49 protein-coding genes (1 of these 49 running past the window's edge) are annotated in these 57671 nt (G+C 44.6%); 32 read left to right on the top strand and 17 right to left on the bottom strand.

Annotated features, from left to right (window positions below; genetic code table 11):
* The 4 genes from OJ16_RS10370 to metK form a co-directional block, all read right to left on the bottom strand.
* Positions 1–118 carry the 5' portion of an endonuclease gene (locus tag OJ16_RS10370; RefSeq protein ID WP_040990113.1) on the bottom strand. It extends 605 nt beyond the left edge of the window, so 118 of the gene's 723 nt are visible here — the first part of the coding sequence; it begins with the start codon at positions 116–118; its stop codon lies beyond the left edge, outside the window.
* Between the two features lie 75 nt (positions 119–193).
* A complete protein-coding gene (locus OJ16_RS10365) occupies positions 194–691 on the bottom strand; it encodes a SprT family zinc-dependent metalloprotease (RefSeq protein WP_040990111.1) in 498 nt (165 codons plus the stop codon).
* Between the two features lie 109 nt (positions 692–800).
* Positions 801–1598, bottom strand: a complete 798-nt coding sequence (locus OJ16_RS10360) for a DUF2189 domain-containing protein (RefSeq protein WP_040990109.1) — start codon at positions 1596–1598, stop codon at positions 801–803.
* A gap of 326 nt (positions 1599–1924) precedes the next feature.
* A complete protein-coding gene (gene metK / locus OJ16_RS10355; protein ID WP_040990106.1) occupies positions 1925–3079 on the bottom strand; it encodes a methionine adenosyltransferase in 1155 nt (384 codons plus the stop codon).
* A gap of 322 nt (positions 3080–3401) precedes the next feature.
* Here metK and tkt point away from each other — a divergent pair, with 322 nt between their 5' ends.
* Positions 3402–5396 (top strand): transketolase, encoded by a 1995-nt coding sequence (tkt, locus tag OJ16_RS10350; protein ID WP_040990104.1) that lies wholly within the window; start codon positions 3402–3404, stop codon positions 5394–5396.
* 104 nt (positions 5397–5500) lie between these two features.
* Here the strand turns inward: tkt and OJ16_RS20215 are convergent, their stop codons facing one another.
* Entirely contained in the window at positions 5501–5737 is a 237-nt protein-coding gene (locus OJ16_RS20215; protein WP_040990103.1) for a hypothetical protein, read from the bottom strand.
* 199 nt (positions 5738–5936) lie between these two features.
* Here OJ16_RS20215 and epd point away from each other — a divergent pair, with 199 nt between their 5' ends.
* From epd to mscS, 4 genes are all read left to right on the top strand, one after another.
* On the top strand, positions 5937–6962 hold the full coding sequence (gene epd / locus OJ16_RS10340) for an erythrose-4-phosphate dehydrogenase (RefSeq protein WP_040990101.1): 1026 nt from the start codon (positions 5937–5939) through the stop codon (positions 6960–6962).
* 153 nt (positions 6963–7115) lie between these two features.
* Positions 7116–8276 carry a phosphoglycerate kinase gene (locus tag OJ16_RS10335; protein WP_040990099.1) on the top strand — a complete coding sequence of 387 codons (1161 nt, stop codon included), beginning with the start codon at positions 7116–7118 and terminating at the stop codon, positions 8274–8276.
* 156 nt (positions 8277–8432) lie between these two features.
* Positions 8433–9509: a class II fructose-bisphosphate aldolase gene (gene fbaA / locus OJ16_RS10330; RefSeq protein ID WP_040990097.1), complete on the top strand. Its 1077-nt coding sequence runs from the start codon at positions 8433–8435 to the stop codon at positions 9507–9509.
* 296 nt (positions 9510–9805) lie between these two features.
* Entirely contained in the window at positions 9806–10672 is an 867-nt protein-coding gene (gene mscS / locus OJ16_RS10325; RefSeq protein WP_040990095.1) for a small-conductance mechanosensitive channel MscS, read from the top strand.
* Between the two features lie 103 nt (positions 10673–10775).
* Here mscS and OJ16_RS10320 read toward each other — a convergent pair whose 3' ends face one another.
* Positions 10776–11396, bottom strand: coding sequence for a LysE/ArgO family amino acid transporter (locus OJ16_RS10320; RefSeq protein WP_040990093.1), 621 nt, complete (start codon positions 11394–11396; stop codon positions 10776–10778).
* 145 nt (positions 11397–11541) lie between these two features.
* On the opposite strand from OJ16_RS10320, the gene OJ16_RS10315 reads away from it, so the two are divergent.
* Positions 11542–12438 carry a LysR family transcriptional regulator ArgP gene (locus OJ16_RS10315; protein WP_040990091.1) on the top strand — a complete coding sequence of 299 codons (897 nt, stop codon included), beginning with the start codon at positions 11542–11544 and terminating at the stop codon, positions 12436–12438.
* A gap of 96 nt (positions 12439–12534) precedes the next feature.
* Entirely contained in the window at positions 12535–13230 is a 696-nt protein-coding gene (locus OJ16_RS10310; RefSeq protein WP_040990238.1) for an oxidative stress defense protein, read from the top strand.
* Between the two features lie 155 nt (positions 13231–13385).
* Here OJ16_RS10310 and pykF read toward each other — a convergent pair whose 3' ends face one another.
* Positions 13386–14798, bottom strand: a complete 1413-nt coding sequence (gene pykF, locus OJ16_RS10305; protein WP_040990089.1) for a pyruvate kinase PykF — start codon at positions 14796–14798, stop codon at positions 13386–13388.
* A gap of 478 nt (positions 14799–15276) precedes the next feature.
* Here pykF and OJ16_RS10300 point away from each other — a divergent pair, with 478 nt between their 5' ends.
* The 5 genes from OJ16_RS10300 (at position 15277) to OJ16_RS10280 (ending at position 20196) form a co-directional block, all read left to right on the top strand.
* Positions 15277–16038 carry a DeoR/GlpR family DNA-binding transcription regulator gene (locus tag OJ16_RS10300; protein ID WP_040990087.1) on the top strand — a complete coding sequence of 254 codons (762 nt, stop codon included), beginning with the start codon at positions 15277–15279 and terminating at the stop codon, positions 16036–16038.
* A 57-nt stretch (positions 16039–16095) separates the two neighbouring features.
* Positions 16096–17928 (top strand): glutamine--fructose-6-phosphate transaminase (isomerizing), encoded by a 1833-nt coding sequence (glmS, locus tag OJ16_RS10295; RefSeq protein ID WP_040990084.1) that lies wholly within the window; start codon positions 16096–16098, stop codon positions 17926–17928.
* Positions 17929–18463: 535 nt separating this feature from the next.
* On the top strand, positions 18464–19264 hold the full coding sequence (gene nagB / locus OJ16_RS10290) for a glucosamine-6-phosphate deaminase (RefSeq protein ID WP_040990083.1): 801 nt from the start codon (positions 18464–18466) through the stop codon (positions 19262–19264).
* Between the two features lie 177 nt (positions 19265–19441).
* Positions 19442–19717, top strand: coding sequence for a hypothetical protein (locus OJ16_RS10285; RefSeq protein WP_040990081.1), 276 nt, complete (start codon positions 19442–19444; stop codon positions 19715–19717).
* A 74-nt stretch (positions 19718–19791) separates the two neighbouring features.
* The gene (locus tag OJ16_RS10280) at positions 19792–20196 is read left to right on the top strand and encodes a hypothetical protein (RefSeq protein ID WP_052810402.1); all 405 of its coding nucleotides are present in this window, start codon (positions 19792–19794) and stop codon (positions 20194–20196) included.
* 4 nt (positions 20197–20200) lie between these two features.
* Here OJ16_RS10280 and OJ16_RS10275 read toward each other — a convergent pair whose 3' ends face one another.
* The 3 genes from OJ16_RS10275 to OJ16_RS10265 all read right to left on the bottom strand — a co-directional run bounded on the left by OJ16_RS10275 (position 20201) and on the right by OJ16_RS10265 (position 23978).
* Positions 20201–20734: an MltR family transcriptional regulator gene (locus OJ16_RS10275; RefSeq protein WP_040990079.1), complete on the bottom strand. Its 534-nt coding sequence runs from the start codon at positions 20732–20734 to the stop codon at positions 20201–20203.
* Between the two features lie 56 nt (positions 20735–20790).
* On the bottom strand, positions 20791–21939 hold the full coding sequence (locus tag OJ16_RS10270; RefSeq protein ID WP_040990077.1) for a mannitol-1-phosphate 5-dehydrogenase: 1149 nt from the start codon (positions 21937–21939) through the stop codon (positions 20791–20793).
* Positions 21940–22079: 140 nt separating this feature from the next.
* Positions 22080–23978: a PTS mannitol transporter subunit IICBA gene (locus OJ16_RS10265; RefSeq protein WP_040990075.1), complete on the bottom strand. Its 1899-nt coding sequence runs from the start codon at positions 23976–23978 to the stop codon at positions 22080–22082.
* Between the two features lie 683 nt (positions 23979–24661).
* Between OJ16_RS10265 and OJ16_RS10260 the strand changes: the two genes are divergently transcribed.
* Together OJ16_RS10260 and OJ16_RS10255 are read left to right on the top strand one after the other, a co-directional pair.
* Positions 24662–26200, top strand: coding sequence for a PTS sugar transporter subunit IIA (locus OJ16_RS10260; protein WP_040990073.1), 1539 nt, complete (start codon positions 24662–24664; stop codon positions 26198–26200).
* Complete coding sequence (locus OJ16_RS10255) at positions 26200–26766, top strand: MltR family transcriptional regulator (RefSeq protein ID WP_052810401.1); 567 nt, start codon at positions 26200–26202, stop codon at positions 26764–26766. The genes OJ16_RS10260 and OJ16_RS10255 overlap by 1 nt, the downstream gene beginning before the upstream one ends.
* A gap of 31 nt (positions 26767–26797) precedes the next feature.
* On the opposite strand, the gene OJ16_RS10250 is transcribed toward OJ16_RS10255, so the two are convergent.
* On the bottom strand, positions 26798–28552 hold the full coding sequence (locus OJ16_RS10250; protein ID WP_040990071.1) for a lysophospholipid acyltransferase family protein: 1755 nt from the start codon (positions 28550–28552) through the stop codon (positions 26798–26800).
* Positions 28553–28788: 236 nt separating this feature from the next.
* Positions 28789–29229: a hypothetical protein gene (locus OJ16_RS10245; RefSeq protein WP_040990231.1), complete on the bottom strand. Its 441-nt coding sequence runs from the start codon at positions 29227–29229 to the stop codon at positions 28789–28791.
* A gap of 462 nt (positions 29230–29691) precedes the next feature.
* Here OJ16_RS10245 and OJ16_RS10240 point away from each other — a divergent pair, with 462 nt between their 5' ends.
* Positions 29692–31062 (top strand): NCS2 family permease, encoded by a 1371-nt coding sequence (locus OJ16_RS10240; RefSeq protein WP_040990069.1) that lies wholly within the window; start codon positions 29692–29694, stop codon positions 31060–31062.
* A gap of 122 nt (positions 31063–31184) precedes the next feature.
* On the opposite strand, the gene OJ16_RS10235 is transcribed toward OJ16_RS10240, so the two are convergent.
* Both OJ16_RS10235 and OJ16_RS10230 read right to left on the bottom strand, forming a co-directional pair.
* Entirely contained in the window at positions 31185–32096 is a 912-nt protein-coding gene (locus OJ16_RS10235) for a DMT family transporter (protein WP_040990067.1), read from the bottom strand.
* A 299-nt stretch (positions 32097–32395) separates the two neighbouring features.
* Positions 32396–33079: a nitroreductase family protein gene (locus OJ16_RS10230; protein ID WP_040990065.1), complete on the bottom strand. Its 684-nt coding sequence runs from the start codon at positions 33077–33079 to the stop codon at positions 32396–32398.
* A gap of 320 nt (positions 33080–33399) precedes the next feature.
* On the opposite strand from OJ16_RS10230, the gene OJ16_RS10225 reads away from it, so the two are divergent.
* From OJ16_RS10225 to OJ16_RS10190, 8 genes are all read left to right on the top strand, one after another.
* Positions 33400–34650, top strand: coding sequence for an MFS transporter (locus OJ16_RS10225; protein ID WP_040990063.1), 1251 nt, complete (start codon positions 33400–33402; stop codon positions 34648–34650).
* Between the two features lie 39 nt (positions 34651–34689).
* Positions 34690–35838, top strand: coding sequence for an acyl-CoA dehydrogenase family protein (locus OJ16_RS10220; protein ID WP_052810399.1), 1149 nt, complete (start codon positions 34690–34692; stop codon positions 35836–35838).
* A gap of 57 nt (positions 35839–35895) precedes the next feature.
* The gene (locus OJ16_RS10215) at positions 35896–37479 is read left to right on the top strand and encodes an acyl CoA:acetate/3-ketoacid CoA transferase (RefSeq protein ID WP_040990061.1); all 1584 of its coding nucleotides are present in this window, start codon (positions 35896–35898) and stop codon (positions 37477–37479) included.
* Between the two features lie 108 nt (positions 37480–37587).
* Complete coding sequence (locus OJ16_RS10210) at positions 37588–37767, top strand: hypothetical protein (RefSeq protein WP_040990059.1); 180 nt, start codon at positions 37588–37590, stop codon at positions 37765–37767.
* 2 nt (positions 37768–37769) lie between these two features.
* Positions 37770–39404, top strand: coding sequence for a dihydroxyacetone kinase subunit DhaK (locus OJ16_RS10205; protein WP_040990055.1), 1635 nt, complete (start codon positions 37770–37772; stop codon positions 39402–39404).
* Positions 39405–39430: 26 nt separating this feature from the next.
* On the top strand, positions 39431–40513 hold the full coding sequence (locus OJ16_RS10200) for a glycerol dehydrogenase (RefSeq protein WP_040990053.1): 1083 nt from the start codon (positions 39431–39433) through the stop codon (positions 40511–40513).
* Between the two features lie 170 nt (positions 40514–40683).
* Positions 40684–42474 carry an AAA-type ATPase lid domain-containing protein gene (locus OJ16_RS10195; RefSeq protein WP_040990052.1) on the top strand — a complete coding sequence of 597 codons (1791 nt, stop codon included), beginning with the start codon at positions 40684–40686 and terminating at the stop codon, positions 42472–42474.
* 14 nt (positions 42475–42488) lie between these two features.
* Positions 42489–44183 (top strand): sigma 54-interacting transcriptional regulator, encoded by a 1695-nt coding sequence (locus tag OJ16_RS10190; protein WP_040990050.1) that lies wholly within the window; start codon positions 42489–42491, stop codon positions 44181–44183.
* Positions 44184–44231: 48 nt separating this feature from the next.
* Here OJ16_RS10190 and OJ16_RS10185 read toward each other — a convergent pair whose 3' ends face one another.
* Both OJ16_RS10185 and OJ16_RS10180 read right to left on the bottom strand, forming a co-directional pair.
* Positions 44232–45356, bottom strand: a complete 1125-nt coding sequence (locus OJ16_RS10185; RefSeq protein WP_040990048.1) for a GGDEF domain-containing protein — start codon at positions 45354–45356, stop codon at positions 44232–44234.
* A gap of 228 nt (positions 45357–45584) precedes the next feature.
* A complete protein-coding gene (locus OJ16_RS10180; RefSeq protein ID WP_040990046.1) occupies positions 45585–47234 on the bottom strand; it encodes a hypothetical protein in 1650 nt (549 codons plus the stop codon).
* Between the two features lie 921 nt (positions 47235–48155).
* Between OJ16_RS10180 and OJ16_RS10175 the strand changes: the two genes are divergently transcribed.
* Positions 48156–48632: a hypothetical protein gene (locus tag OJ16_RS10175; protein ID WP_040990044.1), complete on the top strand. Its 477-nt coding sequence runs from the start codon at positions 48156–48158 to the stop codon at positions 48630–48632.
* Positions 48633–48662: 30 nt separating this feature from the next.
* Complete coding sequence (locus OJ16_RS10170; RefSeq protein ID WP_236688716.1) at positions 48663–49088, top strand: DUF2787 domain-containing protein; 426 nt, start codon at positions 48663–48665, stop codon at positions 49086–49088.
* A gap of 10 nt (positions 49089–49098) precedes the next feature.
* Here OJ16_RS10170 and OJ16_RS10165 read toward each other — a convergent pair whose 3' ends face one another.
* Positions 49099–49956 (bottom strand): helix-turn-helix transcriptional regulator, encoded by an 858-nt coding sequence (locus tag OJ16_RS10165; RefSeq protein WP_040990228.1) that lies wholly within the window; start codon positions 49954–49956, stop codon positions 49099–49101.
* A gap of 385 nt (positions 49957–50341) precedes the next feature.
* Between OJ16_RS10165 and OJ16_RS20055 the strand changes: the two genes are divergently transcribed.
* From OJ16_RS20055 to OJ16_RS10130, 7 genes are all read left to right on the top strand, one after another.
* Positions 50342–50479, top strand: a complete 138-nt coding sequence (locus OJ16_RS20055) for a hypothetical protein (protein WP_160117736.1) — start codon at positions 50342–50344, stop codon at positions 50477–50479.
* Positions 50480–50562: 83 nt separating this feature from the next.
* On the top strand, positions 50563–50766 hold the full coding sequence (locus tag OJ16_RS10160) for a hypothetical protein (RefSeq protein ID WP_236688459.1): 204 nt from the start codon (positions 50563–50565) through the stop codon (positions 50764–50766).
* A gap of 104 nt (positions 50767–50870) precedes the next feature.
* Positions 50871–52121, top strand: a complete 1251-nt coding sequence (locus OJ16_RS10155; protein ID WP_236688458.1) for a hypothetical protein — start codon at positions 50871–50873, stop codon at positions 52119–52121.
* A gap of 363 nt (positions 52122–52484) precedes the next feature.
* On the top strand, positions 52485–53240 hold the full coding sequence (locus tag OJ16_RS10145) for a hypothetical protein (RefSeq protein WP_040990038.1): 756 nt from the start codon (positions 52485–52487) through the stop codon (positions 53238–53240).
* A gap of 210 nt (positions 53241–53450) precedes the next feature.
* The gene (locus tag OJ16_RS10140; protein ID WP_052810397.1) at positions 53451–54308 is read left to right on the top strand and encodes a DNA polymerase; all 858 of its coding nucleotides are present in this window, start codon (positions 53451–53453) and stop codon (positions 54306–54308) included.
* Positions 54309–54326: 18 nt separating this feature from the next.
* A complete protein-coding gene (locus OJ16_RS10135; protein ID WP_040990036.1) occupies positions 54327–55781 on the top strand; it encodes a hypothetical protein in 1455 nt (484 codons plus the stop codon).
* Between the two features lie 201 nt (positions 55782–55982).
* Positions 55983–56819 carry a hypothetical protein gene (locus OJ16_RS10130; RefSeq protein WP_040990034.1) on the top strand — a complete coding sequence of 279 codons (837 nt, stop codon included), beginning with the start codon at positions 55983–55985 and terminating at the stop codon, positions 56817–56819.
* Positions 56820–57671: the final 852 nt, after the last annotated feature.

Here is a 57671-nt window from a genome sequence, read left to right as displayed (position 1 = left end):
GCTCGAGATCTTTGTAGATACTTACGGCTTCGCGTTTGGCGGCAGAAAAGGAACTCGGGGGAGCTGCTACAACACTGCTTGCCGCAAACGCAAGCAGTAGACAGGAGAGTTTACGCATGAAAAAGTCTTATAAAGGAATGTCTTTTTGCATGATATCACTCAATTTAATAACAAGTCGGTGATAATTTTGTGATTAGCTGAGTTGCTTACCGGTGAAGCTCAACAGGTGCTGGCATTGCTGACAACGATAGCTCATCTGTCCTCTTAGGATCTTATTGTGACGGCGAATGGTCAGTGGGTAGTCGCGACAGTGACAACGATATTGAAAGGTTTTGCCTTGTACAGACTCGGTCGCAAAAGAGTGTGTTGTTCGGGCTGGGATAGCAAAGACACTTTCCATCACGCCTTTCCATTGCGTTCCGTGGGGACGAACACGACCATAGACTTGATAGGTAATTAAATGCGCGACCTCGTGAGGAATGACTTCATCTAAGAAAGCATGCTGGTTTTCCAAGAAGAGGACCGGATTGATGCGTACCTGATTGAGTTGCAAGTAGGCTTTTCCAGCCGCTTTGCCACGTAATTGATAGCTGAGTGTCGGTTGAGGAAAAGAGCGCTGAAAAGCCTGCTCAGCGAGTTTGATGCACTCTGCCACTTTTCGTATGGCCTGATAATTGAGTTCTTTGTCCACGCTTTCTCCACGCCTTAACCATAAAAAGAGCCCAGCGTAATGGCTGGGCTGTCTGCATCATATAGCGAAGCATCAACGCTGTTAAGAAAATGCGGTTAAGGAAATTCTGTTAAGGGTGATGTTTCTTCTTGATGACCTCGTGATAAGCATGCCAAGTACCGTAGCCAAGAATCGGCATAGTAAACAGCATGCCGATGCCGTAGGTCGCAAAGCCAATTAAGATGCCGCCACAAATGATCGCCGCCCAGACGATCATGGCGGGGATGTTGCTTTTCACGGCGTTAAAGCTAGTGAATACAGCGGTCATCATATCCACGCGACGCTCCATCATTAATGGAATCGAAAAGGCTGACAAACTAAAAACGACGCAGGCTAAAACGAAACCAACGATCGATCCAATGATAAGGAAGGGGAGAAAATCCGCTAGCGGTGCGCCTTGGACTGAGGGATAGATAGCATGCAATAAAGCGGCAATTCGCATCCAAAAGATCATGCTCATCGCGAGTAATAGAGCAAAGGCCCACTGAGAGGTAGAGTTGCGACTGATGGCTTTGATGGAATGAAATAAGCTGGCACTGCGTCCTCTTTCTCTCGCCCAACTTGCATCATAAAGACCAAGCGCTAAAAAAGGCCCTATAAGCATATAGACAACAAGACTTGGCATGACGACTAAATGGGTACCTTGCCATTGTACTAATAGCACAATGCCGATCGCGGCGGCCATAAAGCACAGGCCATAAAAGGCACTGATGATGGGCATTTTGACCAAGTCATGCAGGCCAAGCGCGAGCCAATGAAAAGGCGCACTGATGCTGACTTGGTTACACGATATGGTTCGAGCATATTCATGGTTGGGGACTTCTTTTTTTCCGCTTTTGAAGTCCGATGGATTCACAGTTCGAGGCATAGTTCCTCCTTGATGGTCTCTCTCAGATCCCACTGACTGCTGGTGGTTGTTTGAATGACGGACTGAAAGACGGGACAGCAAACGCGCGTTATCCGGCATCATGGTTTAAAAATCAATGTGTTGAATATCAGTCATTATCTTATACGTGTAGAAATGATATTTAACATTATTTTAACTATTGGCAATAATGTGCCAATTTACAAATTATTCTCGGATCGACGCTGAAGGGGAGGTTGGGGAAGTATGATGAAAAAAGTGCAGGGCAGTGAAAAGAAAAAAGCCCTCACAGTAAACTGCAAGGGCTGAAAGATTCGTTGCTTTAAGTGTTACTTAAGGCCAGCGAAATCGCGCAATAGTGCTGCTTTGTCCGTCGCTTCCCAAGGGAACTCTTCACGACCAAAGTGACCGTAAGCGGCGGTTTGCTTATAGATTGGTTGAAGTAGGTTCAACATCTCTTGCAGGCCGTATGGACGTAGATCGAAGTGTTGGCGAACCGCTTCAATGATGATCTCTTGTGATACTTTTTCTGTACCGAACGTTTCAACCATGATTGAGGTTGGATCAGCAACACCGATTGCGTAAGACAGTTGGATCTCACAACGGTCAGCCATACCAGCCGCAACAATGTTTTTTGCTACGTAACGCGCTGCGTATGCTGCAGAACGGTCAACTTTTGATGGATCTTTACCAGAGAACGCACCACCGCCGTGACGCGCTGCGCCGCCGTAGGTATCAACGATGATCTTACGACCGGTCAAACCACAGTCACCCATTGGGCCACCGATAACAAAACGACCGGTTGGGTTGATAAAGAATTTTGTTTCTTTACTTAGCCACTCAGCAGGCAGTACTGGCTTGATGATCTCTTCCATGACTGCTTCACGCAGATCTGGCGTTGTGACGGAATCACAGTGTTGCGTTGAAAGAACAACAGCATCAATACCAACAATTTTGCCTTGATCGTATTGGAAAGTAACTTGTGATTTCGCATCAGGGCGAAGGAAATCTAGTTTGCCGCTCTTACGCACTTCTGCCTGTTTTTTCATCAACAGGTGAGAGTAAGTGATTGGTGCAGGCATTAGAATGTCAGTTTCGTTTGTCGCGTAACCAAACATGATGCCTTGGTCGCCAGCGCCTTGCTCTTTAGGGTCAGCCTTATCAACACCTTGGTTGATGTCTGGTGATTGCTTACCGATCGTGTTTAATACTGCACAAGAGTTCGCATCAAAGCCCATGTCTGAGTGTACGTAACCGATATCACGTACGGTTTCACGGGTGATTTCTTCGATATCAACCCATGCAGAAGTGGTCACTTCACCACCGACCATTACCATGCCGGTTTTTACGTAGGTTTCACACGCAACACGTGCTTTCGGGTCTTGTTCTAAGATCGCATCAAGAACCGCATCCGAGATTTGGTCTGCAATTTTATCTGGATGGCCTTCTGAAACTGACTCAGAGGTAAATAGGTGCTTAGCCATGTGAACTCCATGTTTGTTCGTCGATACAGACAATCGATATCTGTATCAAAAGTAGTCTTCAGCTATGTAGGTGTTTCTACATCTAGACGTCTATTCTAGATTTGAATGTTCGAATTACAAGTTCTTTTTTCAACTATCTAAAAACCAATCGTTTGCTTTATTCTTTGGTAAATGCTCGAAGACGGGGGAAATAGTCGATAAAAGCAGAATATTTGTGTGTTTTAAGTCAGGAAAACGTTTGCAGTGCTATGGGGGCTCTGAGAGAATACTGGCCTATTAAATCCCCCTACATTAATTCGCTTACTTGCACTTAGGAGCAGACATGTCTTCTCGTAAACACCTAGCAAATGCAATCCGCGCACTGAGCATGGATGGCGTTCAACAAGCAAACTCAGGCCACCCTGGCGCACCAATGGGTATGGCTGATATCGCTGAAGTACTTTGGCGTTCTCACCTAAACCACAACCCAGTGAACCCTGAGTGGGCTGATCGTGACCGTTTTATTCTTTCTAACGGCCACGGTTCAATGCTGATTTACTCTCTACTACACCTAAGTGGTTACGAGCTGTCTATCGACGACCTTAAGAACTTCCGTCAACTGCACTCTAAAACGCCAGGTCACCCTGAATACGGTTACGCACCAGGCATCGAAACGACAACCGGCCCTCTAGGTCAAGGCATCACCAACGCTGTTGGTATGGCGATGGCTGAAAAGTCACTGGCTGCTCAGTTCAATAAAGAAGGCCACGACATCGTTGACCACCACACTTATGTGTTCATGGGTGATGGCTGTTTGATGGAAGGCATCTCGCACGAAGCTTGTTCTCTTGCGGGTACGCTTGGTCTAGGAAAACTGATTGCATTTTGGGATGACAACGGCATCTCAATCGATGGTCACGTGGAAGGTTGGTTCTCTGACGATACGCCTAAGCGTTTTGAAGCGTACGGCTGGCATGTTATCCCAGCGGTTGATGGTCACGATGCTGACGCAATCAATGCGGCAATTGAAGCGGCAAAAGCGGATCCTCGTCCGACGCTAATCTGTACTAAAACCATCATCGGTTTTGGTTCGCCAAACAAATCAGGCTCTCATGATTGTCACGGCGCGCCACTGGGTGCAGAAGAAATCGCCGCGGCGCGTGAATTCCTAGGTTGGGAACACCCTGCATTTGAAATTCCAGCGGATGTTTACTCTGAGTGGGATGCAAAAGCAGCCGGCGCAGATAAAGAAGCGGCTTGGGATGCAAAATTCGCCGCTTACGCAGCCGCTTACCCAGTGGAAGCGGCAGAGTTCAAGCGCCGTGTAAACGGTGAACTGCCAGCGCAGTGGGAAGAGAAGACTCAGCAAATCATTGCGGATCTACAAGCAAACCCAGCTAACATTGCATCACGCAAAGCGTCTCAAAACGCACTAGAAGCGTTTGGTGCGATGCTACCTGAGTTCATGGGCGGCTCAGCTGACCTAGCGCCTTCTAACCTGACCATGTGGTCTGGCTCTAAGTCGTTAACCGCAGAAGACTTCTCTGGTAACTACATCCATTACGGTGTGCGTGAATTCGGCATGACGGCGATCATGAACGGTATCGCTCTGCATGGTGGTTTCGTGCCTTACGGTGCGACTTTCCTTATGTTTATGGAATACGCACGTAACGCGATGCGCATGGCTGCTCTGATGAAGATTCAGAACATCCAAGTGTACACCCATGACTCTATCGGTCTGGGCGAAGATGGCCCGACTCACCAACCGGTTGAGCAAATTGCTTCTCTACGCCTAACACCAAACATGAGCACATGGCGCCCATGTGACCAAGTTGAGTCTGCAGTGGCATGGAAACTGGCGATTGAACGTAAAGATGGCCCATCAGCGCTTATCTTCTCGCGTCAAAACCTAGCACAACAACCTCGTGATGCAGAGCAAGTGGCGAACATCGCGCGCGGCGGCTACATCCTTAAAGATTGCGCAGGCAAGCCTGAGCTAATCCTTATCGCAACGGGTTCTGAAGTTGAGCTAGCGGTGAAAGCGGCAGAAGAACTAACGGCGCAAGGCAAAGCGGTACGTATCGTATCAATGCCAGCAACCGATGCGTTTGATAAGCAAGATGCGGCTTACCGTGAATCAGTATTGCCATCAGATGTGACAGCGCGTATCGCGATTGAAGCGGGCATTGCTGACTTCTGGTACAAGTACGTAGGTTTTGATGGTCGTATCATCGGTATGACGACATTCGGTGAATCAGCGCCAGCTGAGCAACTGTTTGAAATGTTCGGCTTCACGGTTGAAAACGTCGTGAACACTGCGCAAGAGCTATTGGCTTAATTGCCGCTTGCTAGCTAAATAAAAATAGCTTCTTAAACATAAAAACCGAGCGATTAGCTCGGTTTTTTTATATCGGTATTTTTTATCAGTAGCAGAATGATGAGCTATTCGTGCTCTTGGCCTTTATTGTCGAGCTCTTTTAAGCCACAAACTTTGCAGGTGACATATCGATCCATGTCGTGATAGTTGCCGCCATTGATAAAGGTGTGCGCAAATAATTTGATTCGCCCAATAACACTCCGGTCAGTATCGTATTTGCTTGGTTTGCGCACCAATATCTCGCTATATGGGGTGTCTTTTTGACATTTTTTGCAAAAATGAGCATCGCTTGAGAGGGACATACCAAATCCTTTTAAGTTATGTATTGAATAATAAATGCACAAGTATAAGCCGTAATGCCACCGTGCGATTCATCACGCCCCTCCATTCATTTCTTGATTAGGGAAGGATCACTCTTTTACTGCGCTTTATTAGGAGATCGGTTAGTATTTGTGGCACGTATTTACGATGTGACATTAAAGAGCGATAGGCGATGGAATTATGCTGAAAGTTGCGATCAATGGATTTGGACGGATCGGTCGTAATGTGTTGCGAGCGGTGTATGAAAGCGGCAAGCATCAACAGATCAAAGTAGTGGCAGTCAATGAATTGGCTCAACCAGAGGCAATGGCGCACTTACTTCAATACGACACCAGTCATGGTAGATTTGCGAAAAAAATCAGCCATGACCAAGAACATCTCTACATACATCACCAATCGGGTGAGCACGATACGATTCGAATTTTGCATATTGGCGACATAGAACTGTTGCCGTGGCGTGATTTGGACGTTGATATCGTACTTGATTGTACCGGGGTTTATGGTTGCCGAGCGGATGGCCTTGCGCATATCGAGGCGGGCGCAAAAAAAGTGCTCTTCTCACATCCTGGCGCGAATGATCTTGATAACACCATTATCTATGGCGTGAATCATCACACGTTAACCCCTGGACACACCATCGTCTCGAATGGCTCTTGCACGACCAACTGTATCGTACCGATCATTCAGGTATTAGATGATGCCTTTGGCATTGATTCTGGCACCATCACGACGATTCACTCCTCAATGAACGATCAACAAGTCATTGACGCTTATCATCCAGACCTACGTCGAACTCGAGCTGCAAGCCAATCGATCATCCCCGTCGATACTAAATTACATAAAGGGATTGAAAGAATATTCCCGAAATTTTCCAACAAGTTTGAAGCTATTTCCGTACGCGTGCCGACGGTTAATGTGACGGCGATGGATTTAAGTGTCACGATTAGTACGAATGTGAAAGTTAATGACGTAAATCAAACCATTGTTAATGCATCTCAGTGTACATTACGTCATATAGTTGACTATACTGAAGCGCCGCTTGTCTCGGTAGACTTTAACCATGATCCACACAGTGCGATTGTAGATGGTTCTCAGACCCGAGTGAGTAACGGACATTTAGTAAAAATGCTCGTTTGGTGCGACAACGAATGGGGCTTTGCGAATAGGATGTTGGATACTGCTCTTGTGATGCAGATCTCTAAATAAGGCCTCAACTGATGAGTAGGAATTATTTATTTTCACCCTTGAAATAAATAAGAGTAAGCTCCATATCAGTAATTAGTTTGAAGAATTATTAGGCTCGGCAGGATTGCCGGGTTTCCAAAAACTTTATTTATTTAATATTTGAGAGGACAAATCATGTCTGTAATCAAGATGACCGACCTGGATCTAGCAGGTAAACGCGTATTCATCCGTGCTGACCTAAACGTACCAGTAAAAAACGGTAAAGTAACTTCAGATGCACGTATTCTTGCATCTCTACCAACTATCAAACTTTGCCTAGAAGCTGGCGCGAAAGTTATGGTTACTTCTCACCTAGGTCGTCCTACTGAAGGCGAATACGCAGAAGAGTTCTCTCTAGCTCCTGTAGTTAACTACCTAAACGACGCACTAGACTGCGAAGTGAAACTAGCGAAAGACTACCTAAACGGTCTAGAGCTAAACACTGGTGAGCTTGTTGTTCTTGAAAACGTTCGCTTTAACAAAGGCGAGAAGAAAAACGAAGAAGAACTATCTAAAGCATACGCAGCACTATGTGACGTATTCGTAATGGATGCATTCGGCACTGCTCACCGTGCACAAGCTTCTACGCACGGCGTAGGCATGCACGCAGATATCGCTTGTGCTGGTCCTCTACTAGCAGCTGAACTAGAAGCACTTGGTAAAGCGATGAGCAACCCAGAGCGTCCACTAGTCGCTATCGTTGGTGGTTCTAAAGTTTCTACTAAGCTGACTGTTCTTGAGTCACTATCTAAAATCGCTGACCAACTTGTTGTTGGTGGTGGTATCGCGAACACTTTCATTGCCGCTGAAGGCCACAACGTAGGTAAGTCTCTATACGAAGCAGACCTAGTTGAAACCGCTAAAAAACTAATGAAAGACTGTGCAATTCCAGTAGCAACTGACGTTGCTTGTGCAAAAGCATTTGATGAAAACGCAGAAGCTGAAATCAAGAACGTTGCTGACGTTCAAGATGACGACATGATCTTCGATCTAGGTCCAGATTCAACAGCGGTTCTAGCGGACATCATCGCGAACGCAAAAACTATCCTTTGGAACGGCCCTGTAGGTGTATTCGAGTTCAAGAACTTCGAAGCAGGTACTAAAGGTATTTCTGAAGCAATCGCTAAGTCTGCAGGTTTCTCTGTAGCGGGCGGTGGTGACACGCTAGCAGCTATCGACAAGTTCGGTATCAAAGCAGATGTTTCTTACATCTCTACTGGCGGCGGTGCATTCCTTGAGTTCGTTGAAGGTAAAGTACTTCCAGCAGTTGAAATGCTAGAGTCACGCGCTAAATAATTCAAAGAAAGCGGGAGAGAAATCTTCCGCTTTCTTGTTTGCTGCAAGTCACATAATTCTCTGTTAGAATACCGCGAGTTGTGAGCAAACGATTGCAAATTTAAATTAATAATTAGTTTTAGTTTTTAAAACGACAGATAAATAGGACTACAACCCATGTCTAAGATCTTCGATTTCGTAAAACCAGGCGTTATTTCTGGCGACGACGTACAAAAAGTATTTGAAGTAGCAAAAGAGAACAAATTTGCTCTTCCAGCAGTTAACGTAGTTAACACTGACTCTATCAACGGTGTTCTAGAAGCGGCTTCTAAAGTTAAAGCTCCTGTTGTAGTTCAGTTCTCTAACGGCGGTGCAGGCTTCTTCGTTGGTAAAGGCGTTAAACTTGAAGGTCAAGGTGCACAAATCCTTGGCGCAGTAGCGGGCGCTAAATACGTTCACGCTGTTGCAGAATCTTACGGCGTTCCAGTAATCCTTCACACTGACCACGCTGCGAAGAAATTGCTTCCTTGGATCGACGGCCTACTAGACGCGGGTGAAGAGTTCTTCGCTCAAACTGGTAAACCACTATTCTCTTCTCACATGATCGACCTTTCTGAAGAGTCTCTAGAAGAGAACATCGAGATCTCTGGTCAATACCTAGCTCGCATGGCGAAAATGGGCATGACTCTAGAAATCGAACTAGGTTGTACTGGTGGCGAAGAAGATGGCGTTGATAACTCTCACATGGACGCATCTGAGCTGTACACTTCTCCAGAAGACGTTGCTTACGCATACGAAAAACTAACGGCTATCAGCCCACGTTTCACTATCGCAGCATCTTTCGGTAACGTACACGGTGTTTACCAAGCGGGTAACGTTGTACTAACTCCAACAATCCTACGTGATTCTCAAGCATACTGTGCAGAGAAGTTCGGTATCGCACCTAACGCTCTAAACTTCGTATTCCACGGTGGTTCAGGTTCTTCTGAAGCTGAAATCCAAGAGTCTATCGGCTACGGTGTTATCAAAATGAACATCGATACTGATACACAGTGGGCAACTTGGGACGGCATCCGTACTTACGAAGCTGAAAACCGTGATTTCCTACAAGGTCAAATCGGTAACCCAACTGGCGAATCTGCGCCAAACAAAAAGTACTACGATCCACGCGTATGGCTACGCTCTGGTCAAGCATCAATGGTTACTCGTCTAGAGAAAGCATTCGCTGACCTAAACGCAATCGACGTACTATAATTCTATTTAAGAATTAGAATGTTGAAAGCCCGCTCTTTGAGCGGGTTTTTTTATGCCTGTAATTTAATATGACACGACTTTTGATAAAAAAATGTGGCGAAATGTAACGGTAATGAGTAGGCTTTAACAGCCAACATCACTTAGGTATGTAACTCTTTGTTTTGATTGTTTTTGCATAATCTTTACTTTGCTAAAACCATAAACTGGGCTATCTTGCCGCAAACTGACATTTGCTCAGTAGATGTATAGGGATATTGTCGTTTTTTAAAGTCGCATGTATTTGAGAGGAAATTAATATGGCAGGTGAGTCTGTGGACATCCAAACTCCATTGGTGGATAGTTTAGCAAAAGCTGAGACTTGGCTTAACAGCAATTCGGATCTGTTGATTCAGTATGGCGTGAATATCATTTCAGCGGTACTGATTCTATTTATTGGTAATATCGTTGCAAAAATGGTGGCGAATAGCGTCGCGAAGATGCTTGATAAAAAGAAAATGGATAAAGCCGTTATTGAGTTTATCCATGGTATCGTCCGCTACACATTATTTGTGATTGTGCTTATTGCTGCACTAAGCCGCATTGGGGTACAGACCGCATCAGTGGTTGCCGTTATCGGTGCCGCAGGCTTAGCGATTGGTCTTGCTCTGCAAGGCTCACTATCTAACTTCGCAGCAGGCGTATTGATTGTTGGCTTCCGTCCATTCAAATCAGGCGATTATGTTGAAGTGGGTGGCGTTGCTGGTAGCGTTGAAGCAATTCAAATCTTCCAAACTGTGCTAAAAACACCAGACAACAAAATGGTTGTCGTACCAAACGCAGGCGTTATCGGTAGCCCGATTACCAACTACTCACGTCATGATACTCGTCGTGTTGATTTAACGATTGGCGTTTCTTACAGCTCAGATCTTAAACTGACGAAGAAAGTTATCCAAGAAGCACTAGAAAAAGATGAGCGTATTCTAAAAGACCACGACATCACTATTGGTGTGGTTGCGCTTGCGGACTCATCAGTAAACTTTGTTGTTCGCCCTTGGTGTAAAACAGCGGATTACTGGGACGTTTACTTTGATTCTAACCAAGCGATCAAAGAGGCGTTGGATGCGAATGGCATCGAGATTCCCTTTCCGCAAATGGACGTACACCTCAACAAGGTGGAAGCGTAATTACTTATTGTAGTTAGAACCGTTTCAAAAAAGCGAAGCCTAGGCTTCGCTTTTTTTATGTCTGTCGTTGGTCGCTGAGTTATTGGATCATGGGTAACCCGCCTTACTGAATCAGCTGCTTCGTCAGCAAGGAGGCGATAAAGAACATCATTATCGCGACCATAATATCAATGCCTTTTTTCACTTTCGGTTTGGACAATGTCGGGCCTAATTTTGCCGCACCCAGCGACAATGAGTAGAACCAAACAAAAGAGGCCATGATGGTGCCGATAGCAAAAGAAATACGATCTTGCCCCTCAAATTGACCACCGATTGAGCCTAAGATTACAACGGTATCCAAATAGAGATGAGGGTTTAATACCGTCACTGCCAAAGCGCCAAGAATGACGGTACGACGGCCGCGAGCCAGTACATGCCCCGCATGTTCTTGTTTCGCCGGATCACGAAAAGCACTCTTTAAAGACAAGCAGCCGTACACAGTCAGGAAGGCGATACCACCGAGCGTTACGACGGTTAATAGCATTTCATTTTGAGAGATGAGTGCGCCACCACCAAAGATCCCGAGAGAGATAAAAATCGCATCAAGAACGCTACAGGTGATCGCCGTCGTTAAATGATGTTGGCGTTTAATCCCTTGATTGAGAACATAAGCATTCTGCGCGCCGATCGGTATGATCATGGTTGCGCCTAGTCCAAATCCTTGCAGTAATACCCATAAATTCACAATCTTCTCTCCGGTTATTTGATGTCGATGCGAGGAAGATAATCCGGGGACGGAAATAAGTATATTTAATGATTTTAATTCAGTATAAGTAATGCTTATAACGCAAGCTAAGCGTGCATGGAAATGAAAATTAAAGGGAAAAGGTATGCGTGGATTGGACTACAAATGGGTTGAAGCGCTTGAGGCGATCGTGCAGTTGGGCAGCTTTGAGCGAGCCGCTGAGTCGCTTTATGTTTCTCAATCAGCGGTCTCTCAGCGCATCAAACAGCTGGAGAAATACCTCGCGCAACCGGCTCTGATCCGTGAAATCCCACCCAGGCCGACCCCTATCGGCAAGAAATTGCTGGGGTTGTATGGGCGTGTCCGCTTATTAGAAAGTGAGTTCATTCCAGAACTAATGAACGAAGGGGTGAGCAAGCCGTTAGAGGTTTCCTTTGCCACGAATGCCGACAGCTTGGCGACGTGGTTGCTGCCGAGTTTAACGCGCATCCTGAAAGAAAATCGAGTCGCTCTTAACCTGATTGTCGATGATGAAGGCCGCACGTTGGATAAATTGCGCAGCGGGGAAGTGGCGGGGGCGATCAGCTTAGAATCTCAATCGATACCGGGTTGCGATGCCGATTATCTTGGTCGTGTTGATTACTTGTGCGTGGCGAGTCCTGCATTTTGTCAGCATTACTTTCCCCATGGCGTAAACCGAGAATCACTGCAAACTGCCCCGACGGTGGCGTTTGATCACCATGATGATATGAACGATCGCTTTATCCATCAGCACTTCAATTTGCCGAAAGGCAGCGTATTAAAACACACGGTTCGCAGTTCAGAAGCCTTCGTCAAACTGGCATTAAGTGGGGTCGCGTATTGCTTGATCCCTAAACTTCAAATAGAAGATGAATTGGCCAATGGCAGCTTGGTGAACATCACGCCAGATTTTATTTTGTCGCACCGTATTTATTGGCACCACTGGCAGTTAGAGACGGGCTTATTGAAATCGCTTTCTGAAGCAATCATTCTGCATGCGAGAGAAATATTACCGAGTTAATCGGTTAAGTTTGTGTCAGTTTAATGAGGCATGTCTAGCCAAGAGAAAGATTTGATTTATGATGAATTAATCAACAACACTCATAAGGTGAATGGTATGAAGAAGGTCGCGTTAGTAGTCGCCGCGTTAGCCGCGAGCATGAGTTTTGCCTCATCGGCAAATGGATTGGATTTCCCTCACCTTTCCACCACAGGTTATGGTGAAGTGGTGGCGAAGCCGGATATGGCAGAGTTCTCGGTCAAAGTCGTTGAGACGACCATGACGGCGGAGCAAGCTAAGCAAAGTGTTGATAAAGCGGTGGCGGCTTTTCTAACTCAGCTTAAAGCGCAAGGGGTTACTGCCGATAGCATCACCAGCACCAATTTGTATCTGGCGCCTCAATACCACTACCCTAAAAAAGGTCAGCCTGAGCTCGTTGGTTATCGTGCTAGTCGAGCGATTACGGTGCAAGTGGATGATCTCGCCAACCTAAATCAATACTTAGATGTCGCGTTAAGTTCGGGTATCAACCAAGTCGATAACATCAAATTGAAAGTGAAGGATGAAGCGAAGTTTCATCAGCAAGCGCGTTTAGCGGCAATAAAAGATGCGCAAAGCAAAGCCGACTCATTGGCACAAGGTTTTGATCGCGAGCTCGGTTCGGTGTGGGAGATTAACTATAACTCGCACAACACTCAGCCTGTGCTTATGCGTGCGATGAGTATGGACATGAAAGCAGAATCGAATGGTTATCAAGATTCAACCTTAGTGATCCGAGATCGGGTTGACGTGATTTATCGTTTAGAGAAGTAGCGGATTTCTACGACAGGGTAGACAAGAGAGAGTGGGCATAATGCCTGCTCTTTTTTTATTCAAGATTGGGCAAATTCATCACCGCAAAGAATTGCTAGCGACAAAAAAAGAGGGCCTAAGCCCTCTTTCGTATCTTGTTTTCTGTTAGCGTCTAATTATAGAACGTGTACAGAAGCCGTGTTAGTTGTGCCTGAAGCGACTAGAGCGCCAGAAACCATAACTACGATGTCGCCTTTCTTACCTAGGCCAGATTGTAGAGCGATTTCTTTACCGTTTACGTAGAACTCATCAGTGTTGCTGATTGAATCAACAACAACAGGGCGAACACCTTTAGTAAGAACTAGCTGTGCAGCAGTCTTAGTGTTAGTTGTTAGCGCAAGGATGTTTGCAGTTGGGAAGTACTTACGTACTGAACGAGCAGATTTGCCGCCTTCAGTCGCAACAACGATTAGAGGAGCTGCTAGTTTCTCAGCTGTGTCTACCGCGCCTTTACATACTGCTTCAGTGATACGTAGACGTGGGCTGTCTAGACGAGAACCTAGTTCTGCTTTAAGAGCGCCATCAGTACGGTTCGCGATTTGAGCCATGATCGTTACTGCTTCAACTGGGTACTTACCTTTAGCTGTTTCGCCAGAAAGCATTACAGCATCAGTACCATCCATGATTGCGTTCGCAACGTCACCCGCTTCTGCGCGAGTTGGACGTGGGTTGTTGATCATAGAATCAAGCATTTGAGTTGCAGTGATAACAACTTTACGTGCACGGTTACATTTCTCGATCATCATCTTCTGAGCGAAGATTACTTCTTCAGCTGGGATTTCAACACCTAGGTCGCCACGAGCTACCATGATGCCGTCAGAAAGCTCAAGGATTTCGTCGAAGTTATCAACGCCTTCTTGGTTTTCAATTTTAGAGATGATGTGGATGTTCTCGCCGCCGTTAGCCGTTAGAACTTCACGGATTTCTTGTACATCAGCCGCTTTACGGATGAAAGATGCAGCAACGAAATCAACGCCTTGCTCACAACCAAATTTAAGGTCGTTCTTATCTTTTTCAGATAGAGCTGGAAGTTGAACAGAAACGCCAGGAAGGTTAACACCTTTGTTTTCGCCTAGAGCACCGTTGTTAAGAACTTTACACTTAACTTCAGTTTCAGTTGTTGCGATAACTTCCATCTCGATTAGACCATCGTCAACTAGGATAGTGTTACCAGCTGATAGATCTTTAGCAAAACCAAGGTAAGTTACTGCTACGATATCTTTGTTACCAACAACTGTTGCGTCAGTAGTGAAAGTGAACTCTTGGCCCGCTACTAGATCAACGTCGTTGCCGTCTTCTAGTTTGATCGTGCGGATTTCTGGACCTTTAGTGTCTAGAAGGATAGATAGTTGTTTGCCAGTTACTTCCATTACTTTACGGAAGTTCACGATGCGAGCTTCGTGCTCCGCGAAGTTACCGTGAGAGAAGTTAAGACGCATAACATTCATGCCTGCGTTTACAAGTTCAGTTAGCTTCTCTACAGATTCAGTTTTAGGGCCAATCGTACATACGATTTTGGTCTTTTTCATGGAAGATACTCTCCGGTAAATAAGATGGTTACAGTTTAAGTTCGGTTATTGCATGAGTGTCGACGTTTAAATATAGACACTCGGCTTGTCTGAAGCAGGACTGATTGGGATGCATTTTGTGCCTGCAAAGAGATCAGTGTAGTCCGATTTGGGTCTGCTTCAGTTCTGAAAGTTTTTCGTTATTTTTAGTCATGTGGTGATGGCTTTATCACCAGTTTTTTGCTGTTTTTGACTATTTTTTGTGATTAAGGCCACTTTAGCGCCCTTACATTGCAAAAAAATAACGTTCTTTTCTGTAATTAATTTTCTTTTCGGGTGCGAATTCTACCACTGAATGACTTCAATATCACTGCTTAAGAGTTGTCTTAGGACAAGGTTTTATCGCTAAATAATAATTTTTTGGATCGAAATAAATGGACGGATAAGTTTCGACTTGACTATAATAACTTTCAAATCGAAACTTAAGAATAAAAATTAGATGTCGAAACGAAACACTCAAATCAGAAGACACGCCATTTCCCACTTAGTGAATGAAAAAGGTGAGGTGAGCGTAGAAGAGTTATCGCAAAAGTTTGAAACCTCTGAGGTCACGATTAGAAAGGACTTGTCTTCATTGGAGCAGAACGGCCAATTATTGCGTCGCTACGGAGGCGCGATTGCATTGCCTTCGGAAGTGATGAACGATGAAATGGGCGAAAAAGTTTCGATTCGTAAGATGGAGCTAGCAGTCGCGGCGGCAAAGCTTATTCGTGACCACAACCGTATTGTGATCGACAGTGGCAGCACGACGACAGCCTTAATTCAGCAATTGAACGACAAGCGTGGCTTGGTGGTCATGACCAACTCTCTTAATGTCGCCAACGCGTTGAATGACCTCGAGAGTGAACCGCATCTACTCATGACCGGTGGCACTTGGGATGCTCACTCGGAGTCATTTCAGGGGCAAGTTGCTGAAACTGTGCTGCGTTCTTACGATTTTGATCAATTGTTTATTGGTGCAGATGGGGTTGATCTTGAACGTGGCACGACGACATTTAATGAACTGGTTGGTCTGAGCAAAGTGATGGCAGACGTATCACGTGAAGTGATCGTCATGGTCGAATCAGAAAAAATTGGCCGTAAGATTCCCAATTTAGAACTGAGCTGGGATGCAATCGATATATTGGTGACAAACAAAGATTTGTCATTGGACGACAAACAGCTAATTGAATCACAAAACATAAAAGTGATCTTAGCCTAATACCCAAAAGAGCCTTTGCTTGCTGCTCTTTGGAATGAAACCGAGTTGGAGATGATTATGTGTGGAATCGTAGGTGCAGTGGCACAACGAGATGTGGCGGAAATTCTAGTTGAAGGCCTTCGCCGTTTAGAATACCGAGGTTATGATTCAGCGGGTGTTGCTGTCGTTGATTCGGCATCCAACCTAACTCGTGTGCGCCGTTTAGGGAAAGTACAAGAATTAGCGGACGCGGTCGAAGAGCAGCAAGTGATTGGCGGTACCGGTATCGCTCATACACGTTGGGCGACACACGGTGAGCCATCTGAAGCGAACGCACACCCACACATGTCAGGCGATATTGCGGTTGTACACAATGGCATTATCGAAAACCACGAAGCATTGCGTGCTCTGCTGCAAGAGCGTGGCTACGTGTTTACCTCTCAAACCGATACCGAAGTGATTGCTCACTTAGTTGAGTGGGAACGCCGCACGTCAGCTTCTTTGGTTGAAGCGCTGCAGAAAACCGCCAAACAACTCGACGGTGCGTACGGTACGGTCGTGGTTGATCGCAAAGATCCTAGCCGCATTGTTGTGGCTCGTTCTGGTAGCCCGATCGTGATCGGTTTTGGTGTGGGTGAGAACTTCCTAGCCTCTGACCAACTGGCGCTATTAAGTGTTACTCGTCGCTTTATGTACCTAGAAGAAGGGGATGTTGCTGAGGTGACTCGTCGTGACGTCACTGTATTTGATGCGGTGGGTGAGCGTGTTGAGCGTGACATCGTTGAATCAAACGCTGAACACGACGCCGGTGACAAAGGTCAATACCGTCACTTCATGCAAAAAGAGATCTTTGAGCAGCCAACCGCGCTGATCAACACAATGGAAGGTCGTATCTCTGACACGTCAGTGATCACTAACGCGATTGGCGTTAAAGCGGAAGAGATCTTAAGCAAAGTTGAACATGTGCAGATCATCGCATGTGGTACATCTTACAACTCAGGTATGGCCGCTCGTTACTGGTTTGAGTCTCTAGCGGGCGTAAGCTGTGATGTAGAGATCGCTTCTGAATTCCGTTACCGTGATTTCGTTGTTCGTCCGAACAGCCTATTGGTGACTTTGTCTCAGTCTGGTGAAACCGCCGATACGCTTGCGGCACTTCGTTTGGCAAAAGAGAAAGGTTACATGTCAGCAATGACGATCTGTAACGTAGCGGGTTCTTCGCTGGTTCGTGAATCTGATTTTGCCTTCATGACTCGCGCAGGGACAGAGATTGGTGTTGCTTCGACGAAAGCGTTCACCACTCAACTCGCAGCAATGCTGATGATGGTAACGTCAATTGGTCGCTTACAAGGTCGCATCAATAAAGAGAAAGAAGCAGAAATCGTTAAGGCGCTGCATGAGCTCCCTACCGCTATTGAGCGAGCTCTCGCATTTGATAAAGAGATCGAAGCGCTCGCGCCTGATTTTGCTGATAAGCACCACACACTGTTCTTGGGTCGTGGTGAGTTCTACCCAATCGCGATGGAAGCGTCTCTTAAACTGAAAGAGATCTCTTACATTCACGCAGAAGCTTACGCTGCGGGTGAGCTTAAGCACGGTCCTTTGGCGCTGATCGATGCCGATATGCCTGTCGTCGTTATCGCACCAAGCAACGATTTGCTAGAGAAGCTGAAATCAAACGTTGAAGAAGTACGCGCGCGTGGCGGCTTGTTGTATGTCTTTGCGGATGAAGAGGCTGGATTTGAGGCGGACGACACCATGAAGATCATTGCGATGCCACATGTTAGTGAGATCACCGCTCCAATCTATTACACCATCCCAATGCAGTTATTGTCATACCATGTCGCCCTAATTAAGGGAACGGATGTTGATCAGCCTAGAAACCTAGCGAAAGCGGTAACGGTTGAGTGATGTCATTAGTGACATAACATACGTGTTGGAAAGCAATAAGCGTTAGAACGAAGCGCTAACGTTTAAAGTGACGAGAACCGGTTAGGCTATTATAAGCCAACCGGTTTTTGTGTTTCTGGCTGGCCGAATTGTCTGCGTGATCAGGTCTAAAGCGAGCCACCACTCTTTGATGTGCTCCTTGTCTCAATCAACAAATCAACCGCAGTTTTGGATCCCAATGACTGCCCACGTGCGCATTTCATGCCGCATCGGGTGATTCACATTGAGTCATGTGGTTTGATGTGAGAATTTGATCGTTCACGCCCGCCTGCTTACGTTTGCGATTCAAACCACGTGTTCCCAAGTCAGAAGATCACGGCTTCGTACCAGTAAAACCATTAATTCGCGATGTAAATAAAGATTCTATATTTTGAATGAAATCAAATAACTTCATGTTTTTTGATCTAAAGCAGGTTGAATTTGTTTTGTTTTTATAGCTTGTTTTGCAGAGTTATTTTACAATGAAAATTAACCACATTGTATAGGAAGAACACAAATGAGACTAATTCCTTTAAATAATGCTTCACAGGTTGGTAAGTGGGCGGCACGACACATTGTTAACAAGATCAATGCGTTTAATCCTTCAGTTGATCGCCCATTTGTCCTTGGTTTGCCAACCGGTGGAACACCATTAAGTACCTATAAAGCGCTTATTGAGTTGTATAAAGCGGGTGAAGTGAGTTTTGAAAATGTCGTGACATTTAATATGGATGAATACGTTGGCATCGATCCTAATCATCCAGAGTCTTACCGTTCTTTCATGTACAATAACTTCTTCAATCATGTTGATATTAAAGAAGAAAACATCAATCTACTTGATGGTTTAGCTGATGATATCGATGCACATTGTGCAGCGTATGAAGAGAAAATTCGCTCATACGGCAAGATTAATTTGTTTATGGGCGGGATTGGCATCGATGGCCATATCGCGTTTAACGAGCCAGGTTCTTCTCTTGCTTCGCGTACTCGAATCAAAACGTTAACAGAAGAAACTCGCATTGCAAACTCTCGTTTCTTTGACAACGATATCAATCAAGTGCCTAAATACGCACTGACGATCGGTGTTGCAACGCTACTAGAAGCTGAAGAAGTCATGATTTTGACCTTGGGTCACAATAAGGCTCAAGCACTACAAGCGGCGATTGAAGGCGCGGTTAACCACATGTGGACGGTCACTGCGCTACAAATGCATCCAAAAGCGATCATCGTTGCGGACGAAGAAGCACAGCAAGAGCTTAAAGTTAAGACTCAGCGCTACTTCCTAGAGTTGGAAGCTGAGAATATTAAAGGTCTATAAGCCAAGTCCTTTTTCGTGCTGTTAAAAACCACTTCTTTCATGAGGTGGTTTTTTATACGAATGTGTTTTTGATCTGAACGTATTCGTTGCAACGCAAAAATAGCGATGCCATATCGATAACGTGTGGCAAACGGTAGTAATATTGAGAATTGATATTAAAACGGAAGTGTAAACAATATGTTGTTAAATGATGTTATCCAAATAATCGAGTTCACCGATACGGATCATTTTTCTGAAGCAATGGATGATTTTAATGCCCATGGCATTACTCACTCGAATCAGTTGCCTTTTCTTAATGTGGTTTATGATAAAGCGGAGAGTGCTTTATTAGAAAAATTTGGAAAAATTGGATTCAAAGGAAATGTTCAATTAGTCAAAACGGCGCAGGGCGACTATATCGTTTTTGATGCTAACCAGTTTGACGTTGAAGATGTTCTTTTGAAGTTTGAATGAAGTATAACCACTTAATCGTATTGATAATATCTGAGGTCTAAGAGATGACACAAACAACTGATATGGGGTGCAATATGGATAGTGAGTTATTATCTTTATTAGGCGCGACGTTAATTGCGGTGCAAAAAGTAGATAATCTCCTCTATCGAAGCATTCAGCCACTATGCAAATATCAGCCGTTAGAAGCGTTAAATACACTGGGCCGCATGACACCTGAACTGTTTTTGCAAGGTACGACTGCAGAACTAAAACAGACTCTATTGCTTCTAAATGACAATGTCGGAGAAGCGTTACCTCTTTCAATGAATCAAATGTCTGATTTTATTTATAAGAGGAACCTTGTGACGCGTCAGTTTTGGCAAATAACTGATGCCGAGGTTAAAGGGGGCGAAAAGATGGCCAACCCGAAACAATTTTTGTTGAATCTCTTGAATGAATGCGAACAGTGGGGCATGCAAGTAGAGAGCAGTCAAAAATAAGCCGTTAGGAAGATAACAAATTGTTTTGGGACAATTGCTGATGGATATCATGAATGGCTAGAACGATGATAGAGCGAACTTTATGGAAGTGGCGCTTTAAAAACATCGCGATCATATCTTCAGACATCCCTGAAATGAGCTCTGGTGAGTAATCGATCGGCATGCCTTTTTGCTGAATCGCATTCACTCTGTTCAATTCAAACACGACGTTTTGATCCCAAAACTCCACATCACCGTCTTGAATTTTTACCCATTCTTTAAGGGTAACGAAGATGGCAATATCATCGTAAACTTCTTTGCTGATGACGCCTAAACCCAGCAAAAGTTTAGTTCGCACGTTGATATCAGCAAGAGGTCCATCATTAGTTAGCAGTGGGTCGACAACAAACTTCACAGAGTAATCATCTTTGTGAAAAATACGTTTGAGAAGTGTATCGACCATATCCTCGAGTATGTCAAAGGCACACAATAAGCATTCCTTTGCATCGGAGGATTCGGCTAGTTCTTCTAATAATTCGGATTCGTGATTTGAGTACATTAGTATTCTGCAACTAGAAGATAAAAGTGCCGCGTCAGCGGCACCTTAGTATTTGATTATTTAAGCTTTAAATAAGCGTCTTCCGCTAGTTTAACAACTTCTGAGTCTTTATCCAGTTCAGAATAATGCGCTAATGTTTCTGCAAAACCTTTTTCTTGGAACATTGCCTGAAGTTCGACAGCTTGTGGGTCATCATCGTTCTTGTAGTGGAATGCGGCAGCGATCCCTTCAAGAAGATGTTGATTTGGAAGGCCGTACTCAAGTGTTCCATTGAGGGGTTTCACTAGACGATCTTGTGGGCTTAGTTTGCGGATTGGCTGACGGCCAACACGGTCTACTTCATCACGTAAGTATGGATTTGCAAAGCGGTCTAGAATTTTTTGAATGTACGCCGCATGAGCTTCTGGATCAAAATCGTAACGCTTAATAAGAACCGCGCCACTTTCTTCCATTGTTGCTTTTACTTGTGCGCGAATTTTCTCGTCTTCGATCGCGTCTTTCACGGTTTCGTGACCTGCAAGCACACCGAAGTAAGCCGTAACGAGGTGGCCAGTGTTGAGTGTAAATAGCTTACGTTCAACGAAAGCCATTAGGTTATCGGTGCATTCCATTCCCGGAATGTTTGGAATGTTACCTTTGAATTGAGTCTTATCGACGATCCACTCGCTGAATGTCTCAACGGTGACCGCGAGAGGATCCGTTTCACCTGCTTCTGCCGGCGGAACAATACGGTCTACGGCTGAATCGACAAAACCCACATGATCTTCGACAAATGCTTTTGTTTCGTCAGAGAGGTGTTCAAGTACCGCTTCTTTTAACTGGCTAGTGCCTCGCACCATGTTTTCGGCTGCGATGATGTTCAGTGGTGTCGTGTTACCTGCCGCGGCACGCTTTTCGATACCTTGAGCGATCGATTTTGAGATGATCTTAAGAACGGTTGGGCCAACCGCGGTCGTCACTAAATCGGCTTCAGCAATACAATCAATCACTGCATCCGTTGATGAGTTGACGGCAGTCACGTTCTTCACTATTTCAACGACACACTCTTCACCGACAATTTTCACTGGGTATTCTTTGCGTTCGATCAGAGCGTTGACAACGGTTTCGTTTACGTCTGCAAAAGTAACGTCAAAGCCTGCGTCTGCTAGCAGCTTACCAATGAAACCACGACCGATATTACCTGCACCAAAATGTAATGCTTTCATAATGTTTATGACCTTTTAGCTATGTAATCTATATAGGTGACGACTCAGAAATCGATGTCTAAACCGTAAACTATCTAGGCTGAAAAAAGAGGCCAGAGGGGGACTGGCCTCATTCACTTAGGAGCTTGACTTAAAGCTTCTTACTTTCCGTTTAGAATCGTCAAAACATCGTCTGGATTCGTCGTGTTTTGTAAGCGTTCCACTGCTTCTTCGTCATCAAGTGAATTCGTGATAGCCATCAATACCATGTTGTGCTCATCACCTTGAGCGGCAATACCGATGACCATTTTCGCCACATCGTCTTCATCTTCACCCCACTGGATGCCTTCAGGATACTGACAGAATACGATGCCCGTTTTTTGTACGTATTTTTTCGCTTCGATAGTGCCGTGTGGTACCGCGATTGATTCGCCAAGATACGTGGAAACCAGTTCTTCACGTGCGTACATACCTTCAATGTACTCTGGGCTTACGTTGCCGAGTTTGACGAGCTGTTCGCCGGCGAACTTGATTGCTTGGTTCTTGTTGGTGGTTTTTAGACCAAGGAACACCGCATCGCTAGTCAGTGTCAGCGTGTCGTTTTCCGTTTCTGGCTTTGCTTGCGCTACCGCAGCTGGCGTGCTTACTTCAGCATCCTTACTTTTCGCTTCGACTAGCTGCACGACCAGTTTGTCGTACACACCGCTGTCTAAGAAGTTACTCAGAGAGATGTGCATTGCATCAGGTATTGTCTTATGAGCACGGTCAGTTAGGTCTTTGTGCGTGATGACAATTTTAGAATCTGTCGGCAAGTTGTTGATTGCATAGTTGGTTACATAAATATCGAGACCCGCCGCTTCTACTTTTTTACGTAGCAAGCTCGCACCCATCGCACTTGAACCCATACCTGCATCACAAGCGACATAGATTGCTTTAATCTCTGCTAGGTTTACATCCGCACCGGAAGTTGCACCTTTAGAAGCACCCTTCATGTCTTTCATTTGAGCTGACGCTTTTTCTAGAGAATCGTCATCACCCGCTTGTGAGGTTGTTTTTAATAGGATAGAAGCAACAATGAATGATGTCGCTGTTGCCGCAACAACCGAAAGGATAACGCCTAGGTATGCGCCTTTTGGTGTCAGTAATAAAATGGCGAAGATTGAACCTGGTGACGCTGGAGAAATCAGACCCGAGTTAAACATTACGTTAACGAACACACCTGCCATACCGCCGGCAATAACCGCAAGAATAAGGCGTGGATTCATTAGTACGTATGGGAAATAGATTTCGTGGATACCACCTAAAAATTGAATGATTGATGCGCCTGCAGCAGATTGTTTTGCACTGCCTTTACCGAAGACCATGTAAGCGAGCAATAGACCAAAACCAGGACCTGGGTTCGCTTCGATTAGGAAGAAAATTGAACGACCAGTCTCTTCTGCTTGTTGAATGCCTAGTGGTGAGAAGATGCCGTGGTTGATTGCGTTGTTCAGGAATAGAATTTTTGCAGGTTCAACGAAAATTGAGGCTAGAGGCAGAAGGCCAGCGTCAACCATGGCGTTTACGCCAGTCGCTAGACCATTGGAAAGTACCTTAACTGCAGGGCCGATTAGGTAGAACGCAATGATTGCGCAGATCATACCAATAATACCAGCAGAGAAGTTGTTCACTAGCATTTCGAAGCCACTCTTCACCTTACCGTGAACAGCTTCATCGAATTTCTTGATTGCGATACCACCGAGAGGACCCACGATCATCGCGCCCATGAACATTGGGATATCTGAGCCAACAATGACGCCCATGGTCGTGATTGCACCCACAACCGCGCCGCGGTCACCGCCAACCATTTTACCCCCGGTATAACCGATCAACAGCGGTAGAAGGTAAGTGATCATTGGTCCAACTAACGCCGCGAGCGTTTCGTTTGGTAACCAACCAGTAGGGATAAAGAGTGCAGTAATGAAACCCCACGCAATGAATGCGCCGATGTTTGGCATTACCATGTTTGATAGAAAACGACCAAAACTCTGAACTTTGATCTTTGCTTCCGGTGATAACATAAGGGTGGCCTCAGTAGTATATAGGATGACCAAATAGTCGAAAATGTGTCCTAGTAAGTTATACAAAATGTATCACAGGATTTTTAAATAGCATCATTGGCCTAGAAATTGTGATTGCAATCACAGTCCAAATATTGGAATACATAATCACTAGTGATGGAGATCACGTATCTATCGAGTCATAAAATTACAAGTGCCATTTAATGAGTTTGATTATCATTTATGCGTGATTTAGATCTCATTTCTTGCTTGGGCGGGGAGTATATTTATAGTGATGAAGATCTACTTTTTGGAAAGTTGGATATTTTTCATGGTTATAGCTTGGGTTTTATCGCCATTATTTGAGATGGATAGCTTACCTTTAAGGCGAAATTGGCTTGCTTTGTAATTTTATTACAGTTTTTAAGCGTAAATGATGCAAAGTGATCATTGGATATAAAATGATGAGTGATGGTTTATTGATTTTGCGTGATTTGAACGTGATTTAGGCGTTATTTAGGCATGTAGGATCAATCATTTACGTCGCAGTTTCTGGTTTTTTGTGATGGATATATCGTTGTTATTCCGATGGCGACAATATTATTTGTGATCTTAGTTTAGTATTTGCTCATTGTTGAGAATGTCATTCTATTTTCATATGGTACAGTCGCCGGCGAAAAAAAAACAACCAGAGAACCCTTTCCATGCTTTCCCCAAACTCAAAAGTAAAAGTCCAAGGTGTTGGGCGTTTTTTATCTAATATGGTTATTCCCAACATCGGTATCTTTATCGCTTGGGGATTAATCTCTGCGCTGTTTATTCCAACGGGTTGGATGCCGAATGCCAAGATTGCGGTATTGGTTGACCCTATTATTACTTACCTTATTCCTCTGATGATCGGTTATTACGGTGGACGCCTTGTTGCGGGTGAGCGAGGTGCTATCGTCGCGCTAGTCACGACGATGGGGTTAATCGCGGGGACGGATATACCAATGCTTATGGGGGCGATGATTGTTGGCCCCTTAAGTGCACTCGTCATCAAGAAATTTGATGCAGTCATGGAAAACAGAGTTAAAAGTGGCTTTGAAATGCTGGTCAATAATTTCTCTACGGGAATTATTGGGATGTTGGGGGCCATTATTGCGCTTTATTTTGTTGGTCCAATCATAACGACAATTTCCGCTATGGCCTCTGCGGGCGTAGAGACCTTGATTGCGTCTGAATCCATTAGCCTTGTTGCCATCATTATAGAGCCGATCAAAATACTCTTTTTAAACAATGCGATTAATCATGGCATTTTTACGCCACTCGGTATTCAGCAAGCCAAAGAGACCGGACAATCGTTATTCTTTTTGTTGGAGTCAAACCCAGGTCCCGCTTTTGGAGTATTGCTTGCTTATATCGCAACAACAAAAGGGCGCGTACAGCAAACGGCTGCGGGAGCTACCGTGATACATCTATTTGGTGGCATTCAAGAGGTCTACTTCCCTTATATTTTGATGAAGCCTCGCTTACTTATCGCGCTTATTTTGGGCAGTATGGTCGGTATTTATGTGTTGGTTCTATTCAATGCGGGTCTTGTCGCGCCGGCTTCTCCTGGTTCTATCATTGCCATTTTATTATTAACCCCAAAGACCTCTTTGGTCGGTGTTATCGCATCGTTTATCGCATCCACTGCCGTTTCATTTGTCACTGCCATCGTCCTGCTCAAGGGCGAGCCAAAGCAAAAATCCAATTTACAGGACCACGCGAGTCAAAGTAAGGATGATGTGGGTGAATTGGTGGTCAATAAATTCTCAACCATGGTCATGCTTACCCCTGAACATGTTTGTTTAAACATGAATGTGGCGAATAAAGAAGAAGCGATTTCCCTGCTAGGTCAGAAATTAGTTGAATTAGGGCATGTTGAACCGGCGTATATTGAGGATATGCACAAACGAGAGGCGCTCTTATCAACTTACTTGGGGGAATCTATCGCATTACCTCATGGCATGATCGGAGGAAAGCAGCACGTTATCCGTGACGGCGTTGTCTTTGGGCAGATCCCTGCCGGTGTTGAGTGGGGCAGTGAGCCCACCGATATGGCGAAGATTGTTGTGGCCATTGCAGCAAAGAATGAACGCCATATTCAAATCATTTCATCCATCAGCTTAGCGTTGGATGATGATGAAGTTCTAGAACGATTAAAATCGACAACGGAAGTGAATGATATTGTGAACGTGCTGAATGGTAAGGCGATTTAATGTCATTACCTTGCTACGGTGGTAGCTCAGTTAAGAATGAAACGATTCACCTGCCGAATGAGGCGGAACTGCTTGAAGTGATTACGCAGGCAGACGATCCGAACGCCGTCATCATGGCGGCGTATCATGCGTTAGATGATGCGGTCGGGGCGGTTTTACAAAGTATGCTGTCTCGAAATGAACAAGCCGTTCAATATATTGTGAGTCCTTTAATGAGAGCGCAGGGTCCCCTTGCGGATATTAAGGTTCGAGCGGGCTTGTTGCTTGGATTGGGGGTCATCAGTCGAGAGGTTTATTGTGATTTAGAAGTCTTTGTCAGGCTGAGGGAGTTCTGCAATGATTTCAATTCGTCGCTCTCCTTTTCAGATCCTTATATTTTGTCTGAGTTGCGTAGTGTCGAAACGATTAAACGCACAATGCCGATAGACTTTGACCCAAGCATGATGTCTGGATTATCAGAGTCGATGATGAATATGTTTATTCTTCGTCATCATCAGAAGGTGTGTTCAACGATCTTATTGGCCATTACGGAATTAGTTGGCCAACTGCGTTCAGCAAGAACTTAGGCGATCTTCATCGCCTTTTCGTTCCTATGGCTTATTTTTGTTGGTGATAATGCCGATATTGATCCGCTTGAGATAAGCCCATATAACGGCCTAGCGTTTTGGCGGGAATTTGCCGCAGGTCGACCACAATCAGCCCATCTAACGCATGATTAAACTTAGGGTCCACATTAAAACTCACCAATTTTCCATTTAGCGCCAAATAATGACGCAGAAGTACAGGAACACTTTTGCCTTCATCCATGCGCGCAATGACTTTTGAAAGCCGTTGTAAATCCCCTAAGGCGGTCAGCATGCTGGTGTTCCAATGCGTATTATGACGAGGTAATGGGTGAGAAGGGGTCACGAATTCGGCACCATCTTCATCGTAGTGGTGCATCACCATTGAGTCGGTTAATAACTGCCGTGTGCTTTGGCTGTAATCATTACTGATACTGACTGGGCCAAATAAATGGGTGTAATCAGGGTTGCGCTGAATGAATGTAGCGATGCCTTTCCACAACAATAATAACGCACTCATGCTGCGTTGATATTCTGCGGCAATCACGGATCGACCTAACTCAATCGAACGTCCCATGTGGTGTAGAAAAGGGGTGTCGTAGTGGAATAATGTCCTTGAATACAAACCGTCAATGCCAGATTTTGCCAGTAGGCGATCAACCAAGCCTAAGCGATACGCTCCGACTAAGCGATCTTGAGCGTTGTCCCAAACAAAGAGGTGACGATAATTCAGATCAAATTGATCGATGTCGATCGCTTTGCCGGTACCTTCCCCCACTGCGCGAAAACTCTCTTCTCGTAACCGTCCAATTTCATACAATATATTGGGAATGAACTTTGCTCGTGTGCAGTAAACCTCAAAATTTCCCTGAGTCAGCAAGAGATCGCTTTGGGGGATGTTGCTCAGATCGTCTTTGATGCGTGATAAAGGCAAGGGCGGTGAAATGGCGTGTTTCTCGTCACCGCAACTCAAGAAAGGAGGATGAGGAGATTCAGGCTTCAAGAGGTACGTATTGAGACGCAAATAATTCACCAGAGTCTCATCACTCAGCGTGCTGATTTCCTTAAATCGGATCGTATTACCAATCGCGATTTCAATCGGTTGTTGGTGCTTATTTAATAGTTCACGCCCAAGCATTAAGGTTCGTAGCAAGGTGTGCACTTTGCCTGCCACATAGAATCGTTTGGAGTTTTGGCCATTAATGAATACCGGCACGGTGGCGGCTTGGCTCTTTTTGATCAAAGCGCTGACAGATCGACTCCAAGCTTTATCTTCCACATCGTTTTTCTTGCCCTTGATTGGCTGGGAGACTTCACCGGCGGGGAATAAGAGCAGCAACCCATCTTGCTCGAGATGTCGATGCGCGGTACGAAGCGCTTTGAGATTGGCTTTTTGGGCGGCTTTGCCTTCAAATACATCGACACCAATAAAGAGATCATCCAATTCTGGCACGGTTTTGAGGTATTGATTGGCGAGTATTTTTACATCTTGGCGGATCAGCAATAACAGTTCGGCAAGAATCACGCCTTCCACACACCCTAATGGATGGTTAGCAACCACAACCGTTGCCCCCACTTCCGGTACCTGATTGAGTGAGCCTTTTATCACTTGGTAATCAATCTCGAGCACTTCCAACGTAAAGCGCAAAAATGTTTCTGTATCGCAGTTTATTGGGCGCTGGGCATAAAACTTATCGAGTTGACTTAAGCCGGTGGCCCACTCAGTGACATGTTCGGCCAGTCCGAAAGGGGTTTTACGTGGTAAGCGAAAGGGGCTATTAACGTCCATATTGTCCTCTACTTATAACAGCGTCACAGTGAGTCTAGGCGGTGAATATGTCAGTAAAGCGGCAGTTTCGTGAGTAAGTGATGATCGAAAAATGAAGAAACGATGACAACAATAAACCACTGGGAGAGGTCTTTTGGCGTGGTAATGAAGGGAGTCGTGGTATGGGAAGTGATCAATGGTTGAGGTCACGATAAGTGGCCATAACCGCCAACGAGTGGCGGTTTGGAGCGCATCACTTACTGAGCAATCTTCGCATATTGGCGCAGTAAATCAGTCAGCGTAGTTACCCACTCAAGCGTGTTTTCTGGACTTTGTTTGAGTATCACTTCAACGTGATTGCAGTGTACTTCAAGTGCTATTGCTTGCTCTAAGCGGAATGAAATCGCATAAAAATGCCACAACACTAAGCGCTGCATACGCAAAATGTTTTGCGCCGCGTTTTCTGAGTCTTGAAATAATGCGGGTAACTGGCTCAGTGCTATCGCATTAAGGCGAAGCATGGCGTCAAGTTGTGCTTCTTGCAGCTTTTCTTCTGATTCCGTCTCTTCGGTATCGAAGGTGAAAATTTCACTGAGGTAATCTTCTGGGACTAAACGATGAACCATACGAAGGCTCAGTTCTTCTCGTTCTTCACGAGGCATCGCAGATAAGCATTGGAATGTGTAGTCGAGCTGCATTGTCTTTATATCTAGAAAAATGTGGCCTGCATTGTAACGCGTTTCGTTGAATTTGTACCCTCTACCGCCTGTGAATGAACGCTTGAATAACGTTGGGTATGAGAAATCAATAGCTTGTGATAAACGGTCTCTGAAGGGACAGAGGTTGATGAGGGTTCTTGGGTTAGAGGCGGTCATCTATGTCCAAGCCAATGAAATAAATGTTCCCGCCGCTTGCCTAGCTTTAACTGTCACGAAAACGTTTGCCGCAATGGTTTAAATCGCTTGTCATCACCGTTATAACCCTGTAATTTCTCCGCCTTTAAGCAGCCAAATAACATTTTGTTACTCTGTTTAAGTCGAATTTATCGCTTTGTTGAATATCCATCGGTGATGTATTTCAACGCTCTATTGATGTAAATAAAATTGAGTATCCAACGATACTTCTTACGACATTGAACCAAAGACCCAATAGGAACAATCATGTCTGACAAGACCTCTTCCCAATCAAATCGTCCAGAAAGCGCGACAATGAAAAGTAAACTGGATGCGTTCTTTCTTATCACTCAGCGTGGTAGCAATCTCCGCCAAGAATTACTGGCGGGATTGACGACTTTTCTTGCCATGGTCTATTCGGTCATTGTTGTGCCGAGCATGTTAGGGGCGGCAGGGTTTGATCAGGGTTCAGTGTTTGTTGCGACCTGTTTGGTGGCTGCATTTGGTTCACTGCTGATGGGCTTGTGGGCGAACTTACCAATGGCGATTGGTTGCGCGATTTCTTTAACGGCGTTTATGGCGTTTAGTCTTGTTTTAGGGCAGGGCGTTTCGATTCCTGTTGCCTTAGGTGCCGTCTTCTTAATGGGGGTGGTGTTTACCGCGATCACCGTGACAGGTTTGCGCCAGTGGATTCTCACTCATTTACCGGTGGGTATTGCGCACGGTACAGGGATTGGTATCGGTCTCTTTTTGCTGCTGATTGCCGCAAATGGTGTGGGCTTGGTTGAGAAAAATATGGCAGAAGGTTTGCCGGTGAAGTTTGGTGACTTTACTTCATTACCAGTGTTGATGTCAGTATTGGGTTTGGCGGCCATCTTTGGTTTAGAAAAGCGCCGCGTACCGGGCGGCATTCTTTTGGTGATTGTCGTCATTTCAATCTTTGGTTTGATTTTTGACCCTAATGTGACCTTCCATGGTTTCTTCGCGATGCCTTCTATTGGTGGTGAAGGCTCATTATTTGCTTCAATGGATGTTATGGGTGCTTTTAGCCCGTTAGTTTTGCCAAGTGTTCTTGCCTTGGTCATGACGGCTATTTTTGATGCGACAGGAACCATTCGTGCAGTGGCAGGCCAAGCGAATTTGCTGGATAAAGATGGCAATATCATTGATGGTGGCAAAGCTCTGACGGCCGATTCTGTCAGCAGCATTGTCTCTGGTGTGGCTGGTGGTTCTCCTGCGGCGGTGTATATTGAATCGGCGGCGGGTACCGCGGCGGGGGGTAAAACCGGCCTGACAGCGGTGGTCGTTGGCGCACTCTTTCTACTGCTATTGTTTATTTCACCGATTAGTTATCTTGTGCCAAGTTACGCAACCGCGCCTGCATTGATGTATGTTGGCCTATTGATGTTGAGTAATGTCAGCAAGTTAGATTTTGGCGATTCAATCGATGCGCTATCCGGTCTTGTGTGTGCCGTATTTATTGTTTTAACGGCGAATATCGTAACTGGCATTATGCTGGGCTTTTTGTGTTTAGTGGTGGGCCGCGTGGTCTCTGGTGAATGGAAAAAACTGAGCTTTGGTATTGTCGTGCTGACCGCGATTCTCGTGGCGTTTTATGCGGGTGGTTGGGCGATTTAATCACACAATCGTGGCGATTTAGCCAACATAAATGAGCAAGAAAATGGCCGACATCATGTCGGCCATTTTTTTTGTGAAATTCACCACGCTACCGATCAGTCTATAGCGCAGAGCATTGACGATTAATCGGCCACAAGCTGAGGGGGAAGGAGTTTAGCCAAGTGCGATTTTCTTACTTCCCAATGTGCAATAAAGGCGATAGAGGCAATGATAAGAAAAGCGCCAATCCACAAGCGTCCCGGCGGCACCCAGCCAAACATCATCCAGCCCGCTAAGACATTCAGTGGCAGTTTCGCATGATCAAAAGGCTGCACAAAGGATGCATCGGCGACAGCATACGCTTTGACGATCGCCCATTGTGCGATTGCGGTGGCAACACCAGCGACGAGTAACAATAGCCAGACAGTCGTGCCCGAAGGGGTTTCCCATTCAGGCAGTGCCAGCAGAATATTAAAGGGAGTGATCAGTATCAGTAGATATATCACCATTGTTGATGGCGATTCATGGCGAGAGAGTTTTTTGACCATCAGCGAATAGCACGCCCAGAAAAAAGCCGCGCCAATCGGCAGCAATGTCGCGAGATTGAAATTATCCGCCCAAGGTTCGAGAATGATCATTGCGCCAATAAAGCCCGTGACGGTTGCGCCCCAACGAGCCGTTCCCACCGTTTCTTTGAGAAAGAGTCCTGAGCCAATGGTGGCGAATAGAGGCGAGGTCATCAATAAGGCAATGCCCTGCCAAATTGGAATTGGATACGCGAGCGCCCATAGCCACAATTGAATACCAATCACGGATAAAAAGACGCGAAAGATATGCCAGCCTAGATTAGGGGTTTTTAACGATTGGCGAATACCGAGCGTTTTTAAATAGGGCAGAATCGCTGCCAGTGCAATGGCATATTGCACCAAAGCAATTGTCGTAGAAGAAAGGCCATAATGAATGCTTATCCATTGCACCAAGCTGTTGACGATAGCGAATGACAAGCCGGCCGTTAACATCCAGCATGCGCCTTGAGTTGCGTTGTGATTATGCATATTAAAATAAACTCTATAAACGATAGTGGTTAAATAAATGCAAATACCGCAAAGAATGATTTATACGAAAAAGAATATTTAAGGTATTTGTAAATATCGGGACTTCGTTATAACGCTAATGAATGATTTGTTTTTTCGTTGTGTTTAATGTGAATGGTTCAATATGACTTCTGATGATGCTTCTGCTAAAGAAACGCCTAGGTATAACGGTGGAGTGCGTTATATCTAGGCGTGTTCAAAATGAAATTCATCAGCCCAATGACAGGGGATGATAATGAGAGCGGTATTAAGCGTTCACATTAGTGTTCGATAACAACGTCGCTAAGGTCAACGCGTAGACGAGGGCCATAGACACCTTCTGGTAAGCGTTTACCAACGCTCACAACCATACAAACTTCGGCCTCTTCTGGTAGGTTCAATAGTGACTTGATCGCCCCTTCTTCAAATCCTTCCATTGGGCAGCTATCGTAATCGACTTCTGCTAATGCATACATAAATGTCATCGCGGCTAATGCAGCGCTTTTATTCAAAATGACGCGGACGTCATTTTTACGCAACTCTTGACCTTGTTCTTTATCTAAGCCTTTGTATTCAATGAGATCTACGCCGCCGTATAGGTAAGGCATGTCTTTCTCATAGTAAGCAAATACGTGCTCTGGTGTGTTTGGCTTGCTGGCAAAGGCATTGCGGATCACTTTTGCATTCATATCTGCACGATCACGCCACTTTTGTGGTGCGGTCACGAATACAATCAGTTCATTTGCCGTTTTTGCCGCATTTTGACCCAGACAACATGCTTTCATTTTCTCTAGCATTTCAGGGCTTTTAACGCGGTGGAATTCCCACAATTGCATATTTGAGCTATTTGGAGCCAGAGTAGCGAGCTCGAGTGCTTGCGTGACTACATCATGGTCAAAAGCATAATCTGGATCATATTTGCGCACGGCGCGGCGGTAATTGACGACATCGCTAAAACGTTTCATGAGAGCTTCCTAAATTCAATTTGAAGTAACTTTATGTCATCAATGTATCAAGCTGACGCTGTCAAAATGAAATGTTTTTTTACGTTTCACTTTTGAAACGTTTTTTTTGTTCAAATAGTCAAAATGACCATTTTTAATTACTTTTGCACCTCGAAATCGACGGTGTTCACAAAAAAATGCCCACTAAAAAACGCCAAAATGACATTTTGAGCGATAAATCAATAATTGAAATTCTATTTTGTTTTATTCCTGTTGAATATTTTGGTTTTCCATAATGATTCAGTCATTCGTCCTACATTAGAAATGAAAGGTATATAACAATGAATCAAAATGAAAAAATTCCAGCAAGGGGTTGGGCCATTGTATGGATTGCATGGCTCGCCTTTATGGTTGCGAACCTCTCTAACTTTGCTTTTGGTGTCATATTGCCGGACATGCGAAATGACATTGGATTTGACCTTGAAACCGCAGGTTTATTGAGTGCGATTGCATGGGTTGGTAAAGGTTTGTTAACCATTCCAATCATCTGTTTCATTAGTAAAGGCAAACCTAAAACTGTTCTATTTGCCATCTTTGTCATCCTGGGTTTCGGGATGCTACTACAAGGTTTTGCTACTAACGTCACCATGCTGTTTGTTGGCCGTCTATTTGTTATGGGCGTTGCTGCTGGCATCGTATCTGTGCTTGTGGTCTTTAAGATTCAATGGGTTCCGAAAGAAAAATTGGGCTCTATTAATGGCGTAGAAATGTTTACAGGCCCGGCGGGTCAAATGCTTGGTACAGCGGCTTTCCCGATGTTCCTAGCGATGATGACAGGCTGGCGCGAAGTGATGATCGTCATGGGTTGTTTCTCTCTTATCTTAGCGGTGGCTTGGCTATTTGTAGCGAAAGACAAGGGCGAATCACAATCAAACTATGAAAAAGTACCAGTACTTCAGCCACTAAAAGAAGCGCTGACTTACAAAAACACTTGGATTCTCGCTTTAGCTTGGCCAATGACATCACTGACTTGGATTGCGGTTTACACCTTCTGGCCAACTTACGCAGTAGAAAGCTTGGACCTATCGATTGGTCAAGCCGGTATGGTGCTTGGTTTCCTACCAATCGGTTCTGCTATTGCATGTTTGGTGTCACCAATAATGGCTCAGAAGTGGGGCTACGATAAGCCACTTATCGTTGCATCAGGTGTGGTTCTTCCGTTGGCTTACTACAGCTTAATGCTTACCGCGAGTGTTCCAGTGCTTTCGGTGGCGACATTTGTCGCAGGCTACGCAGCGTACAACTTCGTACCACTAGCGTTCACGACTTTATACAAAACCGATATGTCACCGCGTGCTGTCTCAATGGGAACGGGCTTTATCTTCTCATTAGTGGGTCTAGGTGGTGCTGCAGGTGGTGCTGCAACGGGTTGGCTAGGAACCCAATACGGTCTTGAGACTGCCCTGTCTCTGACGTGTATTACCCCGATATTCTTTGCCGTACTGACGATGTTCCTAACGGAAACAGGCTGGAAAGCAGAGCAGAAAAAACAACAAGAAGCGGATGCTCCGCTCGAAAATAAACCCGCTTAATGATTAGTCCAATAACAAAAATTTAAAGAAAGGTGTGACATGAACTTCTTACTCGATCAACAGCATCATGCGATTTATGAAAAAGCGAAAGCTTACAGCGTAGAGTGTTTAGCGCCATTCGCTTCTCAACTAGAGAACGACCGTGAATTGCTAAAAGCCAAAATGAAAGAAATGGCAGAACAAGGTTTCTATGGCCTTGGTATTCCAAAAGAGATGGGTGGCCACAGCTACAACTATCTACAAATGTCTTTGGTTTATGAAGGGTTAGCGTACGGCAGCGGCATCATGTCTTTCCTGCTTCAGCTACAAAACAACATCAACATGGAAATCGCAACTTTCTATGAAGATATCGACCCTGAGATTTTGAAAGTGGTTCCAGATCTTGCGAACGGCAATAAAACGACGGCCTTCGTCTTGACTGAAAGCGCATCAGGTTGCGATCCATCCGCAACGAACGCTTACGCAGAGTTGGACGGTGATGTTTACCACATCCACGGTCAAAAAGATTGGATCACCAATGCGCAAGATGCGGATTACTTCAACGTAATGGTGAAAGACGGCAAAGACAGCCAAAACATGATCATGCTGTTCGTACCAAACGGTACTCCGGGTATTCGTTACATCGCAAACCGTGAGCGCATGATTGGTAATGGCATCATCGTTGGTAGCCTTGAGTTTGATAACTGTACGGTATCAAAAGCAAATCTACTGTCAGCAAATGGTTTTAAAGAAGCACTGAAAGCGATTGATGTCGCTCGTGTATTTACGCCAGCAATCGCGATTGGTGTGGCTCAGCAAGCGGTTGATTCTGTTGCTGCTTACCTTGGTCAACGTGAATCATTTGGTAAGCCGATTCTGACCAATCAAGGCATCCAATGGCAACTTGCAGAGATGAATACAAAAATCGAAGCGGCACGTTGCTTACTTTACAAAACCGCAGCGGTGATGGACAGCGGCGAACCTGTTGCCAATATCGCGGCAATGAACAAGTTGTTTGCGACCGATGTAGCCATGGAAGTGACGGTCAAATGTGCTCAGCTCTTTGGCGCAGAAGGCTTCATGAAAGATGCCCCAATTGGCAAATCAATGGCGGTTGCCAAGATGCTGCAAATTGTTGATGGCACATCAGAAATTCAAAAAATTGTGGTTGGTCGTGGCATCGCACGTCAATACCTACCACGCCGTTAATCGAAACGAAAATTTATTCGCTTATTACAAAAATAAATAATTTATAGGAATTCCAAAATGTCTCTACAAAGCAAAATTATGGATGTTAAAGAAGCAGTTAACCTAATCAAATCTGGTGACTGTGTGGCGATTAACGGTTTTGGTTCACTTTGTTTCCCTGAAACAGTGGCGATTGCACTGGGCCAAAAATTTCTTGATGAAGGCCAGCCTCGTGATCTGAGCTACTACTTTGGTGCGGGTCTAGGTGAGTCACAAGAAGGTCGTCTAATTGATGCGATTTCTCATGAAGGCATGGTTCGTCGCGTTGTTGCTTCTCACTTCATCAAAATGCTGGGTTTGAAAAAGCTAGCGGCTGAAAACAAAATTGAAGCTTACAACCTTCCTTACGGCCCTATCAGTCACTCGTTCCGCGCAGCAGCAGCAAAACAGCCTGGCGTACTAACAAAAGTGGGTCTGAAAACCTTCGTTGACCCACGCAATAGCCGTGGCGCACTGAACGAGCGTTCAACAGATACATTGGCTGAGCTAATGGAAATCGACGGTGAAGAATTCCTATTCTACAAAGCGCCAAAAGTCGACGTTGCGATCATCCGTGGTACGACAGTAGACGTGAATGGCAACATCTCGTTTGAACATGAAGCGTTCTACCTTGACCCATACAGCACTGCAATGGCAGCAAAAGCGAACGGCGGTAAAGTTATCGTTCAGGTTGAGCGTGTATCGGCAACGGCTTCTCATCCACGCACCGTTAAGCTTCCAGCAGCGATCATCGATGCGGTTGTGGTTGATGGCGAGCAAATGCAGACCATGATTGAGAAATATGAACCGGCTTACACGGGTGAATTCTTGATGTCTAAAGATGATATCGAGAAGAAACACGAAACCATCGCTCAGCTAACATCAGGCAGCGGTAAGAAGCCACGTGAATTGCTACATAAAGTTATCGCTCGTCGTGCAGCAATGGAATTGCGTGATGGCGCAGTGGTTAACCTAGGTATCGGTGTTCCTGAGCTTGTTCCTGGAGCGGCAAAAGAAATCGGTATGTCGACCAATATGTACCTAACGATTGAAGCGGGTCTTATCGGTGGTACACCGGTTGGTGGCCTGTCATTTGGTGCGGTTCTAAACCCAGAAATGTGTCAAGACACGGCAAGCCAATTTGACCTGTACGACAGCGGCATGCTGGACATCACTTTCGTTGGCGCAATGCAGGTAGATGGTTCTGGTAACGTAAACGTAAGCCGTGCTGGTGACAAGATCATCGGTGTGGGTGGCTTCGTCAACCTGACGGCAAGTGCTAAGAAAGCCGTGTTCTGTTTCCCATTCTCAGGCGGTGGTCTGAAAACAGAAATCGCTGATGGCAAGCTAACGATTCACCAAGAAGGTATCTACCCTAAATTTGTTGCAAAAGTCGATGAAATTTCAGCAAGTGGTGACTTCCGTGCAGAAGAAGGCGGCGTAACAATTTACGTGACTGAGCGTTGTGTATTTGAACGTAATCGCGACGGCATGATGCTGACTGAAATTGCACCGGGTGTTGATCTTCAGAAAGATATCCTGAACTTACTACCGTTTGCACCAATTATCTCGCCAGACCTAAAAGAAATGGATGCGCGCTTCTTTAACGAAGGCGTGGAATAACGCAGACCTCCCGACCTCTTATGAGGTCGGGAACCTTTTTCATTATGCTGCTATGAGCCAATGCCAAAAATGACAACGCGCGCAAGCAGCTCTACGAGGTATCGGCGTATGAAAAATGACTGTTGCTATGAGATGGCGAAAGATATTTTTGTTTGTCATCTAGGGATGAGTGAAGGGGAAGCGCAGAAGCAATTGGCGACGATTTTTCCACATCCTCAAAACGATTTAACCATCAAAACCCAACCAAAATCGAAACTTACGAACTATTCAGATAATAAAAAGGTGTAATTGTGGCTGAGCTGATTATTAACAAAAAAGAATCATGGGTGTCGGATTCAATCGACGGCACGCTATACACTCAACGTTTAGGCAATCTGGTCAAACTTGATTTTAATAATGATATCAAAGTGATCGCTCGTAAAGATTGGAATAAAGACAAGGTTGCAATTATCTGTGGTGGTGGTTCAGGTCACGAGCCGGCACACGCGGGTTTTGTTGGTAAAGGTATGCTGACCGCTGCGGTTTGTGGCGACTTGTTTGCAGCACCAAGTGTTGATGCGGTATTGAACGCGATTCTTCACGTGACAGGCGAGAAAGGCTGTCTTGTTATTATTAAAAACTACACGGGCGACCGTCTAAACTTCGGCCTAGCGTGCGAAAAAGCCAAAGAAATGGGCTACGACGTTGAGCTTGTTATCGTTAATGACGATATCTCTATTCCTAACAATCCAAAACCACGTGGTATTGCGGGCACTTTATTTGTTCATAAAGTGGCAGGCCATGCGGCAGAGCAAGGCGCTTCACTTGCGGAAGTAAAAGACGCGGCACAAAAAGCGATTGATAACACGGCGAGCATCGGTATTGCACTGACGAGCTGTTCACTACCAGGTGATAACAGCGAAGGTCGTATTGCTCGTGGTAAAGCGGAGCTTGGCTTGGGTATTCACGGCGAAGCCGGTATTGAAACGATTGATGTTGCTGAGTGTCATGATTTTGTAGCCTTGATGTCGGCGAAATTATTAGAAGCGCGTCCAAGTGAAAAACACGCGGTGTTGATCAATAACTTGGGTGGCTTGTCTCCAATCGAAATGAACGTTGTCGCGAAAGCGGTTGTCGAATCACAACTGGGTGAAGGCGCAGAGTGTTTTGTTGGTCCTGCAGCGTTGATGACAGCGATTGACATGAAAGGTTTCTCTTTGTCACTACTGCGTTTAGACGACGAAACGCGCGCTGCGCTGCAATCAGAAACCGCCACCGAAGCATGGCCTGGTGTGATTGCTAAATGCGAACGTCCGGTTGTTCGTTGTGAAAATAAAGCCGTGAAAATTGCGTATATGCCAAGCCAAAACCAAGCTGTCGCTGATGCGGTTCGCATGGTGTGTGGCACATTGATCGACTTAGAGTCTGAGCTTAACCGCTTAGATGCCATCGTGGGCGATGGTGATACAGGCTCAACCTTCTCGGCGGGTGCACGCAAAGTGCTGGCTGAGCTAGACGCAAACAATTTACCGTTGAATGAGCCAGCAGTACTGCTTAACGTCATCGGTGAAAAATTGACGACGGTAATGGGGGGGTCTTCAGGCGTACTGCTTTCTATTTTCTTTACGGCAGCCGGCAGTCATTTCGCATCGAACGGTGATTTGGTCGCAGCATTACAAGACGGCCTTGCTCGCATGATGCAATACGGCGGCGCAAAACCTGGCGACCGTACAATGATTGATGCGTTGTACCCAGCGTTTAATGCATGGAAAGAGCAAGACTTAGCAGCCGCTGCGAACGCCGCTCGTGAAGGCGCAGAAGCGACTTCTGTTATGTTAAAAGCCAATGCGGGTCGTTCATCTTACCTTAATAGCGACAGCCTAAATGGCACAAAAGATCCAGGTGCGTACGCCGTTGAGTGTGTATTCGCTTCTTTGACTAAATAACTCTAATTAAGAATAGGAATGTCATCATGGACAAAATCATTATCTCTCCAAGCAAATATATTCAAGGTGAAGGCGCACTGGCAAACATTGGCAAGTACGTCTCTACTTTCGGTAATAAGCCATTCGCAATCGCAGATAACTTTGTGATGGGTTTAACCCAAGACACGGTTAGCACGAGCTTTGCTGCGAATGACATTGCCGTAAGACTGGAATGTTTCAATGGTGAGTGTTCTCGCCCTGAGGTTGAACGTCTTATCACGCTATCAAAAGAAATGAATGCTGACGTTATCATCGGTATTGGTGGTGGTAAAACACTGGATACCGCGAAAGCTATCGCCTTCTACTCGAAGCTACCGGTTGTGATTGTCCCAACGATTGCTTCAACAGATGCACCAACATCAGCGTTGGCGGTGATCTACACTCCTGAAGGTGAGTTCTCTGAATACTTGATGTTCCCATCGAACCCGAACATGGTGATCATGGACACCGCAATCATTGCTAAAGCACCTGCTCGTCTATTGGTTGCGGGTATGGGTGATGCGCTTTCAACGTGGTTTGAAGCGCGTGCGAACATGACCTCAGGCAAACCGACAATGGCGGGTGGCGCACCAACGCGTTCAGCTCAAGCGTTGGCAAAACTGTGTTACGAAACGTTGTTGGCCGATGGCTTGAAAGCGAAAGTGGCGGTAGAAATGGGCGTTTCAACCAAAGCGGTTGAAAACATCATTGAAGCAAACACTTACCTGAGTGGTATCGGCTTTGAATCGAGTGGTCTTGCGGGCGCACACGCTATCCATAACGGTTTAACGAAACTGGAAGAATGTCACCACCTACTTCACGGTGAAAAAGTTGCGTTTGGTACGCTGGTTCAGCTTGTACTGGAAAACGCGGATTATGAAGAAATTCAAACGGTACTTGGTTTCTGTCACAGCGTTGGCCTACCAACAAACCTACACGCAATGGGCGTGAAAGAGTTGGATAACGAGAAACTCATGGAAGTGGCGAAAGCTTCTTGTGCGGAAGGGGAAACGATCCATAACATGCCATTCCCTGTGACGGCTGAGAAAGTGTTCGCGGCCATTCTGACTGCGCATCAACTAGGCCAATAAATGATTGACCTATAAACAAAACCTCAGTTAACGCTTGCGTTGCTGAGGTTTTTGATTTTGGTCAACCGAGGCGTATTTAAGCCCTTTCCGTATCGCAACATTGGAGGAAAGAGATATCTTAAATACCCTCTAAAATTACAATGAATTGTCTGTATATTTGAGTTGTGTATATGCGTAGTTCTAGTGATAGGTACAAAAAGTGGTTGCTTCATATTCAGAATAACTGGCCAAACCGAAAGGCATCGCAAGATCCTTTAGTTTGCGCGTGGATTGAAGATAAAGACTTGTGTGCTTTTGATTGGAAAACGCAGTCTATTTCCATCTCATCCCCACTGCAGAATACTCAGTATGCGGATAACTATATCGATCATCTGCAAAGTACCAATTTACTGGCGGTTTTGGGTGAAAGCAGTGCTTGGTGTTTGTTGGATGAGAAAGGCGTGGTGTTGGCAATGCAAACCTCACCTGAGCTGAAATCGCCACTCAACGAATTAGGGATCGAGGCGGGTTTTTGTTTCGATAAATCCTTGATTGGCACAACGGCTTTTTCATTGGCTCAGTCGACGAACCAAGCGGCGATTACCGGCCACTGTGAAACCTATAAAAAAGCACTCCATGATATGGCGTTAGTGTGCGTGCCGGTGAGAAATGATAGCCGCGGTTTCTTCTTGATGGCGATGTTTGAAAAGAATAATGAGACACAAATCGTCGGTGCGAAAAATCATTTAGAAGCACTCACGCACTATCCCCTCAAAACCCTCAATAACGTCACGCTGTTTGAAGACATTCTCGATGGAATGTCAGAAATGGTTTTTGTTTTTGATGATGACAATAAATTGAAATACGCCAATCAGGCCGCCCGTAAAAACAGCCGAAATGGACGTATCTACGTCAATGGTATTGATGCTTTTTCTGTCTCCGCTTTATTGGGGGAAGGGGAATCAGAAACGTTGAGCTATAAAGCGGATGAGGTGCGAGTTAGCGCTTACGTTCGCCGCCAATACAGCGATGATAAATGTATTTGTTCGGTAAGGCTGAGTAGCCAAAACATACATGACGAAAATTGGCGTCAGCACGTGCTGGCTCAGTGCGTCACGAAAGAAAGTTATTTAGACCGTTTTCTTACGCTTCGAGGGAAAAGCGGTCTACGCCTGTTTATTACGACCGAGGTCGGCGCTGGCGAACATTATATTATTGATTACATTGATCAGCAGTTGGATACCAAAAAATTGGTCACGGTCGATTGCCTTGCTGGTTTTGCCTCGAATGAGGTGAGCGCACACACGCGAACGCAATTTATGAAATTGTTAGAAAGCGCCAATGGTCAAATATTATGCTTTGAAAACATTGACTTACTTTCTCCTGATCTACAAGCGACGTTACTCAAAGTGCTGACGACGGGGTTAATTAATGATGACAATGGCCACTATCAGTCATTCAGTGTGGATTTAATTTGTTGCTCCGTCGCTGGATATGATTGGGAAACATCTCGGCTTAACCGATTGTTATACATGAGATTGTCTATTGCAGAACTGACGTTGAGACCATTAAGTCAAGATAGACTTCGCCTGCGTAGTGCATTAGATAAAACCTTAGAACAGTTGAGTCTTCGTGAGGGGATGGCCATTCATTGTGATCAAGAAGCCTTAGATGCACTCATGGGCTATCACTGGCCGGGCAATTTTTTAGAGCTCTTCCAAACCCTGGAAAGTGCCATACACAGCAGAGAACATGGCACCATAACGTTGCAGGCTCTCCCCGATAGAATGAAGAAAAAGCCACAGAATGCCGCATTCGTGAATATTGCAGATGCAGAGCGTAATGTCATTTTAACGGCGTGGCGTGATAACAATGGGCGAGCGGCTTGTGTCGCGAGGGCTCTGGGCGTGAGCCGAACGACGTTGTGGCGGAAAATGAAAAAATTCGATTTAAGCCGTCAAGTTTTGACGGATAAATATTAAATAAGGATATTAGGATGGTCGCATTACATTACGGTATCAAAGATGCTCGACTAGAAGGGATTAAGTCTCCTGGTCTGATTCAAGACTATTCTCGAATCATGGCAAAGATTGGTGCCTTACCGATGGGAATCGAAGGCGTATTCCTGCTGTTTAGTCATGAATTTGTGTGTTTGTCGCTAAGCGGAAATAAAATACTGAAAGCGTTGCTGGAATCTCAAAAGCACGTAATTGGTAACTATTGGCCACCGGAAATTCTGGGTCTTCAAGAAGTCTTTCCGTTGCGTGTTGGTGGCAAGCAGAGCTTATCGGTCATGAGCGTGCCGATCACCGATTCACGCATGGGAGTGCTGGGGTACGTAACTTACATCCATACGGATGTCGGTGCGTTGAAAAATGCCGATGTGACATTGGCGACGATGGCCGATTATCTGTTAGAGATGAGTCAGCATCGTTTTCAGCAACAACAAGATGTATTTAATCGCCAATATATTGATTCACGTAAAGCCTGCTTTCTTATGGTCGACCATGAGGGGAGCATTGTGCATGGCAGTCCTGCCTTCTTTGAGCAGTTTCAAACCCGTTCAGACGATGTGATAAATGCGAATCTGTTTGAGCTATTTTTGTTCCCACCCAAGATTAAATACCTGATCAGTGAAGGCTCCGATATCGATGGTGACAACGTTGATTTTGATTTTCTCGGTCGGCTGCAACAATACAAATTGTTCACGCACGCCATCGATCATCAACACCGTATCGTGGATTTCGCGCCGATAGAAATGGCGGCGTCGGCACAAGATAAGAATCACCGTTTAGCGTTCACCTTGGATCGTTACTCTACCGAGTCTCCTGCGATGCAGCGTGTCATCGCGGCGGCGAAAGAGTCGATAAAGAATACCTCACCCATTTATATTATGGGCGAAGAGGGAACCGGTAAGCGTAGCTTAGCACTGACCATTCATGACTCTTGTGAGCGCTACAGTGAAGGGCCCTTTATCGCTGTTAACCTACACTCCGTCAAAAAAGAAGATCTCTCGACGTTGCTGCTTGGCTCGGATGATGGCGAAGGGGCGAAATCTAAATTTGAAATGGCGAATGGCGGCACCTTGTATATTGAGAGAATCGATCTTCTGCCAGGCGTCTTACAAGCGGCGTTGACGCATATTATCCTCACAAAAACGCTCTTTGACATTAATACCAATGAGTCTGTGAATCTTAATTTCCGCTTAATCACCAGCTCCATTAAACGGTTAGAGGATTTGGTACATGAGCGACGTTTTTGCCCATCGTTGTACTATTACCTGACGGGGGCTTCGCTGTCTTTGCCGAATCTACAAAATCGAACGGAAGACATTCCTATGATTGTGGAGCGCAAATTAAGCGAGTTGTACGGAAGACGAGACGCGATTGATGAAAATTTATTGGCTCTGCTTTTGGAGCATGCGCGTAATCGAGCTTGGGCGGGAAATATCTCTGAATTAGCGAAATGGATTGAGCATACATTCCTTCACCGAGATAGCATGCTACTGGATGCCTCTTCGGTTGAAGCAATGTCGATTGTTGCGACGTCGATACAACCTTTAGATGACATCGAAAAACGCGAAATCGCCAATGCGCTTGCGGTGCTCAATAGGCAGTATGTCGATGTGGCTAAGCAACTCGGGATTAGCCTTTCCACACTCAGACGTAAGATCGTGAAGTACGCATTGTAAGGTTAAACGAAGGTCAACGCTGGTTGGCCTTCATTGTTTTACACAGGCTTATTCGCAGCATAATGCTTGTTTGTTGGCGGAAATAACATTATTGCGGCCGGTGTTTTTCGCTTGATATAGCGCGCCATCCACCTTGCTTAAGAAGAATAAAAAGTCTTCATCGTGTTGTGGCGTATGGCAGAAAACACCAATTGAACACGTGAGTTGATGAGATTGTTTTTTCTCTTGGTTCGATAGCGTAATGGTCGCGACGCTGTGACGAATTAACTCGGCAAGGTCAATGCTTTGCTGGTGATGGCTATTGCTAGTGACGACCAAAAACTCTTCTCCCCCCATACGAAAAGCACAACTGAGCTTAGATAATGTGTCACCGACCGATTGAATCGCTTCATCACCCTTAAGGTGGCCAAGCGAATCATTGAGCGATTTGAATAAGTCTAAATCTAGCGAAATAAAACTGAGTGGGTATTGTTCACGCTTAGCGGCTTGAATTTGTGCCTGAATCACGCTCATGAAATGACGTCGGTTAAATAAACCGGACAGTTCATCAATGCTCGCCAGTTGTTGCAGTTTCTGATTGAGAGCGGTCAGTTCTTTTTCTGCAATGATGCGGCGGTGTTTTTCTCGGATCAGTTCAATCGCATGTGAAGACAGTTCGTCGTACATGGTTAACACGGTATCAATCAACACACCGACAGAACCACGCATTTGTTTTTTCGCGCGTTTTTTGGCTTCGTTCAAATCGATGTCATCGTTAAGCTCGCGAATCACCAAACTCATCTTTTTGTCATCATCGAGAATATGCAGAGCGAGCCAACGGATAAGAAACTGCAGTACATTCTCAATGGTATCTTGCCAGCTACTGGTGACGGCATTGAGTTTGATCTTTTCAATATCAGGCAAGAAGGATTCATGCGTTGCGGTGTGCGAGGCCATCCAGCTATCGTGCTGAAAGTATTCTGCCCATACTTGCTCTTCTTCGATGAAATGATAAGTCGCATAGTTGGCGAGCTCATCAAAGACTTCCGCGACTTCAATACGATTTTCATGCACTAAAGAGTTTGCGAGTTTATTGACGAGTTGAAACAGCGTTTTATGTTGGGAATCAATGTTGTCGATTCCAGTTTCAAAGTTTTTGTTCCAAGGAAAAACAACGATTTCGCTATTTGGCATAATCACGACAGCTTATATCTTTTTTAACCAGCGCGGATTTTACTTGCCGACGTGCTAAATAAAAAGTGACTTAGTTGCTTAATTTGAGGTTGAGCCAAGAGGTGTTACTAATGATGGGTTTTAGCTCAGTAAGAAAAGCAAAAGGCTCGTAGATTTCTCTACGAGCCTTTCTAAATCTGGAGAGGCCTCCAGATTTTTAACAAACCAATGGTAAAAGGGCTTATATAATCATCCCAACCACGACAACCATTTTTCACGCTCTCGGCGGGCGATGCTCAGTTTGTCATGCAGAGCATTCGCGAGCTCCTGACGCGGCTTTTTATTAGCACGTCCAGCGGAGACGGCTTTGAACATCAGCATGAATACGCCACCAATCATAACTAAAGGAATAAACATCATCTCGTCTTGGTATGTTGTTGAGAAGTAAATTCCTAGACCTGTAGCAGCAATAACGAGCAACCAATTGAGTAATTTTGTTGTCCCCACCTTCTCCAGCAAGGTGATACATTCGTTGGTCCAAAGCGCATCTTTGGATAGATTGAAGTAGTATTGTTGGTAACTGTATGACGTATTGTCAGTAAACTTAGCTTCAGACAAACCAATCAGAACGTGATCACCAATGTCAGATGCTCCGAGCTTGATACTGCCCGGATTGTAAGTATAGACCTCTCCATCAAGTGTTCGGATGACAAGGTAGCCATTCAAATTGGATCGGCGGTGATTTACGCGGCTTATTACTGAAGACTTACTATGTTCTTGGCCATAACCGTTTCGATAAGTCGTCGTCTCCACTTGCTCTTCAGTCCAGCTTTTTACGCTAGAATTTAAATCACGTTCAATGATCGTGCCGAAAATAATCTGACCAGATAACGATCCTTTCGCTTCACCAACGGCGTATTTGTGAGTGTAATCTATGGACTGAGAATACGTGATGGCTTCCACTTCATCTTTCATGCGTTGACGTGCGGAAATTGAAGGTTTCGGAATGGCAATGTCATCAGTCGTGGTGCTGACCATGCTGGTTTTTATACACTCAGGCGCTGTCGCGTCTACAATTCCGCCAAACGACATGCTTTCTTCCTCTATTTCAGGAAGGGCGGCAGGTTCACCGTTTTTACTACCGCACTTAAAGCAGTGGTTCGATAACAAAGGGATGCGTGTATTGCATTCGTCGCAAATTGCGTCATCTTCTTCATATAGACGCTTAATCCGCTTCGCCTGCAGGTCAAGAATATTGCAGTTGAGTATATGATTTAGGTGTTGTTTGATCGTTTGGTAATGCTGCTTCTCACGTTTATATCGGCGAGAGCCTTTTTGGTTAAACAGGATGGTAAGTACAATACAGATAATACCTGTCACCACGGCGAAACTTTCAAGCGAATTAATAAAAAGCGCATCGGTATAAGCCATGAGTGCCCAAGTAAGAATGACACTTAAGAACAACGCCCCCTTGATGCAATTACCTAAATCTGTCGGCGTTGGGTTGTAAATTCTATCGAGACTTGATTGCTGGCCTTTATCGTTATGCAATACAACACCTGGGGCCCAGTCGTTGTTGGTGACCGTGTTTTGGTCTTTTTTACCGCTAATATTGTAAGTTTTCAGTGCAGGTGTTGGGCGATAGATGGTCACTACATCGCCTTTGTTTAAACTATCAAGAAACTGGTTTTCTGAATTAATCGTAATTTGGCGCTTTGTTTCCCCATCATCTAGGGTGATCCACCAGCAGCCTACTTCTTTTTTGTTGGAGCTATTGCTAAGGGTTCGTTTGTAGTGATGCGTATCGGTGAGTACACCAGTGAACACTTCTGCATCAGGCAATTCCTGATGAATGTTGGCAATGTCAGTATTAATTTCATGACATTGCTTAATCGTCATTTTTGATTCATGTTGATTGCCGCAGTGTGGACAAAATAAATCAGATATAAATCGAGAACTCTCACAATTAGAACAAATCATTTTACTACCATCACAATCTTAAGGCGTTGAGTTAAAAGATAAAAACGGATGGTATCAGCTGGAATACCTCATATCAAAACAATTGCTCATTAGAGTGCAGTTTTCCCTGAACGGTCAGCTTCAGTAGCGTTTGGATCATGGGTGGTCATTTCCTCACTGAACTCGGTATCCAAATCATCTATGTATTAATTACTGGACCTAGTGGATAGGAATGTGGGTTATATTTTTGTTGGTTCAGGCGGATAAGTGGTATCAATGGGCTCAGATAGCTCTCAGGTAGACGAATGAGGATTCTGTTGGCGGATATTGGCTTGAGATTGGAAATGTGGCTGCGTGATGACTAGATGGCGAGATTCGATTGGGTTGATGAATCAGATCTTACCGGAAAGGACTGTTGCTAGGGGAGGGGGCCGGATATGGGCCGGACTAGAAAAGCAAAAGGCTCGTAGATTTCTCTACGAGCCTTTCTAAATTTGGTGGCCCCTCCCAGACTTGAACTGGGGACCAATCGATTATGAGCGAAGTCCCGAACCCATACGCCGTGGAATCAACATAGCAACGCTGCCCCGAATCACCCTGCCAAATTGCATAACCCTATACCCTGCAAGGTTTCTGCTGACGTTGCCGACGGATTTCTACGACGACGCCGACGAGGAAATGGGGGAATACGTTGGGTTGGGGTTGTCAGAAAGACCGGAGTGGGACCGGAAAAGACAGGAAAAATTCCTAAGCGTAACAAGTGTTGATATGAACTTATATTATTGAATTGTAAGGCCCTTTGCTAGATGTGACTGGTGAGGGGCTTTCTTGTTTCTAACTAATTAAGTTCAAGGAATTGCTATGAAGAAGCCAAAAATAAATGAGCAAAACACTCAGATAGATAACAAAGATAATCCCTCAGCAGACAATCCATTTTCTAACGTGTTGAAATCAGGTGAAGTTCCCAAGTTAGGAGTTAGAGCCACAGGGACGGTGATTTATGAAATTGCTCAGAACAGTAAAGACCAACAACTTTATTTTCGTATTGCAGGGCAATCTGGTGGGGCAGGATTGCACTCTAAACACTGGATCAAATTATCTCAGCTACTAGCACTAATAGAGTCTCAAGGTGATAAGCCATGGAAAAGCCAGTTGTATAAAGAATTGTATGAAAAAGGCTCAGCGAACAATCAAGGATTCTGCGCTGCCATAGTGCGTGGTCTTGGTCTAGCTACGAGATCAGGAGCGTCTATATATCTACATGTGGTATCGGACAAATACCAAGAGAATAAAAATGCTTTATTGTCGTTGATTGAGAGCACAAATAAGGCGAAATAAAGACTAATTTAAAGGGCACTTGATATGAAAATGATATTTACGACGGAAAAATTATTACTACCAGTTACGACAGATTTACAAGGTAAGCTAGAACAAATCGCCAATCAACATGACCTACCTACAGCATCAACCAGAGCTCTAACATACAACTTTCGCGACGCTAGTTACAGTGCAGAAGATGGTGGCTGGCATCCGGTTGAAATTCGTATCGAGCAACATCAAGAACGGTGGCACTTTAGTTACATTACGGACTTTAGTTACGTAGGCTATCCATATCCTGAACTGGTTAAAGAGGTCGATTTTGATTTTGCCAACGGAGAAGCGGCATTTCTTTACATGCCACCTCAACCTATTAGTGACACGAACGTTATAGACTTCTACCAGATGTGGGAACTGAACTTTATGACGTACCTACATATGGATGTTTATGATGAGATAACAATTACGATTGATTAGATTTACTACTTCATAGCCTTTCCAGTGAGGCATTGAGTTCACGTATTAGCTCTAGCTTTAAACTCACAGGGGAGAGCACTTCTACTTTAGGCATCCAAGCCTTGAGAGTCGGTATCACATCACCAAGTTTGGTAACACGAGAGCTGATGAGCAAACTCCCGTCTTCAAGTTGTTTTAATATCTGCTGATTAGGCAGCGTCATACCATCAAGAAAATACTCCGCTATATCAGCGTCAACCTGTAATAACACATCTGCCTTTTCTGCGGTTAGCCATTCCATGCCCTGACTGTTGATGGACTCACGCACTTTTGGGCTAGGTTTATATTTATCCTCACGACGGTAAATCTGCGAAATCTTGCTCAATCTGTACGAATAAAGGATGCCTGAGTGGGTAGCGGCTAAGTACCAGAGACCTCTGTCATTGACGAGTCTGTATGGGTGAACGGATTCGATGACTTGTCCTTGGTAAGCAAGGTCAATGATGAACTGTGAGGTGATGGCATCAGACAGGGTTCTAAACATCACATCAAGCGATTCAGTATTCTCCGTTCGTGGGTTTTTAAATAGGAGGTTTTGATATGCGCTACTGAATGAGATCCCGCTAGGAACCATTGCCGATAGCCCCGATTCGCTCATTATCTTTTGAATATTCGGGATGGTCACTCGGCTGACTGGTGCAAGGCGATAGCCATCTTCACACTTCGTAATTGGGGCTTTGATGAGTCTTTCATTGAAGTCACGACGTAGGGTCTTTTCGCTGACCTGATAATCCCTCATTAGCTGCTCGATAGAAAGCACCTCACCCATGAATAAACGGGTCAGGATGTCACTTAATCGAAAGGCTAACTTTTCACTCTTATCACTCATTTCTACATCGTAACGGTCGGCTTGGACAGGTTGCGTCCGTTTGATTTTTAAATGAATGAAAACGTTAAGCACCTAGAACTGGCATAGGTTTTATAAGCCTTATCGCTTCTAGGTTTTCTCAACTTAAACAAAATTACCGAATGAGAGGACACAAGCTGTCCGTATGTCGGTAAATAATCTCACCAGTGTTGCAATGCAACTGAATTTAATAAGGAAGCATGAAAATGATGAAACGTTGGACTTGTAGTAAATGTTCTAAAAAGACAGACGTAATGGGCGGAACTTCGTGCAGTCGTTGTGGGAAATGGGTGTGTAATTCATGTAAGCAAGTCACCCAGAACTACTGTAAGAAGTGTTGATAGTTTTAGAGTAATTGAAGGCAACTATGGGCGGTTGGACGGAAGACCAAGGCGATTATGATGATGGTACAGAAGATTCTGGTTTCAGTCGGGACTTCGATATGGAACCGGGCGATGATGGTTGGCTAGGTGGCGACTTCATGGCTGACGATGATGACGACTAAGTTATCTTGATAATTTGAATATGTCCTAGGGCGATATCAGCAGTGGTATCGCCCTTTTTCATATCTGCAATATAGGACAATACATGATGAAAAGTAATGCATTTTCGGTCTACGACCCGATGGAGAGAAGACAGCATAAGTATGAAATAGAATTTAGCGTAGAGGGAGCTAAACGGGGCTGTGTCATCGGTGCCATGATTGGTTCTAAAATCCCCCATCCTTTAGGTACGCCAGTGTGCGTTGTTGTGGCAGGTCTTATTGGGGCCGTGTTCGGTAAGGTCGATTGAGTAATGAAAAAGTAGGGGATAATCATTCTCTACTTTTTTACTAATTGTTGACGGCGTCGTCGGTGAGGTATTTCGTCGACGACGACACGAGAACATAAGATAATGTGGTACAAATATTTTATGGAAAAAAACAAGTCAATATGGCAAGGCAACCATTCAAGATTTCAGAATCAGATTATGATCTACTTACTTTTGAAATGCACATAGCGGAGCATCATCCTAGTTTTAAAGAGATGAGACGGAAAGGCCAACCAAGCTACGAACGTTCTTTTTTTTACAAGAAAGCCATAGGTATTGATGATTTACCTGGAAGTGATAATCCCTATAGCATTTTTGCCATGAATCTGTTCGGACTTGATGAGGTAGAGGACTATTACTGGGAATGTCTGAGCTTACTAGAGCGACCTGTACAGCAATTGGTCAAAGATGAAAAAGGTGATGTACGTATTCGAAGTATTTTGCAAGTTGAGGCCAATGGGCAGGTATTTCAGCATCCAACTGATAATCAGTTAACAACGATATCAAAAGAGCTTTGCGAACTTGTAGATCATTGCTGCTACGCTTGGGACGAATGGCTCAAAGAAGTCTTGGCAGCGAGAGATAATAAAAAAGGGGCGATGATTTCGAACGAGTGTCTATTGAAAATTGTAGAGACTTGCACTTATGTCTCTCAACAGTTGGAGTTGTTGGCAAGACAGTGTTGTAGCAACCATCAAAAGCTATCAGAGCTAAGGGTCAATCAACGATATGCCTTACTTGCCAGTTCATTATTGCAGATGTATCAAGAGCGCGTAGAACAACATATTCGCGGCTATATTAGTGAATATGCTACCTACTGTTTAAATCAATATGAGCCGATAAAGATTAACACAAAACGTTACGTTGATTTGGTGCTTTGTTATGAACTAGCCAAGTGTTCCGAGAGGTTAGAGCAAGAGCATAGATATGGTGGAAAGAAAATTTCAAGAGACGTCGAGCTGAAAAGCCCCAATGCATTCATTTACACAAGGTTGCATGGCGGATACAAGGCTGAAGACATACGAGTCAGCTATCGTTGGTTGTTCATCAATGCATGGTTGTACTCATGGCTAAAATATAAGGATATTTCAGCCAGTAAAGCAGCGCAGCATATTGCTCAAGAAGATCGGTTCTTCTATCTGAATGACGATAAAGAGAAATTAACTGACGACGGCGTCAAGCCATCAATGGAGCAGTTACATGCTCGTAGGGCAAAGAGCTTAAATACTGAATTCAGCAAATGGAAAAACTACAAGGGTCCATTTGGTTATATCTCTGATACGTTGTTTAACAAGAGCAGTAAAGGATATAGGCAAGAGCAAGACCGAAAGCAGTAAACCAATCCCCCCAAAAGAGAAGCATTGAAGCTTCTCTTTTTTTTTACCTCCAATTTTTTCACCTTTCACCACCACTATGGAAATTCAGCAGCCATAGATACTGGTTTAATCCATTCCGAGGCTAACGAGCAGCGCAGTGTTGGTATTTCGCATTGATTTAGCAATCACGAGCAGTGTGGAAATTAATTCGCATGGCAATGACTCAGAATCAGCATCAATGAGAGGGCAGGCCCTTTCAAGCTCTTTAACAATTTGGAAAGCAAAGATTCTCTATGGATTTTGTAACTTAATGGATCGTTTTAAAGCGGTCCATTGCGATGCTGAATCCAGCAGTAATGAAAACAACATTAAGAGGATCAAACAATGACTTTATTAGAAAAATTGAATAAGCAGAAGCAACGTGCGAAAGAGTTTAAAAAAGACATTCCATTTAATGCACTGGCGACAATGATGCCCTCAGATGGTGTGCCATTTATGGCTAAATCAGATTGGATGCCTGTGCTAGTTATCGAGAATATGGATGCAGACACTGGTTTTAAGGAGACATTTCTTGTTGATGCTGATGTTGCTCAATCTCTACCGAAGAACAAGGTTTCATCAAAAATGATGCATGTACTTCAAACACAGAAAGATGAAATTCGGTTTGCCATTCTGAGCCATAAGCCAACGAACACTTGGAACCGTTCAAAACTAGAACTCATTCAAGCTAGTAATGATGGAAAGGTGGTGTCGGTGAAGCGCGATAAAGAAGCAAGCGTATATGGGTTCTCTATTGAACATGATATTGCTCCATTTGAGATTGATATGGTGTTAGTCGAGGAGTCATTAGAGCAAGCGTTTGGTGGGGACTATTTCATTGATTCGTTGGAGCATTACATGGCTAAACAGCTGTTAGAGGGTGAGGGAGAATATGTCGAGACTCCTGACGGCGTCGACGACAAGAAACAGGTAGATGAGAAGAATGTTGAAGTTGAAACATCCCATAATGACGAGATTGAAAAACCAAAACCTATTTCATTGTCGGAGTCAGATGAATGGGATGTGGATGACATAAAGCTCGACGATGAAGATGACTTTTCATTCGACTTTGATGATATTCCAGAGCAACAGGCGAAGTGAATAGCTCTTGTTCGATATGGGCTAGGTAAACACTCACACACTTTGAGTCGGCAGCTTAGCTATCACTCGAAGAATGGATTGTTACCAGCCCATTTAATCGAACAGGCGAAAACGTCGAGGCAGAAAATACCGATAGATATTGCCAGAAGAATTGTACGGCACGTAACTCATTTAGAAAGGAGGGAACAGATTCGGGTTGACTTTCCTGCGATGAAAAAGCGCATAGAGAGTTACTCGAAAAAAGTGTCGGGTACGAGTCAGTTTGTTGCAGGTCAATACAAGCGAATAGTTGATGATTTAGTTATAGATCAGCACGGGTATTGGCACTTTCCCTACGTGTCAGCATTTCATTCGAAAACAGGGCGAGATCATACTCTAGGTGCTGCTCTGAATCAGGTGCCGAAAGAATACTGGAAGTCAGTGCTCAACCCTCCTAAGGGCAGTGTCTATGCCCTTTTAGATTACCAACAGCAAGAGCCCATGATTGCGGCTTACATGTCGAATTGTCAGATCCTTATTGATTGGTATGGTCAGGGCGACATATACGAGCAACTCGCTCTACGTTTTCAAGACAAGGTAACTCGTGAGCAATGTAAGGGGCTAATGATTGGTCACTTATATGGCATCGGGGTCAAGACGTTATCTGAACAATTGAAAGTATCAAATTATCAAGCTAGGACTTGGTTGACTGAGCTTTCTCAATTCATCTATCCGATAGAACAGTATCTAAACCAAAGTGCTAGCGAAATCAGAGCAAGCGGTGTTGCTCGCTCTCTCGATTGGCAACATACCATTTCGGATCTTGATAGCGAGTTATCACTGCGTAATTGGAAAATTCAAGCGACAGGAGCAGACATCATGCGCCGAGCATGTATCAACCTAGATCTCGCAGAAATACCACTTCTATTGACTAACCATGACTCATTTTTGGTCAGGCTAGAGAACGATAATTATCAAATTCAACTCAATAAAGCCATTCAAGCACTAACCGACGCCGCCGTCGACGTATTGAATGGTTTTCCATTAAAGGTAGCTGTTGAAATGCAGGTGCCATCAAAAGAAAAATAATTTTAAGGAGAGGCAAAAATGGCAGAGAAAAGTGCAATAAGTGAATTTTTAGGTCAATTTAATTCGAAAATTGTTAAGCAGGATGAAACCCGTAAGACATATTTAGTTGAACATTTACCAGAGGTGAAATTGGCTGTGCCTCTAGAATCAGATAAGGGGAAGCAGTTATTACGTAAATATGCTAAACGTGCTGAGTTTCGTCTTGTTGGTAGCCATTCTGTCAAAGAGGCTTGCGATGAAGTAGAGGCGATAGCATGGGACTACGAGCAACCTTTAATCAAACCACAAATCCGGTACGGAACGGTAAACAAAGAGAGCGTTACTATCGATTTGATGAATGGCAGTGTTGCTCAACTGAGTGCGGAAGGTGTAGAAGTGTTGGAATCAATTCCGGCATACAATGATGCTCTGTACTTTTCTCGCCCTAATTTCCAATTACCAATGGTGATGCCAAAGCTACCTTGTGAAAACACCGTCACCCCATTAAAAAAGTTAAGGAAATTTATCAATACTGATGATAGTACATTTTTCTTACTGGTTGCGTACATGACTTACCTTATGGCACATCCAAAAGAGAAAGGAGTACCTTATCCAATTTTGATGATCCAAGGTGAGAAAGGAGCAGGAAAGAGCTTCTTTTGTAATAACATTCTTCGTGGATTACTAGACCCAAGTGCGATGCCACTATTGGCATTTCCCAATAAACAGGAAGACTTTATTATTACAATTAACGGTATGTTTTTGGCCGTTTTTGATAATCTCCGTACGCTGAAAAAATCGCAAAGTGATTTGTTATGTACGACGGCAACGAAAGGTATTACCGCTAAGCGTACCCTGTACACCACCTCTGATCTAACCGTGATGGAGTTACATAGCCCATTGGTTCTCAACGGTATTCATGATTTTGTGCAGGAATCGGATTTGGCTTCTCGCTGCTTACGAGTATGCCTTAATCCGATGAAAGATGGGGAGCGTCGTGAAGAGTTAGTGCTAAAAGAAGAGCTAGCAGAGGCAATGCCAGAAATATTTGGTGCGTTGTTAACGTTAGCTTCTAAGGGGCTTGCTGCTCTGCCTGATGTAGTAGTGGTACATCAAGCTCGCATGATGGATTTTTCTAAATGGATTGGTGCGCTAGAGAAAGTATGGGGAGTTGAGGGCGGCAAGTTACAAAAAGCATATCAACTTAATGTGAAATCATTGATGGCATCGGGAACGGCAGATGATAGTTTGACGATAGCATTGCAAAAATTGCTCAAGCAGATGACCAGTGGGAAAGTGAAGAAATTTACGCCATCTCAGCTTTTAAGCAATCTGCAATTACATGAAGATAGTATGTACTTACCAAAAGGTGCAGCGGCGTTAACAGCGAAGCTCAAAGGGCAAGAATCGAGCTTGAATGCTAATGGTATTTACTTCAAATTTGGTCGTGATGCAGAGCGTTACATTATGGTGTCTGATAAGCTATTAGTTTAACTATCACATCCGGTATTGGTGGCCTTGGTCATTGATATCGGATTTTTTTTCGTTTTGGTGTTGCCGTTAACGGGGTGGAGTTGGACAGGTACGTCGACGACAAGGTATTTATAACTGAGATAAAAAAAGATTTTCAAATACCGAGTTACGCTCTTTCGGTCGGTAAGATTGCTGTAATAACCTAACGAATACAGGACTTATATGCAAACGAAGAACAAATTAACATTAAGTGCTCAAGCCTGCCTTGATTGGCTGAAAAAGGACTTAGAGTACAATTTGGATAAAAATATTTGGGGGAGTCTTACTCCACTATATGAGAGATCTATTGAGCGTTCTGGTGAATTGAATGACTTTTTTGAAGATGTTCACAATCAACTTGATGACGACCAAAAGAGGTTGATTCTGGAAATATTGGTTGATGCGAACTTTTTCTGGCACCCAAATCAAGCAGCTAAAATTAGAACCGACTATCAAAAGTTTGTTGAATCTAATCAAGATATTTTTGATGCTGCACGAAGACTTGCTCTACTTCTAGAAGAAAGAATGGAGTTGAATGAGGGGTCACGTTGGTACTCATATGTTGATACCGATCTGGCTGATATTCTGAATAGCTCTAGCCAACATCATTCACGGTTTAATTTGTATCTACGAGAATCTTTTCAACCACTTTTATCTTTTGATTCAAGATATTGGCCAACAACACTTGATTTTGTTGAAGAGCTAAGGAACAGGTTTTTTGATGCTGAAATCGAAACTTCTGAACTTCCGTTACACTTGTTAATTAATCAGAAACGCTCTTCGGACCTAGATACTCTAATCTTGTTTTTCTCTGATTTGCAGACCAGAAAAATGGGTATTGATGGTTTACCTAAGTCATTTAAGCTTAGAGATTCATCAGTAGCATCGGCAATTAATATTGGGTTAGATCTTCCCCCTGAGGGACTCTTTACAGCAGAAAAAGTTAAAGTTGGTCGACAGAATTTACGTAAGAAAGGGTGGGACGTTTGGGGGGAAAGGTACGAGTGTGAGCAACCTTAGACTAACTCATTCCCCCAATTTCCTCGTCGGCGTCGTCGTAGAAATCCGTCGGCAACGTCAGCAGAAATCTTGCAGGGTATAGGGTTATGCAATTTGGCAGGGTGATTCGGGGCAGCGTTGCTATGTTGATTCCACGGCGTATGGGTTCGGGACTTCGCTCATAATCGATTGGTCATGTGTTCAAGTCACATAGGGGCCACCAATTCTTGATAAGGCGTATGGAGAAATTCATGCGCCTTTATCTTTTCTAGTCCGGTCTATATCCGGTCCGCAATGACTTCCTGTTAGTTCTAGTTCATCGGCTTAACCGAACCTCTCCACGTAGTCACTACAGAACCACATTTCCAATCTCAAGCTGAATCCCGCCAACAGAACCCTCATTCATCTGTCTGAGTGTAACCTAGGCCCATTGATGCAATCTAACACCATTCCCGGACCACAGAAAAACTCGCCGCCTGAACCAACAAAAATATAACCAACATTCCTGTCCACTAGGTCCAGTTATTAATATATAAATGATTTAGATACCGAGTTCAGTGAGGGAATGACCACCCATGATCCAAAAGCTAATGAAGCTGACAGTTCAGGGGAAAACAGCATTCTAATGACCAATTACCATATCAGGGTAATTGGTCTGTTTTATCGTAAAGCCATTCACCTAGAACCACCTCAGCCTCACTCTCAGGGCTAGAACCAGTCGCTAATCGCTAGACTGATATTCATACTAGAATCAGCGATAACTCTGCCCTAACTGGCTGTAGTGCGATTCTGCTATGAACTAGGGTGTTGAGTCGGTTGACTGGTATCAGATGAAATTACCCTGAGAAATGCAGATAGAGTTGGAACCGTAAC

The sequence above is a fragment of the Vibrio renipiscarius genome (genome assembly GCF_000827885.1).
GTDB lineage: Bacteria > Pseudomonadota > Gammaproteobacteria > Enterobacterales > Vibrionaceae > Vibrio > Vibrio renipiscarius.
Note: the sequence above shows the minus strand (reverse complement) of the source record. Positions and strands in the feature narration are given on the sequence as shown.

Excerpts from the sequence above, each read along its gene's own strand:
- OJ16_RS10360 (WP_040990109.1), bottom strand. The coding sequence starts at position 1,598 with ATGCCTCGAACTGTGAATCCATCGGACTTCAAAAGCGGAAAAAAAGAA.
- metK (WP_040990106.1), bottom strand. The coding sequence starts at position 3,079 with ATGGCTAAGCACCTATTTACCTCTGAGTCAGTTTCAGAAGGCCATCCA.
- tkt (WP_040990104.1), top strand. The coding sequence starts at position 3,402 with ATGTCTTCTCGTAAACACCTAGCAAATGCAATCCGCGCACTGAGCATG.
- OJ16_RS20215 (WP_040990103.1), bottom strand. The coding sequence starts at position 5,737 with ATGTCCCTCTCAAGCGATGCTCATTTTTGCAAAAAATGTCAAAAAGAC.
- epd (WP_040990101.1), top strand. The coding sequence starts at position 5,937 with ATGCTGAAAGTTGCGATCAATGGATTTGGACGGATCGGTCGTAATGTG.
- OJ16_RS10335 (WP_040990099.1), top strand. The coding sequence starts at position 7,116 with ATGTCTGTAATCAAGATGACCGACCTGGATCTAGCAGGTAAACGCGTA.
- fbaA (WP_040990097.1), top strand. The coding sequence starts at position 8,433 with ATGTCTAAGATCTTCGATTTCGTAAAACCAGGCGTTATTTCTGGCGAC.
- mscS (WP_040990095.1), top strand. The coding sequence starts at position 9,806 with ATGGCAGGTGAGTCTGTGGACATCCAAACTCCATTGGTGGATAGTTTA.
- OJ16_RS10315 (WP_040990091.1), top strand. The coding sequence starts at position 11,542 with ATGCGTGGATTGGACTACAAATGGGTTGAAGCGCTTGAGGCGATCGTG.
- OJ16_RS10310 (WP_040990238.1), top strand. The coding sequence starts at position 12,535 with ATGAAGAAGGTCGCGTTAGTAGTCGCCGCGTTAGCCGCGAGCATGAGT.
- pykF (WP_040990089.1), bottom strand. The coding sequence starts at position 14,798 with ATGAAAAAGACCAAAATCGTATGTACGATTGGCCCTAAAACTGAATCT.
- OJ16_RS10300 (WP_040990087.1), top strand. The coding sequence starts at position 15,277 with ATGTCGAAACGAAACACTCAAATCAGAAGACACGCCATTTCCCACTTA.
- glmS (WP_040990084.1), top strand. The coding sequence starts at position 16,096 with ATGTGTGGAATCGTAGGTGCAGTGGCACAACGAGATGTGGCGGAAATT.
- nagB (WP_040990083.1), top strand. The coding sequence starts at position 18,464 with ATGAGACTAATTCCTTTAAATAATGCTTCACAGGTTGGTAAGTGGGCG.
- OJ16_RS10285 (WP_040990081.1), top strand. The coding sequence starts at position 19,442 with ATGTTGTTAAATGATGTTATCCAAATAATCGAGTTCACCGATACGGAT.
- OJ16_RS10280 (WP_052810402.1), top strand. The coding sequence starts at position 19,792 with ATGGATAGTGAGTTATTATCTTTATTAGGCGCGACGTTAATTGCGGTG.
- OJ16_RS10275 (WP_040990079.1), bottom strand. The coding sequence starts at position 20,734 with ATGTACTCAAATCACGAATCCGAATTATTAGAAGAACTAGCCGAATCC.
- OJ16_RS10270 (WP_040990077.1), bottom strand. The coding sequence starts at position 21,939 with ATGAAAGCATTACATTTTGGTGCAGGTAATATCGGTCGTGGTTTCATT.
- OJ16_RS10265 (WP_040990075.1), bottom strand. The coding sequence starts at position 23,978 with ATGTTATCACCGGAAGCAAAGATCAAAGTTCAGAGTTTTGGTCGTTTT.
- OJ16_RS10260 (WP_040990073.1), top strand. The coding sequence starts at position 24,662 with ATGCTTTCCCCAAACTCAAAAGTAAAAGTCCAAGGTGTTGGGCGTTTT.
- OJ16_RS10255 (WP_052810401.1), top strand. The coding sequence starts at position 26,200 with ATGTCATTACCTTGCTACGGTGGTAGCTCAGTTAAGAATGAAACGATT.
- OJ16_RS10250 (WP_040990071.1), bottom strand. The coding sequence starts at position 28,552 with ATGGACGTTAATAGCCCCTTTCGCTTACCACGTAAAACCCCTTTCGGA.
- OJ16_RS10245 (WP_040990231.1), bottom strand. The coding sequence starts at position 29,229 with ATGCAGCTCGACTACACATTCCAATGCTTATCTGCGATGCCTCGTGAA.
- OJ16_RS10240 (WP_040990069.1), top strand. The coding sequence starts at position 29,692 with ATGTCTGACAAGACCTCTTCCCAATCAAATCGTCCAGAAAGCGCGACA.
- OJ16_RS10235 (WP_040990067.1), bottom strand. The coding sequence starts at position 32,096 with ATGCATAATCACAACGCAACTCAAGGCGCATGCTGGATGTTAACGGCC.
- OJ16_RS10230 (WP_040990065.1), bottom strand. The coding sequence starts at position 33,079 with ATGAAACGTTTTAGCGATGTCGTCAATTACCGCCGCGCCGTGCGCAAA.
- OJ16_RS10225 (WP_040990063.1), top strand. The coding sequence starts at position 33,400 with ATGAATCAAAATGAAAAAATTCCAGCAAGGGGTTGGGCCATTGTATGG.
- OJ16_RS10220 (WP_052810399.1), top strand. The coding sequence starts at position 34,690 with ATGAACTTCTTACTCGATCAACAGCATCATGCGATTTATGAAAAAGCG.
- OJ16_RS10215 (WP_040990061.1), top strand. The coding sequence starts at position 35,896 with ATGTCTCTACAAAGCAAAATTATGGATGTTAAAGAAGCAGTTAACCTA.
- OJ16_RS10210 (WP_040990059.1), top strand. The coding sequence starts at position 37,588 with ATGAAAAATGACTGTTGCTATGAGATGGCGAAAGATATTTTTGTTTGT.
- OJ16_RS10200 (WP_040990053.1), top strand. The coding sequence starts at position 39,431 with ATGGACAAAATCATTATCTCTCCAAGCAAATATATTCAAGGTGAAGGC.
- OJ16_RS10195 (WP_040990052.1), top strand. The coding sequence starts at position 40,684 with ATGCGTAGTTCTAGTGATAGGTACAAAAAGTGGTTGCTTCATATTCAG.
- OJ16_RS10190 (WP_040990050.1), top strand. The coding sequence starts at position 42,489 with ATGGTCGCATTACATTACGGTATCAAAGATGCTCGACTAGAAGGGATT.
- OJ16_RS10185 (WP_040990048.1), bottom strand. The coding sequence starts at position 45,356 with ATGCCAAATAGCGAAATCGTTGTTTTTCCTTGGAACAAAAACTTTGAA.
- OJ16_RS10180 (WP_040990046.1), bottom strand. The coding sequence starts at position 47,234 with ATGACGATTAAGCAATGTCATGAAATTAATACTGACATTGCCAACATT.
- OJ16_RS10175 (WP_040990044.1), top strand. The coding sequence starts at position 48,156 with ATGAAGAAGCCAAAAATAAATGAGCAAAACACTCAGATAGATAACAAA.
- OJ16_RS10170 (WP_236688716.1), top strand. The coding sequence starts at position 48,663 with ATGATATTTACGACGGAAAAATTATTACTACCAGTTACGACAGATTTA.
- OJ16_RS10165 (WP_040990228.1), bottom strand. The coding sequence starts at position 49,956 with ATGAGTGATAAGAGTGAAAAGTTAGCCTTTCGATTAAGTGACATCCTG.
- OJ16_RS20055 (WP_160117736.1), top strand. The coding sequence starts at position 50,342 with ATGGGCGGTTGGACGGAAGACCAAGGCGATTATGATGATGGTACAGAA.
- OJ16_RS10160 (WP_236688459.1), top strand. The coding sequence starts at position 50,563 with ATGATGAAAAGTAATGCATTTTCGGTCTACGACCCGATGGAGAGAAGA.
- OJ16_RS10145 (WP_040990038.1), top strand. The coding sequence starts at position 52,485 with ATGACTTTATTAGAAAAATTGAATAAGCAGAAGCAACGTGCGAAAGAG.
- OJ16_RS10140 (WP_052810397.1), top strand. The coding sequence starts at position 53,451 with ATGAAAAAGCGCATAGAGAGTTACTCGAAAAAAGTGTCGGGTACGAGT.
- OJ16_RS10135 (WP_040990036.1), top strand. The coding sequence starts at position 54,327 with ATGGCAGAGAAAAGTGCAATAAGTGAATTTTTAGGTCAATTTAATTCG.
- OJ16_RS10130 (WP_040990034.1), top strand. The coding sequence starts at position 55,983 with ATGCAAACGAAGAACAAATTAACATTAAGTGCTCAAGCCTGCCTTGAT.